Origin of the sequence: Peribacillus sp. NPDC060253 (genome assembly GCF_042727425.1) — a bacterium.
Lineage (GTDB): Bacteria > Bacillota > Bacilli > Bacillales > DSM-1321 > Peribacillus.
In genome coordinates this window covers 1-51,321 of the sequence record NZ_JBHXAS010000024.1, presented here as the reverse complement: position 1 = coordinate 51,321, position 51,321 = coordinate 1, and the positions used below count along the sequence as shown (strand labels likewise).

Below are 51,321 nucleotides of genomic sequence, written 5' to 3'. Positions count from 1 at the left end.
GATTATAAATAGGAGCGTATTAAAAAAAAGCTATTGGAGGAATTTATTATGTCATTGATCAATAAACAAGTTGAAGATTTTAAAGTACAAGCTTACCATGCAGGAGAATTCAAAGAAGTTACACTTGAAGATGTTAAAGGAAAATGGGCAGTATTCTTTTTCTACCCAGCTGACTTCTCATTCGTATGTCCAACTGAATTAGCTGACCTTCAAGATAACTATGAAACATTCAAAGAAATTGGTTGTGAAGTTTACTCAGTATCAACAGATACTCATTTCAGCCACAAAGGATGGGCAGATGCTACTGATACAATCGGTAAAATTCAATATCCTATGTTAGCAGACCCAGCAAACGTCTTATCCCGTCAATTCGGTGTTTTGATTGAAGAAGATGGATTAGCTCTACGTGGAACTTTCATCGTAAATCCAGAGGGACAAATTAAAGCATACGAAGTGAATGACTTAGGAATTGGCCGTAATGCTGAAGAACTTGTGAGAAAAGTTCAAGCTGCACAATTCGTAGCAGAACACGGAGATAAAGTTTGCCCAGCTAAATGGACTCCAGGTGAAGCAACGCTAGAACCAAGCCTAGACCTTGTAGGTAAACTTTAATTCTTAATGGGAAAATCCATTACTCCGGTTAATGGACCCATGATTATGATAATGGGGACAATTCGTTTCTGACAAGTATCTAATGACAAAAGGCACTTACCTAAAATAAGTGCCTTTTGTTTTTCAAAATAATCAGTTTAGCACGTATTATTTTTCAGCTAGGAGAACAAATATGAAAAAAATATATGATCTATTAATTATTGGCGGCGGCCCTGCAGGCCTCTCAGCGGGCGTTTATGCAGGAAGAGCCAAATTAAAGACTATAATTCTTGAAAAAGGCACTGGGGGCGGACAAGCCGCAACTACATCTGAAATAGCCAATTATCCTGGAATCCGCCATATTTCAGGCCCGAGATTAGTTGAAGAAATGAAGCTTCAAAATGAAGATTTTGGAGTAGAATTCGCCAAAGCGGATGTAACGGGCGTTGATTTCTCTGGTGAGGTAAAAGTCGTTAAAACTCTTGGTGGAGACTATCATGCACGGGCCGTCATCATTGCAACAGGTGCTACTCCGAGAACTCTAGGATTTCCAGGTGAAGAGGAATTTACCGGGCGTGGTGTAGCATATTGCTCAACCTGTGATGGTGAATTCTTTGAAGGGTTGGAAGTTTTCGTTATCGGGGCAGGATATGCAGCGGCTGAAGAAGCTATCTTCCTGACTCGCTTTGCCACAAAAGTTACCATCATTGCACGGGAATCAAGCTTCTCATGTGCCCCTTCCATTGTTGATAAAGTAATGGCAAATGATAAGATTGAAGTGAAATTTAATACGGAGATCCTTGGGGTGCATGGAGATGGGATGATCCAAAGTGCCCGTTTCATCAACAACGAGACTAAAGAAGAATTTGAATATAAGGCGAAGGAAGAAGACAATACGTTTGGCGTATTCGTATTCATTGGTTATGAGCCGAAAACAGAGATTTTCAATGGCCATATCGAAATGGACCATGCTGGTTACATTCTCACGGATGATGATATGAAAACGAATGTGAAGGGTGTATATGCAGCGGGAGACTTAAGGCCAAAATCCTTGCGCCAGATTATCACAGCTGTATCTGACGGAGCGATTGCTGCAACGGATGCAGGTAAATATATTGAAGAAGAAAAAGATCGCTTAGGCATTAAAGATGAGCCTGAGGTTGAAAAGCCAGCGAAGAAAGAACAGGCCGCAGTCCCAGCAGGAAAGAGCGCTTTATTAAGTGATGCGTTACGTGGCCAATTAAAGGGAATCTTCGGCAAGATGGAGAAAGAAGTAACATTGGTTTCCATCGTCGATGAAAGTTTGCCAAAATCAGTCGAATTGCGCGACTTCTTGTTGGATGTTGCGGAATTAGGCGACAAGCTTCATATTGAGTTATACAACAAAGGGGAAAATGAGGAAATTGAAGAAAAGATCAATGCAGATAAGTTCCCTGTCGTTTCCTTATTAAATTCGAATGGTGAATACAGTGGGGTCAAATACCACGGTGTACCAGGAGGACATGAGTTGAATTCCTTCATTTTGGCTATCTACAACCTGGCTGGACCTGGTCAAGCTTTGGATTCAGCCGTCTTGAGTTCAATTAAAGGAATCAGTAAAAAAGCGAACATCAAAGTGATGGTTTCATTGTCATGTCACTACTGTCCAGACGTTGTAGTGGGCGCACAACGCATTGCTATTGAAAACCCTAACGTTGAAGCTGAAATGGTCGATATAAGCAATTTCCAGGAAATTAAAAAGAAATATAAAGTCATGAGCGTGCCGGCTATGATCATCAATGATGAAGAAGTGGTATTCGGAGCTAAGAAAATTGATGAAATCGCAGCATTGTTAGTATGATAGAACACTAAATCGATAGGGGACTGTCCCCCTATCGATTTTTTTATTGGAAATGACCATTGAAAATCAGAGGATATCATGGGGTTTACATTCTTTTTATTCATAACCCTTGTCCCTTTGCATAAACTTGTACAAAAACAAGTAAAGAGACGAGGGGGCACTCATGCGTTTTCGATATAAAGGGTTATCAAGTCTGTGTATTGTCATTCTCCTGCTGTCTTTTATGGCACCTGTACAAAGCGCCAACGCAAATGTAGCCGTCAGTGCCCACAGCGCGATTTTGATGGATGAGGATAGCGGAAGGGTCATTTATGAAGTGAAAGCTCATGAAAAAAATCGCATAGCAAGTATTACGAAAATAATGACGGCTATCTTGGCTATTGAATCGGGACAAATGGATGAAACAGTAAAGATAAGCAATAATGCCTTCGGGACGGAGGGTTCTTCCCTTTATTTAAAAGAAGGAGAAAAGATTAAGCTTGAAGATTTGGTTTATGGCTTGATGCTGCGTTCAGGTAATGATGCAGCAGTGGCAATCAGCGAAAAGGTGGGTGGAAGCCTGGATGGATTCGTCTGGATGATGAATCAAAAGGCAGAAGAAATCGGTATGAAGAATACCCATTTTTCGAATCCACATGGTCTGGATAATACGGAAAACCATTATTCAACCGCATATGATATGGCTATACTGACTCGTTATGCCATGCAAAATGAAACATATGTAAAGATTGCCGGCACCAAGGAGCACAGAGCCCGTAATTCAACAGAACAATGGGACTATGTCTGGAAGAACAAAAATCGCCTTCTTACACAATTATATGAGTATTGCACAGGTGGGAAAACAGGGTATACCAAACTAGCAAAGCGCACCTTGGTCACGACGGCAACAAAAAATGGGCATGGCCTAATCGCAGTGACATTGAATGGCCCTGATGATTGGAATGATCATATTCAAATGTACGAATCCGCTTTTAAGGATTATAAACCAACGGAAATTTTACCTGAAGGCATGGTAAAAAATATGCAAAACAAAACGTATAAAGGGCATGTTTATATTAAAAATGATTTTTCGTATCCACTCACGAAAGATGAAAGAAAATTGGTCAATGTGAAAATGAAATTGTTGAAACCGCAGAAAGCTTGGAAAGATAAAAGGAAAATACCGGATGTTGTCGGGAGAGCTTCCATCTACCTCGATGGAAAGAAAATAGGTACACGCTCGATTTTTTATGGGGAATCAAAAGAAAGCTTCAAACAACAATCATTCCAATCATCATGGGCTGAGATGTTCGAAGCAGTATTGGGAATCGAACGCAATGGTTAATTACATTTGGGTTGGAATGACTGTGATCGGTATTGTATTTGGCATGATTAATGGGACGATGGATCAGGTGAATGAGGCTCTTTTTGTCAGCGCAAAGGAAGCGGTCACCCTTTGTCTGGGTCTTATGAGCATTCTTGTTTTTTGGTTGGGTTTGATGAAAATAGCGGAGGAATCGGGACTGCTTGATAAACTATCCATCTTGTTCAAGCCATTCATGAGATGGCTGTTCCCTGAAGTTCCTCCTAATCATCCCGCTATGGGGTATATACTATCGAATATGATGGCAAACACATTCGGTCTGGGTAATGCGGCTACGCCACTTGGTATAAAAGCAATGGAGCAGCTAAAGAAACTAAATGGCGGTAAAGCAACGGTCAGTCGATCTATGGTCACTTTTTTAGCGATCAATACCTCGAGCGTAACGTTGATTCCGACGACAGTCATTGCAATCCGCATGAATTACGATGCCCACTCCCCGACGGACATCGTTTTTCCGACTATAATAGCTACGGCCATTTCTGCCGTTGGAGGAGTCGCGATAGATCGATATTTTTATTACAGGAGAAAGAGGAGCGGGAGGGAATAGGATGTTGCACTGGATGACCACTATCTCGATTTGGATGATACCGATTTTGATTCTCTCTATATTACTGTACGGTACATTGAAAAGAGTCCCCACCTATGAAACTTTCGTCGAGGGGGGGAAAGAAGGGATTAACATGTCCTTTTCCCTTATCCCTTTCCTGGTAGGGATGCTTGTTGCCATTTCAGTATTTAGGGCATCAGGGGCATTGGATTTCATTGTACAATCACTAGACCCATTGCTTTCCCTGCTTCATTTTCCGTCAGAGGTTTTACCGCTTGCGATTATTAGACCAATATCAGGCACGGCCGCTTTAGGAATGACCAGTGATCTGATATCGGTTTATGGTCCGGACTCCTTTGTTGGGCGCCTAGCTGCCACGATTCAGGGGAGTACAGACACCACCTTCTATGTATTGACCGTTTATTTTGGAGCAGTCGGAATCAAAAAAATGGGAGATGCCCTTAAGGTCGGCCTTTTGGCAGATTTGGTCGGGATCATAGCAGCTGTTATCGTCGTCACACTGGTTTTCGGAATGAATTAAGAGAGGAAACGGGCAATCCCGTTTCTTTTTTTGTCTTTTTTCTTGAACTATTACTATGCTGGGCAATCATTTTTTATGGGATCAAACTTACATATAAAAGAAACATTTTTTTGAATGGAAAAAAAAGCTATGTTACACTCATTATGGAAACCAAACCATTTAACCATCTCATATTTGGTGTAATAATAAAAGAAAAGCTCTTAATCGCGAAAAACCTTTTGTTTTTGTCACTCTATATGTAATAATTGTATGATTGTGTATGTATAGACACTAACAAACGAATGATTATACTATGGGGTGAAGATAGATGGAACGATTACAAAAGGTGATAGCGCATGCTGGACTGGCTTCCCGTCGGAAAGCAGAAGAGTTGATTTTAGAAGGTAAGGTAAAAGTGAACGGTAAAGTAGTGAAGGAATTAGGTGTGAAGGTGGGTCCTAATGATAAGGTTCAAGTTAATGAAGTCCCGCTTGAAAAAGAAGCTCCTGTTTATTTCTTATTCTATAAACCGCGCGGTGTCATTTCGGCAGTTTCGGATGATAAGAATAGAAAAGTGGTAACGGATTATTTCCCTTACATCAATGAACGGATTTATCCAGTTGGCCGCTTGGATTATGATACTTCCGGTTTGCTGATCTTAACCAATGATGGAGAATTCGCCAATACGTTAATGCATCCGAAGCATGAAGTAGATAAAGTGTATGTGGCAAAAGTGAAAGGGATGCCTTTGCGTGAAAGCTTGAAAAAGTTGGATAAAGGTATCAAGTTGGAGGATGGCAAGACTGCTCCAGCCAGGACTAGAGTATTGTCTACCGACAAAAATAAGGAAACGGCCATTGTTGAAATCACGATACATGAAGGTAGAAACAGACAAGTCCGCCGGATGTTTGAAGCGATTGGTCATCCTGTCATTAAATTGAAGAGGGAACAATATGGATTTTTGACCTTGGACGGTTTAACTGCAGGAGATTCCCGGGAATTGACTCCGCATGAAGTTAAATTAATGCGAACTTTAGCATCGACCGATCCTAAACAACGGAGAATGTAAGAAAGAATTTTTCCTGTATTAATAGGTTGAAACCACTACCCCATTCTTCCCATGGTGGAAGAATAGGTGGTGGAAAACAGTCTGTAAATACAAATTCTTTCATGAAGCAGGAATGAAAGTCACAAAACCTTCGGAAATGTAATTAAAAGGGACCTGGTGGTAGATGGTATAATGGTATGGTTAAATTTGGTGTGGACTTAGGAGGATTTCTATGAATAAAAAGAAGCGACGCCTAATAAGCAGGACCATCATTCTTTTGCTTTTAGGTGCAGCTTTAGTGTTTGCCCTTTATACGAACTTCACTAAAGATAAGAATGAAAGTTTGAGAAAAGGATCCGATGCACCCAATTTCGTTTTGACGGATATGGAAGGTAAAGCGCATAAACTGTCCGATTACAAAGGGAAAGGCGTCTTCCTGAACTTTTGGGGTACATATTGTAAGCCGTGTGAATATGAAATGCCTTATATGCAAAATCAGTATAAAAACTTTAAAGACCAGGGCGTGGAAATATTAGCCGTTAATGTCGGGGAATCTAACTATGCTGTCAATAATTTCATTACAAAGCATGATCTTACCTTTCCTGTCATGATCGACAAAGGCAGGGAAGTGGAAAATGCCTATCGAGTGGATATTTTGCCAGTCACCTTTTTGGTTGATAAAGAAGGTAAAGTGATAGATATCATCACCGGAGCTTTGACAGAAGAGAGCATCCAAAAGCATATGGAGAGAATTAAACCATAATATTGGGGAGTTTTTGACATGAAAGAAGTAAAATGCGATTGTGGTCATGTAAATCCGTTTGGCACAAAAATTTGTGAAAAATGCGGGATGTTGCTTGGTAACGACAAAGAAAACAAGCTTATTGATATGCGATATGAAGGAAGTGCAAGGCGCTCACAAACCTATCAAAAAACGTTCATTGATAAAATATGGAACTTTTTTTCTTCCGTAAAGGTAGGAGTGACGCTCATTGTCCTTGCTTTGGTTGCTTCAGCTATCGGGACGATTTTACCTCAGGAAATGTACATCCCTTCAACCGCGACGCCGGCAGAGCATTATGAACTTGAATACGGCTGGGTCGGAAAGTTGTATTATGAACTCGGATTTCATAATTTGTATAGTTCATGGTGGTATTTGATTATCATTGGCATGCTGGGCATATCACTTTTGATTGCCAGTATCGATCGTTTTTTTCCTTTATATCGATCTTTAAAAAACCAAGGGGTCACTCGTCAAGATGGATTCATGAAACGTCAGCGGATTTATGGAGTGACGAAGCTTGAAGACCAAGATATAAACCTTGAAGAAGTAAAGAGTCGACTAAAAAGGCAGCGTTATAATATACGAGAGGAAAACGGTCATTTACTTGCCGAAAAAGGTCGATTTTCACGTTGGGGACCCTATGTAAATCATATTGGACTTATCATTTTTTTAATTGGAGCATTATTGCGTTCTGTCCCTGGGATGTATATCGACAAAGTCCTTTGGCTAAGGGAAGGCGAGAGAAAAGAAATCCCGGGTACCAATGGCGAATACTATCTCCAGAATAATGAATTTACCTTGGACGTGTATGACAAAGGAAATGAAGAAGATGAACAATACAGTGCCGCAATAGATAAAACAGGTACGATAGTTAAGACCTATCAATCCGATGTCACACTCTATCAACGCAAGGGAGAAACCATACCAGGGGAAAAAGTGGATCTTGAAAAACTTAAAGATTTTAAAATCAAAGTCAATGAACCTCTGAAACAAGATCATTATGCCCTCTACCAAGTAGATTATAAACTGGATGAACTCAGTACGATGGCTTTTAATTTAATGAACAAAAAAACCGAAGAGAAGTTTGGCAGCTTAAAGGTTGATTTGAATGATCCTCAAAAGAAATACGATTTGGGTAAAGGTTATTCTGTTGATTTGATCAGCTATTTCCCCGATTTCGAGTTCGATGAAAAAGGTGAGCCTAGAACGATATCGAAGATTCCGAATAATCCAGCATTTATCTTCAAAATGCATACACCGGACAAGCCAGAGGGTGAAGTCAGTTTTGTAGCCATTAAAAAAAATGTGGAGCCATTAGGGGAAAATACGTATAAAATGGCTTTTAATGGTGTGGAGACCCAAGATGTCACGGCTTTGACCGTTAGGAAGGATTTAACGCTTTGGATCCTTTTCTCAGGTGGAATCATTTTCATGGTGGGTGTGGTCCAAGGTTCGTATTGGAATCACCGGCGTATATGGATTAAGAGGAAAGACGATGAGATATTGATAGCCGGACATACAAATAAAAACTGGCACGGTATTAAAAGAGATATAAAACAAGCGTTAGAATCTACATCTCTTTGCGAACCAACGGATCAACTTGAGGAGGAGAAATCTTCTACAAAGGGGGAAGCTTTAAATGGCTGAAGTAAGCAGTAACTTTTTATATGCAGCTTTCTTATTATATCTTGTCGCTACCTTTTTATTTGGAGGGGCGATAAAGGATAAACGGGGAGCGGAGGAAAAGAAACAAAATAAATGGGCTAAACTGGGCATTTTCACCACCATTCTCGGTTTTGCTGCGCAAATAGGGTATTTCATCACAAGATGGATTGCTGCCGGCCATGCCCCGGTAAGTAACCTGTTCGAATTTACGACCTTTTTCGGAATGATGCTGGTCGGTGCTTTCATTTTAATTTATTTCCTTTATAAAACACCTGCACTTGGGTTATTCGCTTTACCGATTGCGTTATTGATAATCGCATATGCAAGTATGTTCCCTACAGAAATAGCGCCACTTATACCTGCTTTGCAGAGCGATTGGCTTCATATTCATGTGACGACGGCAGCGGCCGGACAGTCGATTCTAGCGATAAGTTTCATTGCAGCCATCATCTATCTGGTTAAATTCGTCGATCAAACACAATCCAGTAAAAGAACGTTCTGGCTAGAATTCATCATGTTCACATTAGTCAGCGCCATTGCTTTTGTCATCATCACTTCAACTTTTTCAGCGATGGATTATAAAGCGAATTTTGATTGGGTCGATAAACACGGTGCGGAGGTTAAACAGGAATTCAACCTGCCTGCTTTAGTGGGTCCCAATGAAGGGAAACTAATTGAGCCGGATCGATTTGAACCGATGGCGAGCATGCCTCCACTGATCAATGCTAAGAAATTGAATACTGTCATTTGGTCAATCGGAATGGGACTCGTCCTTTATGGTCTAATAAGATTGATTGCTCGTAAAAGGGTGGCAGCATTGATAAAACCGATCGTTAAAAATGTGAATTTGAATTTATTGGACGAGATTAGTTATCGTTCAGTTCTTATCGGTTTTCCAATCTTTACACTCGGTGCACTTATTTTTGCAATGATCTGGGCTCAAGTGGCCTGGACAAGATTCTGGGGCTGGGACCCAAAAGAGGTCTGGGCACTCGTTACCTGGTTGTTTTATGCAGCTTTCTTACATCTGCGTATGTCTAAGGGCTGGCAAGGGGAAAAATCAGCTTGGCTTGCCGTCATCGGTTTTGCCATCATGATCTTTAACTTAATATTCGTTAATCTTGTTATTGCTGGTTTGCATTCATATGCTTGATTCTGTATTGTAATAATTAGATGAAGGGGGTCTTTTGATAGAAACGTCGAGGAGATGGCTTATCGATTTTTCTGGAGAATGATCCCTTTTTCTGTCTCTTACTTTAAAAGTGATATAACGGTTTTAGAATAGCCGCTTTGAATTCGTGGGGGAGCAGTTGAAGTCATTTTATTGTGACAATATGGTGAAAAGTTCATAGAACCCATACGAAATTGGCTTTTTAACGTACTTTGGAGGGAAAAATTATTAGTCATGGAAGTATTCATTTTGTAGAATATAAGATAGGAGGCTGATTACATAATGTATAATGCTATTACTATTCTCGTGGTGGATGATGAGGAAAGAATCCGCCGGCTGTTAAAGATGTATTTGGAAAGAGAAGAATATATAATTGATGAAGCTGAAAATGGAGAAGAGGCTTTATCAAAAGCCATTGAAAATGATTATGATTTAATCTTATTGGATATTATGATGCCTGGTAAAGATGGAATAGAAGTTTGCCGTGAGTTAAGGGAGAAGAAAACAACACCTATTATCATGCTGACGGCAAAAGGTGAAGAAGTGAACCGGGTTCAAGGGTTCGAAGTGGGGACCGATGATTATATCGTCAAACCGTTCAGTCCCCGTGAAGTTGTGTTAAGGGTCAAAGCTTTATTGCGGCGTTCTTCAAACACTAGTTACATGCAGACCGAAACGACGGCAAAAGATGTGATTGTCTTCTCGCATTTAACCATTGACAATGATGCCCATCGTGTACTTGCTGATAATAAAGAGGTTTCTTTAACGCCAAAAGAATATGAATTATTATATTTCTTAGCGAAATCCCCAGATAAAGTATTTGATCGGGAGCAACTGTTAAAAGAAGTATGGCACTATGAATTCTTTGGAGACCTTCGAACTGTTGACACGCATGTTAAACGCTTACGTGAAAAATTAAACCGCATATCCGAAAACGCAGCTAAGATGATTGTCACTGTTTGGGGTGTAGGTTACAAGTTCGAAGTCATGAATGACTGATGATGCTATGGGGAAGTGTTGTAGGGAAGCTGTGGGCAACGATTCTATTGCTCGTGTCGTTTGTATTAATCGTATTAACCGTTTTGCTCGTAGAGTTTTTTGAGAATTTCCAAATTGAAAATATTGAAAATGATTTAACCAAAACAGCTGAACAAATCATCAAGGTGACAAATGATCATCAAGGATCTAACACGGATGTTTTACAAATAGCTTCAGAATTAATAGGCAACGAAACGAAGATGATCATTCTAAACGATGACAAAATGATTTTCTCATCCATTGGTGCTACGGAGATTGATATCACTCCGGAATCCATTAAGAATGACTCCGAATTGCTCAAGGTTTTTACGGAAAGAAAGACAGTAAAAAAGGAAATGGCGCTATCCAATGATAAGGGGAACCAGGAATTATCCGCAATTGTAGTAGGGGTTCCGCTTGAACTGAATGGGGAACAGGATGAAGTTTTCTTATTTCAATCGTTGGAATCCATGGAAGAAACGACAAAATCCACTACACAGTTCATTTTATTGGCCGCAGGGATCGCCATTATCTTGACAACGGTTTTTGCTTTCTTTTTATCGACTAGAATCAATGCCCCATTGGTGAAGATGAGGGAAGCCGCCCTAGCCATCGCCCGGGGGAAATTTGATACAAAGGTGCCAATCTTGACACAGGATGAGATCGGTGAGTTGGCCATAGCGTTCAATCAGATGAGAAAGCAACTGAAATTCAATATAAATGCACTTAGCCAGGAAAAAGAACATCTTTCTAGCATTCTTAGCAGTATGGCTGATGGGGTCATTACCTTCAATAAGGATGGCACAATTCTTGAAACGAATCCCCCAGCGGAAAGGTTTCTGCAATCCTGGTACTTTGAAAAAGGCTATAACCGGGAAGATAATGTGAATGTCCCGTTGGTGTTGATGAACCTTTTTGATGAATCAGAGTCCTTCGATAAGGAGCAAATTGGTGAAATTACCTTGCAAGGTCGCGATTGGGGATTGATTGTCAGTCCATTATATACCAATGGCGACAATATCCGGGGAGCGGTGGCCATCATACGGGATATTAGTGATGAAAGACGTATTGACAAACTAAGAACGGATTTCATAGCGAATGTCTCCCATGAGTTAAGAACGCCAATTTCAATGTTGCAAGGGTATAGTGAAGCGATCGTAGATGACATTGCAAGCAGTGAAGAGGAAAAGATGGAAATGGCCCGAATCATCTATGATGAGTCTTTGAGAATGGGACGTTTAGTCAATGATCTACTCGATTTAGCAAGGTTGGAATCTGGAAAAATGAATCTTAGCTACGAACGTGTGCCCATTTCTTCCTATTTAATGAGGATTACAAGTAAGTTTTCAGGGCTGGCCAAGGATAAAGGAATTTCAATATCCACGGTTCTTCAAGACGATGAAATCGAATGGCATTTTGATCCTGACCGCATTGAACAGGTTTTGACGAATTTAATTGATAATGCAATTCGACATACTCCTCCAGGAGGGAACATTGATGTCATTCAGAGGACAAGTGATCGAAGAGGTCTGATCATTGATGTGAAAGACTCAGGATCGGGTATTCCCGAAGAAGATTTACTTTTTGTTTTCGAGAGATTTTATAAAGCGGACAAAGCAAGGACCCGCGGCCAGTCTGGTACCGGATTGGGATTGGCAATCGTAAAAAATATCATCAATGCCCATGATGGCTACATTTCGGTAAACAGTTTACCTAATAAAGGGACAACATTCAGTTTTATCCTGCCTCGAATTATGGAAAATGCTGAATGAATAACGGGTAGCTTGCCAGAAAATCTTGTTTCATAAGAAACTGTGAAGACAAAGGCAATTGGATTCATTTCCAACTTGTCTTTGTTTTTTTTAGGTAGCAAGATAAGAAGTCTTGGATATGTGGAAGTTAACGGTACTTTATAATAAGATTAAAGCCAAAGCATGTAACTTTTAAGTAAGAATGACGACTATATTTATGAACGGGTGGGGAAATGATGGATTCCGTTTTCCACGATCTTTATGAAAAATATCATCAGGAAATTTATCAATTTATTTTTTATATGACCAAAAATCGAGAAACGGCAGAGGACCTTGTTCAGGAAGTCTATATCCGAGTTATGAAGGCATATGAACGGTTTGAAGGAAAAAGCAGTGCAAAAACATGGATTTATTCGATTGCAAGAAATGTGACGATTGATTATTTTCGGAAACAAAAAGGGTGGAAGGACAAAATCTTTTCTAACTTTGATTGGGATAGGCAATTGATTATAGATACTCAGCCCATTCCGGAAGAAGTGGCTATCATGAACGATGACATCCAGGATATTTATCGATGCTTAAACAGATGTACCACGAATCAAAGATCCGTCATCATTTTACGATATATTTCTGGCATATCAATAACAGAAACCGCTGAAGTATTGAACTGGAGTGAAAGTAAGGTAAAAACGACCCAACACCGTGCGTTAAAGGCGATCAAAAAGATGATGGAAGATTTATCAGGAAAGGAGGGACACCGCATTGAGAAAATCCCGTTGGAAAGAAAACGAAATTGAAGACATGTTGCGCGAGCTTCCAAAAGTAAAAGATGACCGAAGCAAGGCAGAGGTGTTTGCGAGAATACATGATAAAAAGAGAAAGAAACACTGGTTACCTTTAATTGCGGGCGTTGCCTCCTTATTTTTAATGGTAGTTTTGGCGTCATCAATCATTACTGGAAAAGAAGGAACTACAAGTCAAGAGGACAGCAGCAAGAGTGGAAAATTATCCATTTCTGAAAGTAAGGAAATGTCAGAGTCAAAACAACAGGGTGCAAATATCAATGAAAATACTTCAGAAGATAAACAGGGGAATCAGGAGTTTTTGAGTAAGCAAGCAGAAAGTGAATCTAAAGACGAGGTTTCACAAATAGAACCTTTTAAAAAGGACAAGGAAAAGACCTTCGCACATGCGATTTATCAGGACGACCTAAAAAATGAATCGACCATTACCATTGGTGTTCCAGATGATCACATGAAAGTCATCGTTCCCATTTCTATCAAACTCAATCACTTTGATAGAACAGAAACACTTAATCAGTTAGTGAATCAAATGTCCGATATCGATGAAGAGCAATATGGGCTATCTGACTATTTTCCACTTGATATAAAAATTAGCCAAGGTAACGATATGACCACGGCTCATATTGAGTTTCAAGAAGACAGCCAATTATTGGATGATGATGCACTGTTTCTCCATTCGATGGAAGAAACGTTTTCCTATAACAATATAGAGAGGATGACTTTTGCTACAGATGGTAAGCAAGGTGCAATGTTTTTACATGCGGGATTTTTAAAGGAGCAGGCAGTACCTCAACAAAAAAATCGCACATACCTTCTTTATCAAAGAGATGAATACTCTCCACGGTTGCTTGTTCCAAGCAATAGGGATTATCAGGATTTTGAGGAAGCCCTTCAAGCGGGAAAAGGGGAGCAGGATATAGAGGGAATAGCACCTGCAATCCCGGAAGACATGAATTGGGACAATATAAATTCAGAGGGAGGCCTTGTGACCATTCAATTATCAGAGCATGCGGCTATTGAAAATAATGAGGAATCTCTTCAAGCTTTAGAAGCCATACTCTTCATTGCTAAGGATTTTGGTTTTAAAAAAGTCAAGTTTGAAAACGCTCCTATTGAAAAGGTGGGCCATCTGAATTTAACTGACGACATAGTAGTGCCTAAAGCACCGAACCAAGTGAATTGATGCAGGGACAGGGGCTAAATGATGAGGAGCCGTGCCGTATTTGTTCAGAAAAAAGGATTGGAGTTAAAAACACACCCTAATAATTGTGTGCAAACAGAAAAGTGCCCTCTTCAAGCGGGCACTTTTTCTTCTTATAATGAAATGCGGGCCAAGAATGTAACTTCTTCTGTTTCCATTAAAAATTGCTTCATGTTGTCTTCTAATGGTTTATCAAAGCTTAAAACCATGATGGCTTCCCCGCCAGCTTCTTTTCGACCGACCTGCATGGCGGCAATGTTCACACCATGATCTCCAAGGACCTTACCTACGTTACCGATTACACCAGGTTTATCGGTATGCTGGATATATAGTAAATTTTCTTCCGGTTGAAAGTCGATTTTGAAGCCATTCAAACTTACAATTCGAGAACCGTAATTTGCGATATACGTTCCACTGATTGTTAATTCACGGTTATCACCTTTTACCTTAAGGCTGATCAGGTTAGAGTAACCTAAAGAATCCGAAGAGATTTTTTCCCCAACTGTGATGCCACGCTCTTTTGCGACCAGCAAGGCATTAACCTCATTAACGGATGCATCAACTCTTGATTTGAAGAAACCTGAGATTAAACTTTTTGTCAAAATCGCTGTATCGAAGTCCAATGATTCTCCTGCATACGTAACAGATATTTCCTGAATTCCTTCTTTCATGCACTGAGAAGCAATGGATCCCATTTGTTGGACGAGTTGATAGAAAGGTTGAACCTTTTCAAACACTTCTTTAGAAATGGCTGGAAGGTTGATAGAACTCGAGACTGGATTTCCCTCGAAATAGGTCAGAACTTCTTGTGCGACCTGTACGGCTACGTTTAATTGGGCTTCTTTTGTAGATGCACCTAAATGAGGTGTAGCAATGACACTATCCAGTTCAAGCAGTTTATGGCCAAGTGGAGGTTCTTCGACGAAAACGTCCAGTGCAGCCCCTGCTACATGACCTGCAACTATCATTTCATATAAATCATCCTCATCTAGAATTCCACCGCGGGCACAGTTCAGGACATATACGCCTTTTTTACAGGTAAGCAGTTTTTCTTTATTGATTAATCCCCTAGTTTCATTCGTTAAAGGTGTATGTACAGTAATGATGTCTGCTTTAGGAAGCAAATCATCCAAGGGGAGGGATGTTACGGACATTTTCTTGGCACGATCAGCAGTTAGGAACGGATCATATACAATGACATCCATACCAAACACTTTAGCACGTTTGGCAATTTCCCCTCCGATACGGCCAAACCCAATAATTCCTAACGTTTTACCGCGAAGTTCCGTTCCTGTGTATGAAGATCGTTTCCACTCCCCATTCTTCAGAGAAGCATAAGCTTGCGGAATATGACGCATTAACGAAGCCATCATGGCAAATGTATGTTCAGCTGTTGAAATGGTATTGCCGTCAGGTGCATTAACTACGACGATTCCGCGTTTTGTCGCAGCAGGGATGTCTATGTTATCGACGCCGACACCAGCCCGTGCAATAATCTTCAACTGTGGCATACGGTTCATTAAGTCTTCCGTAACCTTCGTTGCACTTCTTACAAGTATTGCATCAATCTGATCAAGTTCGCTTGCCGCTTCCTCTACTGTCTTCTGAATAAGAAGAATATTGGATGCCTCTGATAGCGGTCCGAGTCCTTCTGGTTTGATAGCATCTGCCACTAAAATCCGATACACGTTAAACACCTTCCTAGGTAAATAATTATCTTAAATTTCAGTTAATTTTACAATTGAACGGTTGATTATGTCAATTTGGCATTTCTTGATGTAAGCGCTTAAAACAAAGATTAATATTGGTATTGTTTGATCAAGACCGCAGTATTAATGACTTTATCATTAATTGCCTAAAAAAGAAAAAAATTTGATTATTTAAAATTGTCATGTAAGGACATCAACTTTTGAAAATCCTTTATTCGTTTAATGTCGGTTCCAAATGACAAGCGATATTCATGCTAAATTAATCATCCAAGAAAAAATGCTATTCAAAAAAAAGAATTTCAGATATAATGGGAAATGTAAACAAAATTTTATAGGTCTATCTTCGGGGCGGGGCGCAATTCCCCACCGGCGGTGATGAAGAAAATCTTCTTCTTAGCCCGCGAGCCTTACGGGGCAGGATTTGGTGTGATTCCAAAGCCGACAGTATAGTCTGGATGGGAGAAGATGGAGGTTCCTGAGTGCGTTTCAACAGTCATATGCTGAACGTTTGTTTGATGTAACCTTTAATTAATCCCTTTAATTCAATCGGAATTAAAGGGTTTTTTATTGAACATCAACATGATGAAGGAACACTAACCTCTTTTTCAGGTAGATCGGAAAAGAAGGAGAGAGAGCTATGAAAAAGAACAAAGTTAAAAAAACGGTCACGCTGGCCATGATGGGGAGCATTTCTTATCTATTGATGCTTTTGAATTTCCCGTTTCCAGGATTTCCACCTTTTCTGAATGTTGATTTTAGTGACATTCCAGCACTGATGGCGGCTTTGATTTTCGGTCCGATGGCAGGAATCCTAGTTGAATTCCTTAAAAATCTATTGGATTTAGTCATGACAGGTACCCTGACTGCTGTACCAGTTGGGCATATTGCTAACTTTATAGCAGGAGTACTGTTCGTTTTGCCTACTTACTACGTATTTAAAAAAATCAATTCCAAAAAAGGTATGACGTTCGCTTTACTTGCGGGTACAGTTTCAATGGCGGTAGTTATGAGTGTTTTAAACTATTTTGTCTTTTTACCGGCATATACCTTCTTTATGGGATGGGATGCAATGTCGGCGCCCGAATCAAGAAAGTTCGTAACGACGGCAATTTTACCTTTCAACGTGATTAAAGGCGTGCTTATCACTTCTGTATTCATGCTGTTGTTCATTAAATTGCAGACATGGATCAATAAGCAAACATTATATAAAAATGCTTAATGGCATAGACGATGATACAAAAAAGCCGGATATTCATATCCGGTCAGACTGTAGACAAAAAGGTTTCGGAATGGTCTCATTCCGAAACCTTTTTGATTTTTTATTGGATTTGAATATGGAGTGTCACCACTTTCTGTAGGTCTTACTTTCGGTACACTGTGATAAAAATCTTACGAACCAAATTGATTGGAAAGGGTGTACGAGACTCCTGCAGGAATAGTACGTCCAAGGGAGACCTCGCAGGCGCAAAGAGCACCGAGGAGGCTCCCGGACCGCCCGCGGAAAGCGAGTGCCTGGAGTGAACCGCAATATTCAAGTTTTATAAACCCTCAAAGAAGAATAGGCAAAAGGAGCTCTATCTAACTGTTAAAACCAAGTTGATAGGAAAGGGTGTGCGAGACACCAGCGGGAATAGTGCGTCCAAGGGAGACCCCTCAGGCGCAAAGAGCGCCGAGGAGGCTCCCGGACCGCCCGCGGAAAGCGAGTGCCCTACGTTCCAATCAACGGTCAAATGCAAAAAGCCTAAAAAAACTATAGTTAAACTCAATTATTATCGAGTTTGTCTGCAGTCAGCCTGGATATTAGCCAAAAGAAAAAGCCATTCTCGATTGAAAATGGCTTGCCTTTTTATTCGTATTTTAGTGCATCTCCGTCAAATGACTCGTCAGCAACTTTAATAGAATCCGTAGGGCATCCTTCAAATGCGTCCATCATGTCATCTATAAGTACGTCTGGAATTTCAACGATTCCTTCGTTATCGTCAAGGGTAACAAATGCAATCCCTTCGTCATCATAATCATATATATCTGGTGCTGCTGCTCCGCAAGCTCCGCATGCGATGCATGTTTCTTTATCCACAATAGTAAATTTAGCCATGAATATATAACCCCTCCTAAGTTGTTTAACAACTGATAATCTTTTTATTTCAGATTATTATCTCTTTCTTATTGTAAGACCGAATGCCAAACTTTTCAATAGAAATTGTATTGATAATAACTATCAAGAAGCGAATTGTCAATGAAAAACATTGGAATAATTAACTCGATTCTTGCCTTGGTTCGTCATTTAGTCACAAATTCTTCCTTGTATTCATCAATAATAACGGCGGTTTTTGCAGTTTTTTGATACAATGGGAGTAATGGATAAATGAAACAAGGATGTGAGTCCCATGAATAATTATCTACAGGCAATCATTCTATATGCGATAAAAAAATTTCAAGGCGAACGTTCCATTTATGCTATTTACCATATGCTGCAGGGGAAGAAGTCGTCACAAACGATTCAGGATGCCCATTTATTCGGATTAACGAATATATTCGGGACAATACCCCGTTTTACCCGTCAGCAATTGAATCAAAACATTGAATGGTTCCTTAAACATGACTTCATTAAACTAATGGATAAAACCGATGCTTATGAAATTAGTGTACAAGGTGAGAAAATGTTAGTTAGTTACTTAGAAAACAACCCATTTCCAACGTATTTAAATGGTTGGAAGTATCAAAATATCACCCCTGTATTCTGGGGGAGGTTAAACTTACTCATTCAAACCATATCCCATATTGTCCACAATGAAAGACGTTTTTATCCGATACAACAAAATCCTAAAATCCAACATTTCGTTAAGGAATTCTTACATACCAATCGTCAGGACCGAGTGTTGATAGCAACTCATCTATTTGAAGAATTGATATCGCTTTTAGAACGGCAAAGCGACCTGAAAAGAGACATTCTCATTTTGAAATTAACTGGGGTAAACAGGATTGGACATACGTTTGAACAGATTGCAAAAAGGAAAGATGTAGAAGAAGAATATGTTCGCTTTATGTTTCTTGACTCTCTGCATCAAATGCTTGCAGATACGGAAATGAGCACGGATTATCCTCTTTTAGCCACGTTAATATACGATTGGAAAAGGAGTGGGAATCCCCATTTGACACAATCTACACAAACGACTTTACGATACATCCAGGAAGGGAAAAACATGTGGGAAATAGCTGAAATCCGCCGATTGAAAGTAAATACCATAGAAGACCATCTCGTCGAAATTGTCCTTTCGGATAATAGTTTTCCAATTGCCGATTATGTGTCGAGCGAGGATGAAAGTAAAATTGCTGCAGCGATCAAGGAACTTGGTACGAAAAAGCTTAAAGCAATCAAACAAATGGTCGATAATAAACAGATAAGCTTTTTCCAAATACGGCTTGTGCTCGCGAAACTAGGTGATGGATGATGAATATAGAAGCTGTCCTAAAAGAAAAATTCGGATTTGATGAATTCCGTCCTGGGCAAAAAGAAGTGATTGAATCATTGATGTCCGGTCGTCACACATTAGGGATGCTACCCACCGGATCCGGTAAATCATTATGTTATCAGTTGCCCGCTTACCTTATAAATAAGACTGTCTTAATTGTCTCTCCATTACTATCTTTAATGCAGGATCAGGCAGATCAGTTGAAAATGAGTGGAGAAAAAAGTGTATTGACCCTCAATTCTTTTTTGACGCTAAATCAAAAAAGAAGTGCGTTCGAACGGTTACATAGTTATCGGTTTATCTTTTTATCTCCTGAAATGCTCAGCCTGGAGGGCGTGATAAAATCCTTGAAATCCATAGATATAGGTTTGTTCGTCATTGATGAGGCGCACTGCATCTCACAATGGGGATATGATTTCCGTCCAGATTATTTGAATTTAGGTGAAGTGAGGCGTGAACTGAACGATCCGCTAACGCTTGCCCTGACGGCAACTGCTACCATTGAAGTCCGCAGGGACATCGTTGGTAAACTCAACCTTGGCCAAGTCAATGAAACCGTGTCATCCGTTGATCGGGAAAATATTGGGATACTTGTTGAACGCATGTTCAGCTACGATGAAAAGCAATCCCGTGTACTTGAACTTGTCAGGAAATTCACAGGGAGTGGAATTATTTATTTTTCATCAAAAAAAGTAGCGGAAGCAGTCACTCGGTTTTTACAGGAAAATGGGGTGGATAGTGTCAATTATTATCACGGTGGCATGGAACAGGAACAAAGGATGCTCATCCAGCAGCAGTTCATTTCCGGTCAGTTGAAAATAATTTGTGCAACGAGTGCCTTTGGCATGGGTGTAAACAAATCGGATGTCAGATATGTTATCCATTTTCATATGCCGTCCACGATGGAAGCATATCTTCAGGAAATAGGCAGGGCGGGGCGAGATCGGAAGCAAAGTGTTGCTGTTTTATTATATAGTGATGGGGATGAAGGGCTTCCCATGCATTTGATGGAACAACAACTACCTACGGATATGCAAATAGAGGGGGTTTGTTCGTTCCTAAATGATTCACAAAAGATTCTGGAGAACTTGACTCCATCTGAAAAAGAACAGCTATCTCTAACTTTTTCTTTGAACGAAATCCAACTTCGTTTTTTTACTCAGCTTATTAAAGGAACGAATAACCCTTTACATCAAGTCGCAGAGATGAAAGAGTATTGCCATAAGAGGAAGGCCGCGAATCAAGGAAAACTGCATAAATTCCTCCAATGGATCGATGCACAGGATTGTCGCAGGTTAGGGATAATGGACTACTTTGCGGAAAAGCAACAAGAAGTGAACCCCATCTGCTGTGATTACTGTGGGATGGATGCGGATAAAATGGTCGATGTATGGCCTGAAGTTAAGGTGGATCACGTTAATTCTTATTCAACGTGGAAAAAGGAATTGGCTTTTATCTTATTAAAGAAGGAAACTGGGAATGAAAAATAAGCAAGCTGAATTGATTAAACAACTAACAGATAAACAGTTGCTATATAATTTGTTTCTTACACAAATTATTCTCTTAACGTTAGCCGTTTTTTTAGGTATTATTTTATTTAAAGAACGTTCTGCTTTTTTCGACTTATTTATCTTTGATGACCTTAACATTTTGCTGATTGGCATTCCTGCTGGAATCGTCGTTGTGTTAATTGACATTTTATTGATGAAAGTGACACCATCTTCCTATCAGGATGATGGAGGTATTAACGAACGCATTTTCAGTCATTTATCTTACACGATGATATTTGTCGTTGCTTTAGTGGTAGCGATAAGTGAAGAAGTATTATTTCGAGGAGTTTTGCAAACACATTTTGGTTTACTTTGGACGAGCATCATTTTTGCAGCCGTCCATTATCGTTACCTTTTTAATTGGTTTTTATTTTTAAATGTTTTGGTTTTGAGCTTCTTTATCGGTTTGCTATTTGAATGGACCAATAATATCATGGTGACGATTACGGCCCATTTTTTGATTGACTTCATCCTTGGTATTATAATTAGGAGCAAAAAGCAAACAGGGTTGAGCAAGAAAGGGGGTGACTTGTATGAGTCAAGTACAAAAGAATGAAAAAGAAAACGATCAGGCTGGTGAACTTGGTTCGCGAATAGAACGTCATAAGGCTAAGTCATCACTGCCCAAGCGTAGCAAAATCCACAAAAATAAAAAGAAAAAAAGTAAAGCGAAGATTAAGTTTCCAATCATACAATTTTTATCGTTGTTTTTTATTTTGCTTCCGATAGGATTTTACGGCCTTAATACATATTTTCAGGATAGACCTGTACGTGTTACAAATAGTGACCAAGTCGTCGTTAATAACAATGAGGAGGAGGTTACAGAAACGATTCCAACTACAGCAACAGCAGATGATTTAAAAGATAATAAAGAAAAAGACTCGGAAAAAGCCGTAGCGGAGAAAGAAAAGGAAGAAGCGAAGGCTAAAGCTGAGGAAGAAGAAAAGCGCAAGCAAGAGGAACAAGCTAAGAAAAAGGACGAAGAAAAAGCTAAGGCCCAGCAAGAAGCCGAAGAAAAGGCTAAGGCCCAGCAAGAAGCCGAAGAAAAGGCTAAGACCCAGCAAGAAGCTGAAGAAAGGGCTAAGGCCCAGCAAATAGCTGACGAAAAAGCTAAGAAGGAAGCAGCCGAAAAGAAAAAGGCAGCTGAAATTCAAGCCGCAAAACCGGATAAGGATGAATACAAGGTTGTTTTACATACTGTTCAATCGGAAGAAACACTCTTCCGCATTTCCATGAATTACTACAAATCACAGGAAGGCATTGCTTTGATTAGGGAGTGGAATGGCCTTAAGGGCAATGAAATTTCCAATGGTCAGGTTTTGAAAATTCCGATTAAGAAATGATGATGGCACCCTGTCTTTATAAGGCAGGGTGTTTTTCCAATTTGAAGCCAAACATGACAGGTACTTTATCATTTTTTCCTGGACAGCTTCATATCATGACTTGAAAGAGTAGAGGAGGAAAAGGAATGGAATCGACAATCATTTTATTGGATGAAAAAACGGACCAAGCAACAAAACAAATGCTGCAGAATGTCGTGGATCGAAAAAAAAAGTTCGAGGCTCTTAAAAAGAAGCATCTTCAAAGTTTATGGGCGACCATGATTGTTGCTGCTCTTTTTTTGGTTTACCTTTATTTTTATATTGTTGTACCTTATTCCTATTCCTTTTTCAGCATGTTTAGTGTTTTCGTCGACCATTTCAGCCATTTTCTTTTTTTGGCGGCAGCTATAGGTCTATATGGATATATGATTTTAATTAAAAAGAAGCTCGATAAAGCTGAAAAGGAGTTTCAGCTGCTACGCTGTGAAATCATTAATAAAAGCAAGCAGTTATGGGAAAAAGAGGAAGAATGGAAAAGTCGTCATAAGGTTTTTGAAATGATGAAGAAGAATTATGATATAAACTTATATCATGAAAATAAATGATTGATCACGTTAACATATATTTAATTGCGGGTAATATGGTTTTATGGTTATATGAAGGTAACTATTAGGATTAGGATGGAAAGAAGGTTTAACGAAAGATGTTATTGGTATCTGGATTATTTTTAGTCATCATTCTGCTGGTAGTTGGCATGGTCATTTACATGTGGCTTACTGCTAAGCAAGATAGGTTGATTTTTCAAGACTTATTTTTCAATGACTTTCCTGAAGGGTTTGGCGATGTTCGGATTTTTTTCATATCTGATCTCCACCGTCGGATCATATCGGATAAATTAATTGAGGAAGCCCGCGGCAAAGCTGATTTGGTGATTATAGGCGGGGACATAAGAGAAAGCGGGGTCCCCTTAGAACGAGTGGAAAAAAATGTTTTGAAATTGAAAGAGCTTGGTCCCATTTATTTTGTTTGGGGAAATAATGATTATGAAGGGGATTTTCATGAGCTGGATGCAGCACTTCTAAAACATGGAGTGAAAATCCTTGATAATACAGCTGTTTCTTTTGAATCTCAAAATGGCAGGAAAATCGCTCTTTTAGGCATTGATGATATAACGGAAGAACGAGATAGGCTGGATCTCGCCCTCTCGGATTGCGAGGATGAGGCTTTTCGGATATTGGTGAGTCATAACCCCTTGGTCAAGGAACAATTGACTACGGAACACCACATAAGTCTTGTCCTGTCAGGTCATACCCATGGCGGGCAAATTCGCATATTCGGATACGGACCCTATCAGATCGGCAGTATAAAAAAAGAGGGCAACTGTTTGTATATGACGAGTAATGGTTATGGGACAAGCGCAGTGCCTTTAAGGCTTGAGGCTAAGCCGGAAACACACCTAATCACCCTGAAAAGGGGGAAGTGCACTGAAATAGGCGATGCGGTGGAGAAGACCTTTTAAAAAGCTTTTTAACGAGCATATCGGAATTTTACAGACTTATAAGAAAACACTATAATTTCAACAAATGAACGTTCAATTATTGGAGGCCTTGAAAAAACCATGCAAGAAGGTAAATATAATATAAAGGCAGTTTCAAAACTGCTAGACATTCAGCCGGGTACTCTGAGGGCATGGGAAAGGCGCTATAAATTTTTCGAACCTGTCAGGAATGATTCAGGGCATCGGCTATATACAGAAAAGCATCTGCAGATCCTTAAATGGCTCGTCAATAAAACGAATCAAGGGTTCACGATAAGCCAGGCCGTGTCACTTCTCGATAGTGCTGGCACTAAAGCGATTGGAGTTCCAGAAACGAACCGTAAGGATGAACAAACGATAAAGTTATCGGATGAATTAATCGAAGCTCTATTAAATTTCAATGAAAATAAAGCCCAGATGCTGATTAGCCAAGCTTTCAGTATGTATACGATCGAACATACCATAGTTGATGTTCTTGGTGCCGTACTGGTTCAGATAGGGGATAAGTGGGAAAGGGGAGAAATTACTTCCGCTCATGAACACTTTGCGTCGAACATTTTAAAAGCCAGGATCAGTTCCGTCATGCATACGATTCCGACTAATGGTTATCTTCCAAAAGCTCTTACCGTATGTGCCCCTGGTGAAAAACATGAGTTTGGTCTGTTGATTTTCACCATTTTTTTGAAGCGGAAAGGGTATGAAACCGTTTATTTGGGAGAATCTATCGCCGATAAGGATCTTTTTACCGTATTAAACATCATAAAACCCTCTTACTTATTCATGTCTGTTTCACTTGAAGAAAATCTTGAAGGGACATTTAGTCTTGTGGAAGCATTAAAAAAAGAGTTCCCGGATTTGAAGGTGGGTCTTGGAGGTGCGGCTTTGAGTCTTATATCCGAAGAAAGACATATTACCTTCAGTGGAGTTCTCATGGGGGACAAGCAATCGGAATGGGAGGAATGGCTGAAAAGCTAGTGACTGTCTTTGTGAAATAATGGATATGCACCCTGCGACCAAGGCTTCATATGATGTATGAAGATGGTAACCAGGGGGCCTTTTTTTATGAAGCTGGAGCGTTTAACTAATAATAAAATCAAGATTTTTTTGACCCTTGATGATTTAATTGATAGAGGTATAACAAAAGAAGATATTTTAGGAAATTCTTTAAAGGTCCACAAGTTATTTCAGGATATGGTTGAAGAAGCATGCGAAGAACTCAGCTTTAAAATGAGTGGTTCCATTGCAATCGAGATTTTTTCCCTGCCTGCTCAGGGGTTGATAATCATCGTGACAAAGGATGAAGAAGAATTATTGACAGACGAGGAAGAATTCTTGGATTTGCAAGTGAAAATAGATGACTTCCCCCATATTCTGTATGTTTTCGATGAGTTTGAAGACATCGTCCAATTATCTCATAGATTGTCTTTTCATGGTTTGCTTAAAAGTACTCTTTATCATTATGAGGGAAGATACTATTTGCTAATCGAAAATGGTAAAGACACGACCTATGACACGGTCATCTCATTAGCCGCCGAGTATGGCCATGCTTCGACACTGACGCTCTGTCGTATCAATGAATATGGCTCTTGTATAATTGAAAATGAAGCGATACATGTTTTGACTACGCACTTCAGTTAACTGCAAAAAGTAGGAGACAAGGCAGACGCATGATGTAAAAATCAATGTGGTTTGCCTTATTTTTCTCACCTATTTGATTGAAGAAAATCTACGGGAAATGAGTAAGAAAACAAAGGTTATGATAACGTTTTCATTTTTTGAATATTTCCAACTTTTAAATTCCCATTTTTGTTCTTGCATAAATATAATGAAGGTGTATACTAGCACATGAAGAGGACTATTTGTAAATTATAATTTAATATATGGATGAGATTTTTAGGAGGTACTTTTAATGGATTCGGCAAAAGATAATAGCCATGTAAATGAAGAAGAAAAACACGACGTACTGAGGTCAACCCAAACTGTAATACATAAAGCTTTGGATAAGCTGGGTTATCCGGAAGAAGTTTTTGAGCTCTTGAAGGAACCATTGCGTTTATTAACAGTGAAGATACCAGTCCGGATGGATGATGGGTCGGTTAAAATTTTCACGGGTTACAGGGCGCAGCATAATGATGCTGTTGGGCCTACAAAGGGCGGTATCCGTTTTCACCCTGATGTAACGGAACGTGAAGTGAAAGCATTATCCATTTGGATGAGCTTGAAATGTGGGATCGTTGATTTGCCGTATGGCGGTGGTAAAGGCGGGATCGTTTGTGATCCTCGTAATATGTCCTTCCGTGAGTTGGAAAGATTAAGCCGGGGCTATGTTCGCGCAATCAGCCAAATCGTGGGGCCGACAAAAGATATCCCGGCACCGGATGTATTTACGAATTCCCAGATCATGGCTTGGATGATGGATGAATACAGCCGTATGGATGAATTCAACTCCCCAGGATTCATTACAGGTAAACCGCTTGTATTGGGTGGTTCTCATGGCCGTGAATCAGCAACTGCTAAGGGTGTAACGATTTGTATCAATGAAGCTGCCAAGAAGCGTGGCATTGATATTAAAGGGGCAAGGGTCGTCATTCAAGGCTTTGGTAATGCAGGAAGTTTCTTAGCTAAATTCATGCATGATGCAGGTGCAAAGGTTATTGGTATTTCCGATGCATATGGTGCGCTTCATGATCCTGATGGACTGGATATCGATTATCTTCTAGACCGGAGAGACAGTTTCGGAACCGTAACAAAATTGTTTAAAAGCACAATTTCAAATAAAGAACTGCTTGAATTGGATTGTGATATTTTAGTTCCGGCTGCAATTGAAAACCAAATCACAGAAGAGAATGCTGCTGATATTAAAGCTTCAATCGTTGTCGAGGCTGCAAACGGGCCTACGACAATGGAAGCGACACAAATCCTAACGGACCGTGGAATCCTTCTTGTTCCTGATGTCTTGGCTTCTGCTGGCGGAGTTACGGTTTCTTACTTTGAATGGGTACAAAATAATCAAGGATATTACTGGTCTGAAGAAGAAGTGGACGAAAAACTGGAAAAAATCCTTGTGAAATCTTTTAATAATATTTATGAACTTGCCCAATCCAGACGTGTTGATATGCGTCTTGCGGCTTATATGATTGGTGTAAGAAAAATGGCTGAAGCTTCACGCTTCCGTGGTTGGATCTAAAAAGATTCAAATCATGAATGGCATATAGATAAAATCGTTTTCATTGCTTTATCATTGAAATGATTTGTAAAAACTCCTATCATGTATTGATAGGAGTTTTTATTTTTAAGCGAACGAATTACATAGTGCATGGAAAGGCAGTGGAGTAAAAATGAATGTTGAAGAAGTCATTATCATAGGTGGGGGCCCTTGTGGATTGGCTGCTGCGATTGCTCTTAAAGAAGTGGGAATTCAGTCCCTGATCATTGAAAAAGGCAATGTGGTGGATTCGATTTACCGTTACCCTACTCATCAAACATTTTTCAGTTCAAGCGAAAAATTGGAAATCGGTGATACCGCTTTTATTATCGAAAACCGTAAACCGGTCCGTAATCAGGCATTGGCTTATTATAGGGAGGTAGTTAGAAGAAAAGAATTACGGATCAATAAGTTCGAAAAAGTGGAAAAGGTGGAAAAACGGGAAGATGGGAAATTTGTAGTAAAGACATCCAAAGGTGACTATACAGCATTGCATGTTATCGTATCTACCGGATACTACGATCATCCAAACTATATGTGCATTCCCGGTGAAGATCTTCCTAAAGTGTTTCATTATTTCAAGGAGGGCCACCCTTACTTTAATTGTGATGTTACCGTCATCGGTGGTAAAAACTCAAGTGTGGATGCGGCACTGGAATTGGTCAAATCAGGTGCAAGAGTTACCGTCTTATACAGGGGAGCGGAGTACTCTTCTAAAATCAAACCATGGATTCTTCCTGAATTTGAATCATTAGTCCGTAATGGAACGATCATGATGGAATTTAATGCGAATGTTGACGAAATCACTGAAGATAGTGTCGTATATCATGTAGGTGAAGAGCAAAAAGTTATAAAAAATGATTATGTGTTCGCCATGACTGGTTATCACCCTGACCATTCCTTTTTAGCTTCAATGGGCATAAATATTGATAAGGTGACTGGAAGGCCAACCTATAACGAGGAAACGATGGAGACGAACGTAAAGAGTCTATATATTGCCGGCGTTCTTGCAGCCGGAAATAATGCGAACGAAATCTTCATTGAAAATGGCAGGTTCCATGGTGGTTTAATTGCCTATCATTTGGCTGTTAAAGAAAAGTGAAATGAAAAGGGAGCTGAAATAGTATGGACAAAATATCATTAATAACGACAGGCGGAACTATTGCCAGTAAAGAAACGACAAATGGAATGTTGGCTTCAGGTGCGCTGAGTGGGCAGGAGTTGGCATCCATTTGCGAATTACCTAACGATATTGAGGTTAAAGTGGTTGATCTTTTCCAAATCTCAAGCATGTCCATGTCATTTGGGAAAATGGAACAGCTGAAACTAGCCATAAAAAAGGAATTGGAAGACCCAGAAGTTACAGGGATTGTCGTGACCCACGGTACCGATACACTAGAGGAAACGGCTTATTTCCTTGATGTCACGAATAGAGATCAACGACCAATCGTTTTAACCGGATCCCAGCGTTCTCCTAAAGAAGTGGGAACCGATGTTTATTCGAACCTAAGGAATTCGATATTATGTGCTGCGAGTGATCTTCTCAAGGATGTTGGTGTGGTTGTCGTTTTTAATGAGCGCATTTATTCAGCAAAGTATGTAAAAAAAGTGCATGCTTCCAATTTGCAAGGATTCGAATCTTTCGGCTATGGATATCTGGGGATCATTGATAATGATGTCGTCAGCATCTATCAAAAACCTTTACATCGGGAGTTCTATGATATCCAGAATCGCATCCCCAGAGTGGATATCATCAAGTGCCATACAGGCGCTGATGGCCTCTTTATAGAGGCTTCTGTTAAAAACGGTGCGAAAGGCATCGTCCTCGAAGGTGTAGGAAGGGGACAAGTTACGCCTGAAATGGTAACTTCCATACAGGATGCGATCGATAATGGCATAACAATCGTCATGACAACAAGTGCAGAAGAAGGAAAAGTTTACCCGGCATATGATTATGTAGGCAGTGCATTTGATTTAAAACAGCGCGGCGTGATATTAGGTGCTGATTATGACAGCAAGAAGGCTAGAATTAAGTTAGCTGTCGTGCTGGCAAGTGAAAACTCTGTAGATGAAACCTTCTTTAAGTACTGACGGATTAAATAAATGTTGGAAGACTTGATTCTTGGATTTAGTTTTTCTGCATTCCATGGTACGATTAAGGAAAAGAAGAGGAAAAGAGGGTCAGCTAATGCTGGTCATGTTGTCAGCGGCTATTGCGCCAGGATTGGCGCTTCTCAGCTATTTCTATTTGAAAGATCAATATGAAACAGAACCGATATCGGTTGTTATCAAAACATTTTTATTCGGTGTCTTTCTTGTTTTGCCGATTATGTTCATACAGTATGTGCTCGAAACGGAACATATCTTGAATACAGACTTAGCTAATGCATTTTTATGGGCAGCACTGCTTGAGGAATTCTTCAAGTGGTTCATACTCATTTATGTTATTTATCAGCATGTAGCCTTTGATGAGCCATATGATGGGATCGTTTACGGAGCAGCAGTCTCACTTGGATTCGCTACAATGGAGAATATTTTGTACTTACTTGCAAACGGCGTGGAGCATGCTTTTATCAGGGCCGTTCTCCCTGTATCCAGTCACGCTTTATTCGGGGTGATCATGGGGTATTATTTGGGCAAGGCGAAATTTTCAGCTATCAATAATCGGCTCTATTTATTATTGGCACTGATCATACCAATTTTGTTACATGGGGTTTATGACTATATTTTAGTTTCTCAAAAATTTTGGGTGTACTTTATTATGCCATTTATGATTTACCTATGGTGGTTAGGGATGAAAAAGGTGAAAAAAGCACGTTTGATGTCTGATTTTCATGCTGAAAAACTTTCTCAAAATCATTTTCTTAGCAAATGATGAATAGTAAAAAACGGAGTGTTGGCATATTTTGCCCGCTCCGTTTTTTTATGGTTTGGAATAAAAAAGCCAGTTAAGAAGAAAATAGAATTACATTAATTCAAGAAAAAGAGGAGTGTTTTTGATGAAAGGAATTTCGTCAAAATGGAAATGGCTTTTGCTGTTTTCGTGTTTAACAATTTGTTTCGGAATTTACCCGGAAACAAGGACAAATGCCTTTTCGAGCCAAGTCATCCAAAAAGGTGCGGTTGGAGATGATGTAATTGAACTACAGGCACGCTTACAAAACATTGGTTACTATAATGGAAAGATTGATGGAGTCTATGGATGGGGCACTTATTGGGCACTTCGAAACTTTCAACAAGATTTCGGGCTGCCAATCGATGGCTATGCAGGGACAACGACAAAGCAGAAGTTGGCGAATGCCTCTAATTTCAATAGAGCATTCGTTCACGAACAGATTAATAAAGGGAACGAGTTCACCTATTATGGGGGAGTAGATATTGAAAAACAGGTAAAAGTGAAAGGCAATGCAAATGCACCCAAGTCTGGCGGGGCCAATGATAAATCCGGAAATGCCCCTTCTAAAACAGCAACAGCGGCCAATCTTCCTGGAGGGTATTCTCAAAACGATATACAACTGATAGCCAATGCCGTTTATGGAGAGTCGCGTGGGGAGCCATATACAGGTCAGGTTGCTGTTGCGGCGGTCATTTTAAACAGGGTAGAAAGTGCAGCTTTCCCGAATACCATTTCGGGAGTGATCTTTGAACCTGGAGCCTTTACGGCAGTTGCGGATGGCCAGATATGGCTTACCCCGAACGAACGGGCAAAAGAAGCGGTCGTGGATGCTATCAATGGATGGGATCCGAGTGGTAATGCCGAGTATTACTTTAATCCCGAAACGGCTACAAGCAAATGGATTTGGTCTAGACCGCAAATCAAAAAAATCGGAAAACATATTTTTTGTAAGTAAAGAGGTGAAGGAAAATGATCAGGAATATAGTGATTGCCCTGCTTGTTGTAGTTGTTGCAGGAACTGCATTCTGGGGCTATCAAGAACATAAGGAAAAAAATGCTGTATTAATCAATGCGGAAAACACTTATCAGCGAGCCTTTCATGATTTAAGCTATCAAGTAGATTTATTGCATGATAAAGTTGGCAGCACGTTGGCGATGAATTCAAGATATTCATTAAGTCCAGCTTTAACAGATGTGTGGCGTATCACTTCCGAAGCCCAAAGTGATGTCGGGCAGTTGCCAATAACCCTGCTTCCTTTTAATAAAACAGAAGAATTTTTAGCGAAAATTGCGGACTTCAGTTATAAAACAGCCGTACGTGATCTTGATAAAGAACCATTGAATGATCAGGAATATTCGACTTTACAATCCCTATATACACAGGCAAGTGACATCCAGGGCGAGTTAAGAAAGGTGCAATATCTAGTCCTTAAAAACAATTTAAGATGGATGGATGTCGAAATGGCTTTAGCATCTGGAAAAGAAAATACAGATAACACGATCATTGACGGCTTAAAAGTGGTGGAGAAAAAAGTATCGGGGTATGGGGAAACAAACGAGATGAATCCGACCTTTACTTCTACCCAACAGAGGGATGAAAACTTCAAAAATTTGCAAGGTAAAACCATTACAAAAGAAGAAGCCATTGCGACAGCGAAAAGCTATATACATTCAAAAAGCGGAAATTTGAAGGTGAATGTTGAAGAAAACGGCAAAGGTTCCGATTATGGATTTTATAGTGTGAGCATCCTTGATAAAGATTCTGATACCGAATTGAATATGGATTTGACAAAAAAAGGCGGTTACCCCATTTGGTATATCAATAATAGGGACGTGAACAAAACAAATATTGATTTGAATCAAGCCTATACGAAAGCCGAAGCCTTTTTAAAAGAACATGATTTCAGTTCACTGGAATTATTTGAAAGTGCACAGTACGATAACATCGCTTTACTGAATTTCGTGACATCTGAAAATGGAGTCAAGATTTATCCTGATTCAGTCAAGGTCAAAATTGGATTGGATGACGGATCTGTTGTGGGGTTCTCGGCAGACGAGTATTTAAAATCACATAAAACAAGGGAAATAGAAAGTCCGAGCATATCGGAGAAGGAAGCTAGAGATAAAATCAACTTAAATGTAAAGATAATGGAAAGTGGAAAGGCATTAATCATTAATGATATTGGCGAAGAAGTTCTTTGTTATGAATTTATGGGTACTATTAAAGAAGATACATACCGTATTTTCATTAATGCCGACACTGGTCAAGAAGAAAAAGTGGAAAAATTAAAGAACTCCGAACCGGTATACGAAAATTTAATCTAGACGGGTATGATGATTCATGTTCAACAGGGAAATGTGCCTAGCCACTTTCCCTTTTTCTTATTTCATGACATAATAGTAAAATAGATTTTTGGGTAATATGGGAAAATTAATGGGTAATATGATGTTGTTTCCCTCATTACTTGCTACCAAAAAGGACGTGAATCAAGATGTTTAAAATTGGTGATATTTTAATGCTCGAACAGAAATACTCCTCCCGGAAGGAAAAGTTCAAATGTATGGTTGTTGAAATGGAACCGGGTTGTGTTTATATAGACTTTCCCATCCATTTAGAAACTGGAAAAATTGCATTTCTGATGGACGGGACACAGTTGAACGTCACATTTTCAAACGAGGATCAGGCCGTATATGTATTTGATTCTGAAGTGCTCGGAAAAGTGAAGGGTAGAATACCTATGATACAACTAATGCTGCCTGATGCAGGTACTTTTGTGAGAATTCAAAGGAGGCAGTATGTTCGCCTGGATGTAACGCTTGATACAGCCATCCATCCTGAACATTCCGAGTTTCCTCCTTTTCGCGCATTAACAGAGGATATCAGTGCAGGGGGAGCTTCTATAAGGCTTTTAAAAGGCGTGAATATACAATCGGCTTCACAATTATTTTTGTGGATGGCGCTTACACTGAAATCCGGGGAGATCCATTATTTACGTTTAAGAAGCAAACTCATTCGTGTAACGGAGAAAGAACATGAAAACAAGCTTCTACACGTCCAATTTATTGAACCGACAAAAAGTGATGTACAAACTTTAATGAGATTTATTTTTGAGAAACAGGTGGATTTAAAGAAAAAAGGGTTGTATGTTTGACCGGATTGAATGAAAAACAGTGATTCCATCCATACTGCTAATATAATCAGTATGGAAGGAGCGGCATATGAAAACATTTGAAAGACTTTTAATTAAAGTGATCATCATCCAGCTGGCTTGCCTATTCTTTTTTCAGTTCCTTTTGAGCAGGGAGGACCAAATCATTGATTTGACCAAGCTCTCGAAGTATGAAGGGGTAACTAGCAATAATTATACGAAAATCATTGAAACATTCAATGGGACCTCAAAATGAAAGCGGTGTTCCGCTTTTTTTTGTATGAAGATTTTCAATAAAGGAAAACTATTGATGGTTATATAAATCAAAAGATGAACAAAGGTGTTTTTATGTACACGTCCCTTTTATTAATGATTTTCCTGCTAGTTGTGATAAAATGAAAGGGTAATAAATAATCAGCATGATTGTAGGATTCTTGGGAGGATTTATGGAAAAAAAATTATCAGTTGCAATCGATGGACCAGCTGCTGCTGGAAAAAGCACGGTTGCTAAAATTGTTGCAGAAAAGTTCAATTACATATATGTGGATACAGGAGCAATGTATAGGGCCCTTACCTATAAGGCCATCAATCAACAGATTCGCTTGAATGATGAACAAGCACTATTTGAAGTTCTCATCAATACAGAAATCGAATTAAGACCGAGTGAAAAGGGGCAGTTGGTGTTCTTGGATCATGAGGACGTGACAGCCCAAATCAGAAACAATGAAGTGACTGGTTCTGTATCGGAAGTGGCAAAGCACAGGAGTATCCGGGAAGAAATGGTGCGCAGGCAGCAGATATTTGGTGAAAATGGTGGAGTCGTCATGGATGGCAGGGATATCGGTACACATGTTTTGCCAAATGCCGAGGTAAAAGTATTTCTAATTGCATCTGTAGATGAAAGGGCACAGCGGAGACATCAGGAAAATATGTTAAAAGGTTTTCCATCCGATATCGAAAAGCTAAGGGAAGAAATTGCAACAAGGGACAAGCTGGATTCGGAACGCGAGGTATCGCCCCTGAAAAAGGCGGCAGATGCTATCGAAATTGATACGACTTCTTTATCAATTCAAGAGGTGGCAGAAAGTATCATGTCTTTAATAGAAGAGAGGAAAAGATAAAATTGGATTTTTACACATTTGGCAAAAACGTCGTAAAAGTCGTTTTAATGCCTGCGTATAGGGTCAAGACGCTCGGAAAGGAACATATCCCTAAAGAGGGCGGAGTATTGATCTGTGCCAATCACATTGATAATTTGGATCCCCCTGTAGTTGGCATGACATCTCCAAGGGACATTCATTTCATGGCGAAGGAAGAGTTGTTTCAAGCACCTGTTTTAAAGGATATATTACCCAGAGTGAATGCTTTTCCCGTCAAGCGGGGCAATAGCGATCGTGAATCCCTTAGAAAAGGTTTAAAGCTTTTGAAGGAAGGTAAGGCGCTTGGGCTGTTTCCCGAGGGAACCAGAAGTAAGACAGGTGAATTGGGAGAGGGGATGGCTGGTGCAGGATTTTTCGCATTGCGATCTGATGCCGTGATCATCCCTTGTGCAATCATCGGCCCATATAAGTTATTGCGTCCTTTGAAGGTGGTTTATGGACCTCCCATACAATTTGCCGAGTACCGTGAACAGAAAATTTCAGCCGATGAAGCAACCAAGATCATTATGGACGGGATTGGGAAATTGATTTCCCAACATAAATAGTCATTCATACTTGACAATTTTCTGATTTTGTTAGAATTTATAAAATAGGGGTATTGTTCCTTATAGGGAATGAAAAGGAATATAACCTTATTACTCTAAAAAAAAACCGTTTTTATCTTTATTAGGAAAGTGTTTTTATTGAACCACTTTAAATAAAATATGTGGCCGATGAAGAGGAAGTTTGCTGATCAGTCATGGGTTAAGGAGGAGTTAGTAATGACAGAAGATATGAACCAGGTAGAAGTGAACAATTACAAAGTTGGGGATCAAGTGAAAGCAACCGTTTCAAAGGTAGAAGAAAAACAGGTCATCGTCGATGTAGAAAACAGCAAGACTGATGGAATCATCCCTATCAGTGAGCTGTCGAGCCTTCATGTCGAAAAGGCGTCAGACGCCGTTTCGGAAGGTGATGTATTGGAGCTTGAAGTCATTAAAGTAGAAGAAGAAGCTCTTATTCTATCAAAACGCAAAATTGACGCGCTAAAAGCATGGGATGACCTAGAATTGAAATTTGAAAACGGAGACGTATTCGAGGCTGAGGTTAAAGATGTCGTCAAAGGCGGACTTGTTGTAGATCTAGGCGTACGTGGTTTTGTTCCAGCTTCTCTAGTAGAAGACTATTTCGTTGAAGACTTTTCTGATTACAAAAACAAAACTTTAACATTCAAGATCGTTGAACTTGAGAAAGACAAGAATCGCTTAATTCTCTCACATCGGGCAGTCGTCCAAGACCAAAAGGAAAAACAAAAAGCAAATGTTCTGGATAGGATTGAAAGCGGGCAAGTGCTAGAGGGCGTGGTCCAAAGGATTACCGATTTCGGTGCATTCGTCGATATTGGTGGCGTTGATGGCCTTGTCCACATATCCCAGCTTTCCCATCAGCATGTCGACAAGGCATCCGATGTCGTTTCCGAAGGAGATAAGGTACAGGTGAAGGTCCTTTCCATTGATCGCGATAATGAAAGGATTTCACTTTCCATTAAGGATACCCTTCCTGGACCATGGGCAGGCATTGCTGAAAAGGCAGCAAAAGGTTCTAAACAAGAGGGCGTCGTTAAGCGCCTGGTTTCTTTCGGAGCATTCGTGGAGATTTTCCCTGGGGTGGAAGGACTTGTCCATATTTCACAGATTTCGCACAAACACATTGCCACACCTCAGGAATTACTGAAAGAAGGCCAGTCTGTCGAAGTGAAAGTACTGGATGTCAATGAAACGGAACAACGTTTATCCTTGAGCATTAAAGAACTTGAAGAACCTCAATCCAATTACAACTCATCAGATTATGAACTTCCTGAAGAATCGAAGGGCTTTCAGTTAGGTGAAATGATTGGAGATCAATTGAAAAAACTAAAATAAGATAATAATGGTGATAGCCTTGGAGAGAGAAAAACGAAAATTAGATCATATAGAGTTTGCGCTAAAAACAGGTCAGCAGCATAAATCCGGACTAGAAGATATTTCGTTTATCCACCAAAGCTTACCAGGAATTTCTTTGAATAATGTGAACCTCACAGCAGAAGTTGGCGGACTTAAATTAAGTTCGCCAATTTTTATAAATGCCATGACCGGAGGCGGGGGCCTTGAAACCGAAAGATTGAATGGCGACCTTGCCATTGCTGCACGGGAAACAGGAATCGCCATGGCGGTCGGATCACAGATGGCAGCGATCAAGGACCCTAGACAGCAGACATCTTTTAAAGTGGTAAGACAGGAGAACCCTGAAGGTGTGCTGATTGGTAATCTCGGTGGTGAAGCAACTGTAGACCAAGCAAAACGAGCGCACGAGATGATCGGGGCTAATGCCTTGCAGATTCATATTAACGTCATTCAAGAATTGACGATGCCTGAAGGAGATAGGAATTTTGCGGGTACCCTTTCTAGAATAGAAAAAATCAACAGAAGTATCGGAATACCTGTCATTGTAAAAGAGGTAGGATTTGGGATGAGTATGGAAACGGTGCAGCAATTACGTTCTGTTGGTGTTTCAATCATTGATGTAGGTGGGTTTGGCGGAACAAATTTTGCTAAGATCGAAAATGAAAGGCGAGCAAAAGTACTCGGATATTTTAATGAATGGGGCATTCCGACTGCTGCTTCCATCGTGGAAGCTGTTAATGTTTCACCTGAGATTTCAGTCATTGGTTCGGGTGGTATTCAAAATCCTCTGGAAATTTCAAAAGTCCTGGCTTTAGGAGCGAAAGGTGTCGGGTTAGCCGGTCATTTCCTCAAGTTGCATAAAGAATTGGGGCTAGTACAATTAATCAAAGAAATTAACTACATACATGAAGATCTAAAGATCATCATGACTGCACTTGGGTGCGGTAATATCTCGGAATTAAGGGAATCGAAAATTGTCATCACAGGCAAGACCTATCATTGGTTAACTCAAAGAGGCATTGATTGCTCGTCATATGCTAAATGAATCACTACAAAAGAAGCATCTCAATTGGAACATTCATTGAGATGCTTCTTTTTGTTCACATAGATTCAGCTATTTCTTTTTCGAGCATCTTCCGGGCTTTCCATTTTTGTTGCCCCTTTATAATCCAATGATTGGTCCCTATCGGACTCCACCCGTTTACTTTGTTTCAGTTTCTTCTCTTGCCGATCTTTGCCCATGTTTACACCTCCTTTATAAAATAAAGTAGGAACAGTTTTTATGTATAAATATTGCAACACCACATTAAAAGCCGTGTCTAACGTTTATTCTTTGTAAAAACGAGCCATAATGTTTCCTAAAAGGGGGACACTGCATGGATGGAATTTTGTTTTATTGGATGTCATGGATAGTTTGGGTCATTGTCATGTTTTTTATTCCAAAAACGGTTCCCTTTCGTTTTGATTTTCTTTTTCATCTATTAGCCGTAATGGTATTGGCGGGGTATAAATTGGAGGTATCCTTACTTTCGGTGCAATTGAGCGGTCTATATCTATTGTTGATATTGTGTGTGTATATTAGGAAGCTATCGATCATCAAGCTGATGGAGCTGATTTGCGGCAGCCTAATAATCACACTCGCTTATGCCAGCTTTCAACTGTTTTCTTTGCTTGATCCGATATGGCTTATTATGAAACCTTCTTATCTTATGTGTATCTTTCTGAATTATCTTATCCTATTACTTTTTAAAAATTGGAAACATCGATTGTTTGTGCTTTTAATTGGTTTGATAATGGGTGATATCATATATTCAGGTTTGCTTGTTTATCACTCATTGCCTTATGCTGCCCTTACATACGCATGGCATGATGATGCAGTGCTGATATTGGGCTCAAATATATTGTGGAGAATATTAGAGCTTGTCGGCCAATACATATATTTATCATCTCAATCTAGGGTGATATCAAAACAAAGAAAAGAGAACTTTAATCAATGAGGTGAACTGTGAAAGGAAGGAAAATAGGTTTGAGGTGTTGACTGCTTTACCAAGAATGCTGCGGTCTAAAATGGAATCAATTGGAATGGGAAGGCTTTTATGCATACAATCATTGTTGATTGTCGAGAAATTTGTTACTATAGGATAGTTAGAGGTCTGTAGATAAATCGTAAAATGCTCTAAACAATTAAAAAGGAAGCAGTATGCCGAACGCTTTCTTCATTTTTTTGGGCTGTTATAATCACGTTTTAGCATGCTGAGGGTTCAGCTTCACGTCACCTAAAGGAACTGGGGAGTAAAGTGGACAAACTGCCTGTATTTACTTGATACGTTTAACTAAAACATCAGGGGGCTTCACTTGCTGATGGAAGTTTCCTATATATGATGATGGATACAGCCTTTTCCTTTAAATGGAAATAATGAAAATCAATAATGCAACGATAATAAATGCATTCATGGATTTCGTGACTTTGACAAAGATGATAGTAGCAGAAAGGGTGAATAGCAATGCCAAAACCGGTAATTGCGATAGTCGGTCGTCCGAACGTAGGAAAATCGACAATCTTTAATAGAATAGTGGGAGAACGGGTTTCGATTGTCGAAGACGTTCCTGGGGTAACACGTGACAGGATTTATAGTTCAGGTGAATGGTTGACACATGATTTTAACATAATTGATACAGGTGGAATTGATATCGGTGACGAACCATTCCTTGAACAAATTCGTCAGCAGGCTGAAATTGCCATCGACGAAGCTGATGTGATAATATTTATGACGAATGGCCGTGAAGGAGTAACGGCTGCTGATGAAGAGGTCGCTAAGATTCTCTTTAAATCTAGGAAGCCTGTCGTTCTTGCGGTTAATAAAGTCGATAACCCAGAAATGAGAGATCAAATTTATGATTTCTATGCGTTGGGTTTTGGCGATCCATTCCCGATCTCCGGATCTCACGGACTAGGTCTTGGTGACCTTCTGGATGAAGCAGCGAAACATTTCCCAAAATTCAGCGGTCAGGATTATGCTGATGATGTCATTAAATTCAGTTTGATTGGAAGACCGAACGTAGGTAAATCATCGCTGGTCAATGCATTGTTGGGAGAAGATCGTGTTATTGTAAGTGATATCGAAGGAACCACGCGCGATGCGATTGACTCTCCTTATAAATATAATGGTAAAGAGTATGTGATCATTGATACCGCTGGGATGCGGAAAAAAGGGAAAGTGTATGAAAGTACGGAAAAATATAGCGTACTACGTGCATTAAGGGCAATTGAACGTTCAGACGTTGTGCTTGTGGTCCTGAACGCTGAAGAAGGAATTCGTGAGCAGGATAAAAAAATTGCCGGATATGCCCATGAAGCGGGTAGGGCGGTCATCATCGTTGTCAATAAGTGGGATGCCATCGAGAAAGATGAAAAAACCATGAAGGATTTTGAAGAAAAGATTCGTGCCCATTTCCTATTCTTGGATTATGCGCCAATCATTTATCTTTCTGCCTTAACTAAAAAACGGACACACACATTAATACCAGTCATCGATCAGGCTAGTGAGAATCATGCTATCCGTGTTCAGACAAATGTATTGAATGAAGTGGTCATGGATGCCGTGGCGATGAATCCGACTCCGACTCATAATGGTAATCGATTAAAAATTTATTATACGACCCAGGTAGCAATCAAGCCGCCTACTTTCGTTGTATTCGTCAATGATCCGGAGTTATTGCATTTCTCATACGAGAGATTTTTAGAAAATAGAATCAGGGATGCCTTTGGTTTTGAAGGAACACCAATACGAATTTTTGGACGCCAAAGAAAATAGTAAAGGCGGGTTATAGAATGGTGAAAGCAAAAGAGAGTATCGCAGTCATTGGTGCAGGGAGCTGGGGAACTGCTTTAGCAATGGTAATAGCAGATAACCAGCATGAAGTGAGATTATGGGGACATAATCCGAAACAAATTGATGAAATAAATCAAAATCATACGAATGAAAAATACTTGCCTGGAATTGAATTGCCTTTGGGAATTAAAGGGTATTCTTCCATTAAGGAAGCATTGGTGGGGATTGAAACAATAATCTTGGCTGTCCCGACTAAAGCCTACCGGGAAGTGCTTGGACAGATTAAAGCGGCTCATGATAAACCATTGACAATCGTTCATGTGAGTAAGGGAATTGAACCAGATTCACTGCTTCGTATTTCTGAAATGATTGAAGAAGTTTCTTCGACTGATTGGCTTAAAGATATAGTTGTTCTTTCAGGACCAAGCCATGCAGAAGAAGTCAGTTTACGTCATCCAACTACAGTTGCCGTTTCTTCAAAAAATATGCAAGCGGCTGAAAAGGTTCAGGACATCTTTATCAACAATAGTTTCCGTGTGTATACAAATCCCGATTTGGTTGGTGTTGAAATCGGGGGTGCTTTAAAGAATATCATTGCCTTGGCTGCCGGTATTACCGATGGGTTAGGCTATGGCGATAATGCCAAGGCTGCTTTAATGACTCGAGGATTGGCTGAAATCTCACGCCTGGGAGTGGCCATGGGGGCTAACCCTCTTACTTTTTCAGGATTAGCTGGGATTGGTGACTTAATCGTCACTTGTACAAGCGTTCATTCCCGAAATTGGAGAGCTGGGAATATGCTTGGTAAAGGGCAAAAACTAGAAGAAGTATTGGAAAACATGGGTATGGTGGTTGAAGGAGTCAGAACGACTAAAGCGGCTTATCAACTAGCTCAAAAGTATGAAGTGAATATGCCGATTACTGAGGTCCTTTACAACGTCTTATTCAATGGGGAAGAAGTGAAAGAGGCAGTTGACCTGTTGATGACCCGATCGAAAACGAATGAAATGGAAGAACTTTTTAACATATTGGATAGCAGACAGCAGGATTAATCTCGAATTAGTTGATTTTATAAAAGAATTTCATTAAATTAGGCATTCGATGATGCACCTTGCCATGTCTCAGCATACAATGCAACGAAAGTAAACTAGTAATTTGACCTCGGCACGGGGGATTTAGTCAAATGAGCAGAAGATATCTTGATATCTTCTGCTTTTTTTTATGGGCAAAAATCATCTTGATCACTTTAAGCTGGCTTTTAAGAATTATGAATATTTGAATAGATTATTCAAGTTTGCATGGATCATTCGGCTTTATTCCTTATTTTTTGTTATATTTCGACTATTTTTTTTGGTATGAAAATTGCGGAGTGTATTGTATCCAAAAATAAAAAAGGAAAGGCCTAAAAAGTTGGTCCACTTATAATCGGCTAAATTGAAAGGGGAATGATACATGCAAACAGGTCAGCTGAAAAGATCTTTAAACTTATGGCAAATCGTGTTACTTGGTGTTGGATATATGACGCCGATGGTTGTTTTTGATACATTCGGGATTGTTTCCGAAAAAACAGGGGGACATGTACCAACAGCTTATGTCATTGCTCTAATGGCGATGCTGTTTACGGCTGCAAGCTATGGGAAAATGGTGAAAATTTATCCCCAGGCAGGTTCAGCCTATACGTACACACAAAAAACGATCAATCCACATTTAGGCTTCCTTGTCGGATGGTCATCGATGCTTGATTACTTATTTTTACCAATGGTTAACGCCGTTTTAACAAAAATATACTTAACGGCTCTTTTTCCAGAAGTATCACCGTGGATATGGGTGGTGGCATTTGTCCTGTTAATGACAGTCATTAACTTATTCAATGTTAATTTCGCTGCCAACTTTAATAGCTTTCTCGTTTTTTTTCAAATGCTGGTCATCGTTATTTTTGTAGCTCTTGTCGTTAAAGGGGTCATGGGTGGAGAAGGGACTGGAGAGGTCTTGTCGGTTCAGCCATTCATCAGTCCTCATATGGAAATGTCGACGCTCATAGCGGGTGCTACAATCCTCTGTTTTTCTTTCTTGGGGTTTGACGCAGTCACTACATTATCGGAAGAAACACCGAATCCATCCAAAACGGTTCCGCGGGCCATCTTTTTAACTGCCCTTATCGGAGGGGTTCTATTTGTGACGGCAGCATTCTTTACACAATTATTTTTCCCGGATGTTTCCCGTTTTAGCCATCCTGAAGGGGCTTCTCCCGAAATTGCCCTTTTTGTGGGCGGGAAGTTATTTCAGGCCTTCTTTCTTGCAGGAACTTTATGTGGTACCCTTGCCTCCGGTCTTGCATCCCATGCTAGTGTTTCTAGGTTGCTATATGTCATGGGGCGTGATCAAATGATTCCGAAAAAACTGTTTGGCTTTGTTCACCCTAAATACAACACGCCGTTTTTTAATGTCATCTTTGTCGGGATTATATCAATGGTTGCTTTATTCCTTGACTTGGTTACGGCTGCTTCTCTCATAAATTTTGGGGCGTTGATAGCTTTTACTTTCGTGAATGTTTGCGTAATTGTCCATACAATAAGGAACAAAAGCTACCAAACGGTTAAAGGATTTCTTGTAAATATTTTGTTTCCGGTTATTGGAGGGGCATCCGTATTCATTCTTTGGCTTAATCTCGAAATGAGTTCATTAATTCTAGGAGTTGTCTGGGCAGCAATCGGAATTGGATATCTTCTATATCGGACGAAATGGTTTACGGAATCCCCACCACTATTCCATTTTGAAGAAGCTCAGTAATTCACTCAAAGGTTGTTATATGGCTGATAAGAAAATGAAGAGGTCGTTGACGCTCATGCCCGTTGTTCTATTTGTTTTTTTGTTCATGACGTTGGCTACGGTGTTCAGCAAGTATGTAATCGCTGCAGAAATGTCACATGGAATGGTTTCGGGAGCTTACTTACTGGCTTTAATGGTGATGCTCTTCCCTGCATCCAGTTATGGGCAAATGGTAAAGGTCATTCCATCGGCAGGCTCCGCTTATGCAAACACGCAAAAGTCGATTAATCCATATGCCGGTTTTTTGGTAGGGTGGTCGATACTACTGGATTATTTATTCATTCCAATGGTCAATTACTTGTAGTTCAGCATTTTCTTTGCAGCAGCTTTTCCTTCCGTACCGGTTTATGCGTGGGTGCTTAGTTTAACAATTATCAATGTGCTTGGGGTGAAAATGGCTACGAAAGCGAATGTTGTCCCACCTTGCTTTTCATAGTCATATTCATTGCCTTATCTATCCGTGAGATTTCTGATGGGAAAGGAACGGGAGCTCTTTTGAGCTTTCAGTCTTTCTATAATCTAAACGAGTCGATTTCGCTGCAGGAACGGGGCTTCAATGTTTCTCGTTCTTGGGCTTTGATTCGGCAACGAGGTTTGCCAAAGAACCGGTTAATCCTGTAAAAACCATTCCCCGTGCAGTTTATATCATCATGTTTACAGGTGGCATTTTGTTTATAGCTGTATCATACTCTACGCATAATGTTTGGCCATCATACGAAACATTCAGTAATCCTGATGCGGCAGCCAATGAAATAATCGCATCCTTTGGTGGAAAGACCTTCGTTACTTTCTTCTTGGTGGTTTATGGGTTTACGGTCTTTGGTTCAGCGTATAGTGTTTTCAGGGAACATGAAATGGGTACGATTGAAAGTGGGGAATTAGCTGACATCATCGTTCTTGATAAAAACTTGTTTACAATTCCTGCTGATCAAATCCTTCAAGCGCGTGTTGAATTAACCTTTATGGATGGAACAGCAGGTATGGTGCCGTAATGGAACTGTGGAGGTAACCTCTCAGTATAGCGAGGGCGAGGTTCTAAAGACCAGCCTCCCATCTAAGGAAGTGGGTTTAAGCAGGGAATTAAATATGTAAAGGTGAACGTCCTTTTGTAATGAAAAACAATCAATTTTAAGATTTTATTCTTGGCAAAAGGGTCCATTAGAGGACCCTTTTATTTTGGTTCAAATATAGGTAAATATTGGTTGCCGGTTAGGATTAAGAGTTGCATGTTATTTTTTATCTCGCAATTTGGAATTGTGTTAAAATATAGGCTAGGTTACAAAAGGAGAGTGAAATTGTGTTATCCATTCCGGATGATAAAATTAGACCATTCATAACTATCATAATTGATCAGCCAACATTTTCAGAGCAGAAAATTCATGAGATAAAGGAACCCTTCTTCTTTCTTGTGAAAGAAAATCAAGTGTTTGCCTATATCCGCGTGGATGACCTCCCGTTAAATGAAAGAATAACAACAGTTGATCAGCTTTTACAGTATGCCTGCTCGATTGATAATGTCTGTAAATTGCCTCCGAACATTTCCATGCCACTCCTGTTTCAAATTATCGGCGAACCTATCGTACTGATAAAAACAGATGATGGCCAGTTTACCGGCTATGTAAAAAGGGAAGATGTGTTAGCTGAATTATTCAAACAGGACAGCAAACAAAATATAGACCTGCTAAATGTCATTTTAACTTCCATTCCCATGGGGATTTTTGTGGCTGATAAAGAAAAAAATATTGTGAACTTCAATGAATCAGGATTGAAAATGATAAAGAAGCCTTCAGAACAGGTCCTAAATGAACCTGCCGCGACCATCTTCAATAAGCAGCATATACATAGCGTGTTTGCAAGTGGAGGCAGTATCCTTAATCAGCTGGAAATTACTGATATCATGAGTGTGCTAGTCGATTATAGCCCGATTCTAAACCACGCAAAAGAAGTGGAAGGCCTGATCATCATCGTTCAGGATTTACCGATGGTTGAGGAAATGGCCATGGAAATAGAATTGATAAAAAGTTCAAATAAAGACTTGAATGCCATCTTAGCGAATATCTATGATGAAATTCTGGTCGTTAATCAAAAGGGTGAGCTGTTGCGCTATAGTGACAGGATCATTTCCGGATTCTGGGGAAAAGATCTAAAAGATTATATCGGAAAGAATCTCTTGCAATTAGAAGATGAAGGGATTTTTAATTCTTCGGTCACCCGATTAGTCCTTGAACAAAAAAAGAAAGTATCGATTGTCCAAGATACGAAAATGAACAAGAAAGTCCTTTCCGTCGGAACCCCAGTATTCAATGAAAAAGGGGATATTGAGCGAATTGTCATTGCATCAAGGGATATAACGGAAACGACACAGTTGAAATCGGAATTAAATGAAATGAGGAAAGAACTTGATTCGTTCAAAAAACAAGATCAATTTTACAAAGAGTTGATTTTTGCCAGTCCTAAAATGGAGCAGATAATTAGCCAAGTCAAGAAAATTGCGCATTTTTCATCTACCGTGTTAATCAACGGGGAGTCGGGAGTAGGTAAAGAAGTGATAGCCGAAGCCATTCATAAAATGGGTAGGCGATCCAAGCAACCTTTCCTGAAGATAAATTGCGGGGCAATCCCGGAAAACCTCCTCGAAAGTGAATTGTTTGGATATACGAAGGGTTCATTTACCGGAGCAGATAAAAATGGGAAAATAGGGTATTTTCAACAGGCGAATAAAGGTGTTTTATTCCTTGATGAAGTGGGTGATATGCCTATTCATCTGCAAGTGAAGTTGCTCCGTGTCCTTCAGGAACAGGAAGTGATTCCAATAGGTAGTACTACACCAATACCCATTGATGTTCAAATTGTCGCTGCCACGAATAAGAGACTGGAAAAAATGGTCGAGAGGGGGACGTTTAGAGAAGATTTGTTCTATCGTTTGAACGTCATTCCCATACACGTACCCCCTTTAAGGGAAAGGCCGGAGGATATACCACCCCTTGCTTTTCATTTTCTGCAAAAACTGAATGAACGGTATCAGCGAAATTACCACTTTTCACCTGATGCCTTGACTATACTGGAAGTCTACACATGGCCGGGAAACATTCGTGAATTGCAGAACATGATTGAAAGATTGGTTGTTTCAGCAGATGAAGAGACGATAGATGCTGACTTCATTCAAAGGTTCATTCCGGTCAGCAATGACTTTAAACACACGAAACCAATCATTACGAGAATCCTTCCTCTTCAGGAAGCGCAGGATCATGTCGAGGAGCAATTGATCATGCTTGCCATGAAACAATATAAAACTACGACCAAAGCGGCAAAGGCACTGGGGATAAGCCAATCGTCCGTTAGCAGGAAGTATCAAAAAGTCTTAGCGGAACAGAGCAAGAGAATCGAAAAAAATGCATTTTGATTGAAAGCTGTTGACAAGTGATGATATTCACTTGTACAACGGCTTTTTTTTATGAGGGAATTGGGAAGTAGGGTCATGACATTTCAAGGTGAAGTATGCAAATGAAACTAAAGCTATTCAAATCTGCATAGTTATAGGGGGTTTTATTAAAAAGGAATGCGATTTTATTGGTTAATTATCTTGGCATGGTTCTTGCTAGATATATAAGTATAAGAAAAAAGGGAGGTAAGCATTAAAGTTTAATCTAAAGCAATCTTAATTAACCATCCACTAAAGTTATATAAAAAGGGAGAGTATAAAATGTCAATTAACGTAGAAAGTAAATCTCAAGCAAACCAATCAGAAACCCAAGATTATATTAAAAAAGTGCTTCAATTAATCGAACAAAAAGAAATTTCAAAAGAAGATGCCCAATGGGTAACGAAAGAAACGGTCGAGAATTTCCGTAACCATGTAAACCCAGGGTTTTTGGAATATCGGAAGACGGTCACTAAAGACACACAATTTGCTGCGGTGGAGTGGTCTGATCAAGGTTCCTGTTTTACGGACGTTAATGGAAAAAAATATATTGATTGTTTAGGTGGATTTGGTATTTATAATGTTGGCCATCGTAACCCTAAAGTAGTAAAGGCAGTAACCGATCAATTGCAAAGACAAGCTCTTCATAGCCAGGATTTACTTGATCCATTGCGGGCCATGCTTGCAAAAATCCTAGCCGATATCACGCCGGGAGATTTAAAATACTCATTCTTTACGAACAGCGGTACGGAGAGCGTGGAGGCTGCGCTTAAGCTGGCTAAAATGTACAGTGACAAATACACGATTATTTCCACGACAAAATCATTCCATGGTAAAAGTCTTGGTTCTCTATCGGCAACTGCAAAGGGCATGTTCAGAAAACCGTTCATTCCACTGGTGCCAGGTGTGCGTCATGTACCTTTCGGTGATTTGGATATGATGAGAAAAACGTTTGAAAGTTGTGCGTTGGTCGGTGAAGATGTTGCTGCTGTGCTGTTGGAGCCTATCCAAGGTGAAGGTGGGGTCATCCTCCCTCCGCAAGATTATTTAAAGCAGGTTCGAGCACTATGTGACGAATATGATGCGTTATTGATATTGGATGAGGTTCAAACAGGAATGGGACGTACAGGTAAAATGTTCGCATCCCAGTTATATGACGTTGTTCCGGACATTATTTGTTTAGCGAAAGCATTTGGCGGCGGAGTAATGCCTGCAGGGGCTGTTGTAGCCAACGAGAAAGTGTTTAAAAGCTGGTTCGACAATCCATTCATGCACACTACTACGTTTGGAGGAAATCCACTCGCTTGTGCTGCAGCCATTGCTACGATAGATGTACTTTTGGAAGAAAAATTACCGGAGCGTGCTGCAGAAGTGGGTGAATACTTCTTAAATGGGTTAAGGGAAGTAGCTGCTGAGCACAAAGATAAAGTTTTGGAGATTCGCGGTCAAGGATTGATGATTGGTATTGAGTTCCATAAGGACGAAGTGGGTTATGAATTTTCAAAAGCCCTCTTTGATAAAGGCATCTTGGTGGCAGGTACGCTTATAAATTCGAAAACAATCAGGATTGAGCCGTCATTGACTATTCATTTGGATGAAGTCGATGAAGTGATTAAAGCGTTTAAAGAGGTCCTGCCGACGCTTCAATCTTAATTCAAATAAGCAGAAAATCAGTCTTTGGACTGTTTCAGACTGTAGATAAACTCGGTGAAAATCGTGTTTGTCTACAGTTTTTTTAAGTTTTAAAAAGTTTGACCGTTGCCTCCAGGCACTCGCTTTCCGCGGACGGTCTGCCCTCGGCGCCTTTGTGCCTGGGGGTCTCCCTTGGACGCGTATTCCCGCAGGAGTCTCGTACCTTTAGTTCCAATCAACTTTGTTTTTACAGGCAGATAGAACTTCTCTACGCTCGTTTTTTTTTATTAAAGTGGATCCCATGAGGAATGAATATCAATCAAATGGCCAGTAGCATAGTCCTGAACATGGTGCATATCAGATGAATGCGGATTTGGATTTTTTTACATGAAAATCAGTCGTGCAGACGAGAATTACACAGTATGGACAATGATTTAATTCCATTAACGTAATTTGGTATGTTATAATAATTTCTGGAAAAAGGAGTGATAAAGATATGACACCTGCTCTGCAAAAAATGTGGATATCCTTTATAGCTATGGGCTTTATGGTTATCTCTATATTTCTTATCTACTTAAGCCGATATAAGTTAAAAGGTTTTTGGAGAGTCTTGACAGCAATTATCGCATACATACTAATGATTCTAGCCGGCTTGATCATTCTTATCGTTGTTCTTAGCGGGCCAACCACTTGATAGGTGAGGAGAAATGATGAAAACTTTTTTCAAAATATTATGTTTATTATGCATCTCTGTGTCTCTATCTGGCTGTTTATATCCAGAGAAGCAAAAAATGCAAAACCAGCTGCCTTATAAAGAACAGATACAATCCGTCCAAAGTGCAGTAAATCAATTTCAGAAAGATGAAGGTGGCATTCTGCCCATCGTTACGAAAGATGCAGAGACACCCATTTATCAAAAATATGTCATTAAATTTTCTAAGATTTCCCCAAGGTATATGGCTGAACCGCCGGATAATGCCTATGAATCAGGAGGCGTTTTTCAATATATCCTAGTAAATGTTGAAAAGGATCCGACTGTAAAGTTGTTGGATGTCAGGATGGCACAAAAAATACAGGATGTTTCGTTGAGATTGACTGCTTATCAACAAAGCAACGGATATCCGCCTTTTAAGGAAAAGTTATCCGATAATGTCTTTACACTTGATTATGAAAAAATGGGCCTGAAGGAAGCTCCTACTGTCACAAGTCCATTTTCACAAAGAGCCTTATATCTTGTAGTCGATGGACAAGGTAGTATTTTTGCCGATTATACCCCGGATTTAATTGAGGCGTTAAAGAAGCATGATGGAGAAAAAATTAAGCCAGGTGAAGATATCCGGGAGCTACTTGTACAGAGTTCGGAGTTCGTGCCTGCCTATTCACTCCCATATACGATTGATGAAAAAACAAATAATCCAATATTTCTTACAAAATAGGCATAACCCTTCTTCTACAAAATATATTGTAGGGGAAGGGTTATTTCTTTATCTTTATTTCATCTTACTTTTAAAATAACAACCCTTATATAAAATTACTGGTGGAGGAAGGGATTGAACCAGGGAAATAATTGGAATAAATTTTTAGGACAACATCATAGATATATAGTGTCCTAAATAAAAGCAAATGGATAAACGAAATCCCAAAACTCTAATTCGGGAGGGGATACCTTGGAAAAGGTAGATATTTTTAAAGATATAGCAGAACGGACCGGCGGCGATATATATTTGGGGGTGGTCGGTGCCGTCAGGACTGGGAAATCCACATTTATTAAAAAATTCATGGAGTTAGTCGTTATTCCGAATATCCCGTCAGAGGCTGACCGTGCAAGGGCACAAGATGAATTGCCTCAAAGTGCAGCTGGAAAAACCATCATGACGACAGAGCCTAAATTCGTACCTAATCAGGCAGCATCGATTCAGGTAGCTGAAGGGCTCGAAGTGAACATTCGTTTAGTCGATTGTGTCGGTTATACAATACCTGGGGCTAAAGGGTATGAAGATGAAAATGGTCCCCGCATGATTCATACACCTTGGTATGAGGAGCCGATTCCGTTCAATGAAGCGGCAGAAATAGGTACACGCAAAGTAATTCAGGATCATTCCACATTAGGTGTTGTCGTTACGACTGATGGATCCATAGGAGAAATTCCACGCAGTGATTATTTAGAGGCCGAGGAAAGGGTTGTTGAAGAATTGAAGGAGGTTGGCAAGCCATTTATCATGATTGTCAATTCCGTTCAGCCTCACCATCCAAATACGATAGCCTTAAAGGAGTCCTTGCAAGAAAAGTATGATATCCCTGTCTTGGCCATGAGTGTTGAAGGAATGAGGGAATCGGATGTTTATAGCGTCCTGCGTGAGGCCTTGTATGAATTTCCTGTACTTGAAGTCAATGTAAATCTCCCGAGCTGGGTAATGGTTCTGCGTGAGGATCATTGGTTAAGGGAGAGTTACCAGGAAGCGGTTAAAGAGACTGTAAAGGACATTAAACGTCTGAGGGACGTAGATCGTGTAGTCGGTCATTTCAATGAATTCGAGTTCATTGACCGTGCCGCACTTGCAGGTATTGAGATGGGGCAGGGTGTAGCGGAAATCGACCTTTATGCACCTGATGAACTCTATGATGAAATCCTGAAGGAAATTGTCGGTGTGGAGATACGGGGCAAGGATCATCTATTATCATTGATGCAGGACTTTGCGTATGCCAAAGCTGAGTATGATCAGGTGGCCGACGCATTGAGAATGGTCAAACAAACAGGATATGGTGTCGCAGCCCCTTCCCTTAATGATATGAGTCTTGATGAACCTGAAATTATCCGACAAGGCGCCAGGTTCGGTGTCAGGCTAAAAGCGGTAGCGCCTTCCATCCATATGATCAAGGTCGATGTCGAATCTGAATTCTCACCGATCATTGGGACGGAAAAGCAAAGTGAAGAATTGGTCCGGTATCTGATGCAGGATTTTGAAGATAATCCACTTTCCATTTGGAACTCTGATATTTTTGGCAGAAGTCTTAGTTCATATGTAAGGGAAGGCATACAGGTGAAATTAGCGATGATGCCAGACAATGCACGTTACAAATTGAAAGAGACACTGGAGAGAATTATTAATGAGGGCAGTGGGGGATTGATTGCCATTATCTTATAAAACGTTAAAAAGCTGGACCAATTCCATTATGGATTGGTCTTTTTGCATGCAAATTCCGTATGAATCCAAGTAAAAGTATCCCTTGGGAGGTCCACAATTTGAAAAAAACGGTTGTTTTTTAGGAAAATCTTGAAAAAACCCTGTGGTTAAGCGATATTCAGTGATATAAGAAGTTTAAATTCTATAAAAAAGGGAAATGATGATTAGCGAAAGACAAAATTTATAATATATACAAT

The 51,321-nt window shown here is 39.9% G+C and carries 48 protein-coding genes and 1 riboswitch; of the genes, 45 read left to right on the top strand and 3 right to left on the bottom strand.

What is annotated here, in order from left to right; genetic code table 11:
• Positions 1-48: 48 nt before the first annotated feature.
• From ahpC to ACFWE9_RS08910, 13 genes are all read left to right on the top strand, one after another.
• The gene (gene ahpC / locus ACFWE9_RS08970; protein ID WP_057217417.1) at positions 49-612 is read left to right on the top strand and encodes an alkyl hydroperoxide reductase subunit C; all 564 of its coding nucleotides are present in this window, start codon (positions 49-51) and stop codon (positions 610-612) included.
• 172 nt (positions 613-784) lie between these two features.
• Complete coding sequence (locus ACFWE9_RS08965; RefSeq protein WP_230156903.1) at positions 785-2,431, top strand: FAD-dependent oxidoreductase; 1,647 nt, start codon at positions 785-787, stop codon at positions 2,429-2,431.
• 163 nt (positions 2,432-2,594) lie between these two features.
• Positions 2,595-3,755 (top strand): D-alanyl-D-alanine carboxypeptidase family protein, encoded by a 1,161-nt coding sequence (locus ACFWE9_RS08960; protein ID WP_230156904.1) that lies wholly within the window; start codon positions 2,595-2,597, stop codon positions 3,753-3,755.
• On the top strand, positions 3,748-4,341 hold the full coding sequence (locus tag ACFWE9_RS08955; RefSeq protein ID WP_230156905.1) for a nucleoside recognition domain-containing protein: 594 nt from the start codon (positions 3,748-3,750) through the stop codon (positions 4,339-4,341). The genes ACFWE9_RS08960 and ACFWE9_RS08955 overlap by 8 nt, the downstream gene beginning before the upstream one ends.
• A gap of 1 nt (position 4,342) precedes the next feature.
• On the top strand, positions 4,343-4,882 hold the full coding sequence (locus ACFWE9_RS08950; RefSeq protein ID WP_230156906.1) for a spore maturation protein: 540 nt from the start codon (positions 4,343-4,345) through the stop codon (positions 4,880-4,882).
• A gap of 307 nt (positions 4,883-5,189) precedes the next feature.
• Positions 5,190-5,930 carry a pseudouridine synthase gene (locus ACFWE9_RS08945; protein ID WP_230156907.1) on the top strand — a complete coding sequence of 247 codons (741 nt, stop codon included), beginning with the start codon at positions 5,190-5,192 and terminating at the stop codon, positions 5,928-5,930.
• A 211-nt stretch (positions 5,931-6,141) separates the two neighbouring features.
• Complete coding sequence (gene resA, locus ACFWE9_RS08940) at positions 6,142-6,672, top strand: thiol-disulfide oxidoreductase ResA (RefSeq protein WP_230156908.1); 531 nt, start codon at positions 6,142-6,144, stop codon at positions 6,670-6,672.
• Between the two features lie 18 nt (positions 6,673-6,690).
• On the top strand, positions 6,691-8,340 hold the full coding sequence (gene resB / locus ACFWE9_RS08935) for a cytochrome c biogenesis protein ResB (protein WP_377356512.1): 1,650 nt from the start codon (positions 6,691-6,693) through the stop codon (positions 8,338-8,340).
• Positions 8,333-9,511, top strand: a complete 1,179-nt coding sequence (gene ccsB, locus ACFWE9_RS08930) for a c-type cytochrome biogenesis protein CcsB (RefSeq protein WP_230156910.1) — start codon at positions 8,333-8,335, stop codon at positions 9,509-9,511. The genes resB and ccsB overlap by 8 nt, the downstream gene beginning before the upstream one ends.
• Before the next feature lie 300 nt (positions 9,512-9,811).
• Complete coding sequence (locus tag ACFWE9_RS08925) at positions 9,812-10,528, top strand: response regulator transcription factor (protein WP_230156911.1); 717 nt, start codon at positions 9,812-9,814, stop codon at positions 10,526-10,528.
• Entirely contained in the window at positions 10,528-12,318 is a 1,791-nt protein-coding gene (locus tag ACFWE9_RS08920; RefSeq protein ID WP_230156912.1) for an ATP-binding protein, read from the top strand. Before ACFWE9_RS08925 ends, ACFWE9_RS08920 begins: the two co-directional genes overlap by 1 nt.
• A 215-nt stretch (positions 12,319-12,533) precedes the next feature.
• Positions 12,534-13,094, top strand: coding sequence for an RNA polymerase sigma factor SigX (gene sigX / locus ACFWE9_RS08915; protein ID WP_230156913.1), 561 nt, complete (start codon positions 12,534-12,536; stop codon positions 13,092-13,094).
• Positions 13,060-14,283, top strand: a complete 1,224-nt coding sequence (locus ACFWE9_RS08910) for a hypothetical protein (protein WP_230156914.1) — start codon at positions 13,060-13,062, stop codon at positions 14,281-14,283. The genes sigX and ACFWE9_RS08910 overlap by 35 nt, the downstream gene beginning before the upstream one ends.
• A gap of 131 nt (positions 14,284-14,414) precedes the next feature.
• Here the strand turns inward: ACFWE9_RS08910 and serA are convergent, their stop codons facing one another.
• Entirely contained in the window at positions 14,415-15,989 is a 1,575-nt protein-coding gene (gene serA, locus ACFWE9_RS08905) for a phosphoglycerate dehydrogenase (protein WP_230156916.1), read from the bottom strand.
• 356 nt (positions 15,990-16,345) lie between these two features.
• Positions 16,346-16,481, top strand: a riboswitch (FMN riboswitch).
• 166 nt (positions 16,482-16,647) lie between these two features.
• Here serA and ACFWE9_RS08900 point away from each other — a divergent pair.
• Complete coding sequence (locus ACFWE9_RS08900) at positions 16,648-17,229, top strand: ECF transporter S component (RefSeq protein ID WP_230156918.1); 582 nt, start codon at positions 16,648-16,650, stop codon at positions 17,227-17,229.
• A gap of 627 nt (positions 17,230-17,856) precedes the next feature.
• Here the strand turns inward: ACFWE9_RS08900 and ACFWE9_RS08895 are convergent.
• Positions 17,857-18,105: a ferredoxin gene (locus tag ACFWE9_RS08895; protein ID WP_230156920.1), complete on the bottom strand. Its 249-nt coding sequence runs from the start codon at positions 18,103-18,105 to the stop codon at positions 17,857-17,859.
• A gap of 292 nt (positions 18,106-18,397) precedes the next feature.
• Here ACFWE9_RS08895 and ACFWE9_RS08890 point away from each other — a divergent pair, with 292 nt between their 5' ends.
• The 20 genes from ACFWE9_RS08890 (at position 18,398) to fni (ending at position 37,269) form a co-directional block, all read left to right on the top strand.
• Positions 18,398-19,462 (top strand): YpbB family protein, encoded by a 1,065-nt coding sequence (locus ACFWE9_RS08890; protein WP_377356508.1) that lies wholly within the window; start codon positions 18,398-18,400, stop codon positions 19,460-19,462.
• A complete protein-coding gene (locus ACFWE9_RS08885; RefSeq protein WP_230156924.1) occupies positions 19,462-20,973 on the top strand; it encodes a RecQ family ATP-dependent DNA helicase in 1,512 nt (503 codons plus the stop codon). Before ACFWE9_RS08890 ends, ACFWE9_RS08885 begins: the two co-directional genes overlap by 1 nt.
• Complete coding sequence (locus ACFWE9_RS08880) at positions 20,963-21,589, top strand: CPBP family intramembrane glutamic endopeptidase (protein WP_230156926.1); 627 nt, start codon at positions 20,963-20,965, stop codon at positions 21,587-21,589. Before ACFWE9_RS08885 ends, ACFWE9_RS08880 begins: the two co-directional genes overlap by 11 nt.
• On the top strand, positions 21,567-22,376 hold the full coding sequence (locus tag ACFWE9_RS08875; protein ID WP_377356506.1) for a LysM peptidoglycan-binding domain-containing protein: 810 nt from the start codon (positions 21,567-21,569) through the stop codon (positions 22,374-22,376). Before ACFWE9_RS08880 ends, ACFWE9_RS08875 begins: the two co-directional genes overlap by 23 nt.
• 125 nt (positions 22,377-22,501) lie before the next feature.
• On the top strand, positions 22,502-22,960 hold the full coding sequence (locus ACFWE9_RS08870) for a YpbF family protein (RefSeq protein ID WP_230156930.1): 459 nt from the start codon (positions 22,502-22,504) through the stop codon (positions 22,958-22,960).
• Positions 22,961-23,058: 98 nt separating this feature from the next.
• Positions 23,059-23,874 (top strand): metallophosphoesterase, encoded by an 816-nt coding sequence (locus ACFWE9_RS08865; protein ID WP_377356504.1) that lies wholly within the window; start codon positions 23,059-23,061, stop codon positions 23,872-23,874.
• Positions 23,875-23,973: 99 nt separating this feature from the next.
• Entirely contained in the window at positions 23,974-24,867 is an 894-nt protein-coding gene (locus ACFWE9_RS08860) for a MerR family transcriptional regulator (RefSeq protein WP_230156934.1), read from the top strand.
• A gap of 87 nt (positions 24,868-24,954) precedes the next feature.
• The gene (locus ACFWE9_RS08855) at positions 24,955-25,530 is read left to right on the top strand and encodes a genetic competence negative regulator (RefSeq protein WP_230156936.1); all 576 of its coding nucleotides are present in this window, start codon (positions 24,955-24,957) and stop codon (positions 25,528-25,530) included.
• A 271-nt stretch (positions 25,531-25,801) separates the two neighbouring features.
• Positions 25,802-27,079 carry a Glu/Leu/Phe/Val family dehydrogenase gene (locus ACFWE9_RS08850; protein WP_377356501.1) on the top strand — a complete coding sequence of 426 codons (1,278 nt, stop codon included), beginning with the start codon at positions 25,802-25,804 and terminating at the stop codon, positions 27,077-27,079.
• Positions 27,080-27,230: 151 nt separating this feature from the next.
• Positions 27,231-28,199, top strand: coding sequence for a YpdA family putative bacillithiol disulfide reductase (locus ACFWE9_RS08845; protein ID WP_230156938.1), 969 nt, complete (start codon positions 27,231-27,233; stop codon positions 28,197-28,199).
• Positions 28,200-28,222: 23 nt separating this feature from the next.
• Positions 28,223-29,188 carry an asparaginase gene (locus ACFWE9_RS08840; protein WP_377356499.1) on the top strand — a complete coding sequence of 322 codons (966 nt, stop codon included), beginning with the start codon at positions 28,223-28,225 and terminating at the stop codon, positions 29,186-29,188.
• Positions 29,189-29,285: 97 nt separating this feature from the next.
• Positions 29,286-29,972, top strand: coding sequence for a glutamic-type intramembrane protease PrsW (prsW, locus tag ACFWE9_RS08835; protein ID WP_377356498.1), 687 nt, complete (start codon positions 29,286-29,288; stop codon positions 29,970-29,972).
• 124 nt (positions 29,973-30,096) lie between these two features.
• The gene (gene sleB, locus ACFWE9_RS08830) at positions 30,097-30,948 is read left to right on the top strand and encodes a spore cortex-lytic enzyme (protein WP_377356496.1); all 852 of its coding nucleotides are present in this window, start codon (positions 30,097-30,099) and stop codon (positions 30,946-30,948) included.
• A gap of 14 nt (positions 30,949-30,962) precedes the next feature.
• Positions 30,963-32,318: a germination protein YpeB gene (gene ypeB / locus ACFWE9_RS08825; protein ID WP_230156942.1), complete on the top strand. Its 1,356-nt coding sequence runs from the start codon at positions 30,963-30,965 to the stop codon at positions 32,316-32,318.
• Positions 32,319-32,485: 167 nt separating this feature from the next.
• On the top strand, positions 32,486-33,145 hold the full coding sequence (locus tag ACFWE9_RS08820) for a flagellar brake protein (protein ID WP_377356494.1): 660 nt from the start codon (positions 32,486-32,488) through the stop codon (positions 33,143-33,145).
• 67 nt (positions 33,146-33,212) lie between these two features.
• Positions 33,213-33,398, top strand: coding sequence for a YpfB family protein (locus ACFWE9_RS08815; protein WP_230156946.1), 186 nt, complete (start codon positions 33,213-33,215; stop codon positions 33,396-33,398).
• A 190-nt stretch (positions 33,399-33,588) separates the two neighbouring features.
• The gene (gene cmk, locus ACFWE9_RS08810; RefSeq protein WP_230156947.1) at positions 33,589-34,263 is read left to right on the top strand and encodes a (d)CMP kinase; all 675 of its coding nucleotides are present in this window, start codon (positions 33,589-33,591) and stop codon (positions 34,261-34,263) included.
• Positions 34,264-34,265: 2 nt separating this feature from the next.
• Positions 34,266-34,847, top strand: a complete 582-nt coding sequence (locus ACFWE9_RS08805; protein ID WP_377356491.1) for a lysophospholipid acyltransferase family protein — start codon at positions 34,266-34,268, stop codon at positions 34,845-34,847.
• Between the two features lie 216 nt (positions 34,848-35,063).
• Entirely contained in the window at positions 35,064-36,203 is a 1,140-nt protein-coding gene (gene rpsA, locus ACFWE9_RS08800; protein WP_377356489.1) for a 30S ribosomal protein S1, read from the top strand.
• A 19-nt stretch (positions 36,204-36,222) separates the two neighbouring features.
• Entirely contained in the window at positions 36,223-37,269 is a 1,047-nt protein-coding gene (gene fni, locus ACFWE9_RS08795; RefSeq protein ID WP_377356487.1) for a type 2 isopentenyl-diphosphate Delta-isomerase, read from the top strand.
• A 65-nt stretch (positions 37,270-37,334) separates the two neighbouring features.
• On the opposite strand, the gene ACFWE9_RS08790 is transcribed toward fni, so the two are convergent.
• A complete protein-coding gene (locus tag ACFWE9_RS08790; protein WP_230156951.1) occupies positions 37,335-37,466 on the bottom strand; it encodes a YpzI family protein in 132 nt (43 codons plus the stop codon).
• Positions 37,467-37,600: 134 nt separating this feature from the next.
• Here ACFWE9_RS08790 and ACFWE9_RS08785 point away from each other — a divergent pair, with 134 nt between their 5' ends.
• The 11 genes from ACFWE9_RS08785 (at position 37,601) to spoIVA (ending at position 51,085) form a co-directional block, all read left to right on the top strand.
• Complete coding sequence (locus ACFWE9_RS08785; RefSeq protein WP_377356485.1) at positions 37,601-38,221, top strand: YphA family membrane protein; 621 nt, start codon at positions 37,601-37,603, stop codon at positions 38,219-38,221.
• Between the two features lie 507 nt (positions 38,222-38,728).
• Positions 38,729-40,039: a ribosome biogenesis GTPase Der gene (gene der / locus ACFWE9_RS08780; protein WP_230156953.1), complete on the top strand. Its 1,311-nt coding sequence runs from the start codon at positions 38,729-38,731 to the stop codon at positions 40,037-40,039.
• A 17-nt stretch (positions 40,040-40,056) separates the two neighbouring features.
• Entirely contained in the window at positions 40,057-41,109 is a 1,053-nt protein-coding gene (locus ACFWE9_RS08775) for an NAD(P)H-dependent glycerol-3-phosphate dehydrogenase (RefSeq protein ID WP_230156954.1), read from the top strand.
• Between the two features lie 400 nt (positions 41,110-41,509).
• Entirely contained in the window at positions 41,510-42,847 is a 1,338-nt protein-coding gene (locus ACFWE9_RS08770) for an APC family permease (RefSeq protein ID WP_377356483.1), read from the top strand.
• Positions 42,848-42,866: 19 nt separating this feature from the next.
• Complete coding sequence (locus ACFWE9_RS08765; RefSeq protein ID WP_377356481.1) at positions 42,867-43,190, top strand: APC family permease; 324 nt, start codon at positions 42,867-42,869, stop codon at positions 43,188-43,190.
• A 265-nt stretch (positions 43,191-43,455) separates the two neighbouring features.
• Positions 43,456-43,878, top strand: coding sequence for an amidohydrolase family protein (locus tag ACFWE9_RS08760; RefSeq protein WP_377356479.1), 423 nt, complete (start codon positions 43,456-43,458; stop codon positions 43,876-43,878).
• Positions 43,879-44,183: 305 nt separating this feature from the next.
• A complete protein-coding gene (locus ACFWE9_RS08755; RefSeq protein WP_377356477.1) occupies positions 44,184-46,289 on the top strand; it encodes a sigma 54-interacting transcriptional regulator in 2,106 nt (701 codons plus the stop codon).
• A gap of 300 nt (positions 46,290-46,589) precedes the next feature.
• Positions 46,590-47,960, top strand: a complete 1,371-nt coding sequence (locus tag ACFWE9_RS08750; RefSeq protein ID WP_230156960.1) for a putrescine aminotransferase — start codon at positions 46,590-46,592, stop codon at positions 47,958-47,960.
• A 475-nt stretch (positions 47,961-48,435) separates the two neighbouring features.
• Complete coding sequence (locus ACFWE9_RS08745; RefSeq protein WP_048681698.1) at positions 48,436-48,633, top strand: DUF2768 domain-containing protein; 198 nt, start codon at positions 48,436-48,438, stop codon at positions 48,631-48,633.
• A gap of 13 nt (positions 48,634-48,646) precedes the next feature.
• On the top strand, positions 48,647-49,375 hold the full coding sequence (locus ACFWE9_RS08740) for a hypothetical protein (RefSeq protein ID WP_377356475.1): 729 nt from the start codon (positions 48,647-48,649) through the stop codon (positions 49,373-49,375).
• Positions 49,376-49,606: 231 nt separating this feature from the next.
• Positions 49,607-51,085, top strand: a complete 1,479-nt coding sequence (spoIVA, locus tag ACFWE9_RS08735) for a stage IV sporulation protein A (RefSeq protein ID WP_230156962.1) — start codon at positions 49,607-49,609, stop codon at positions 51,083-51,085.
• Positions 51,086-51,321 lie beyond the last annotated feature (236 nt).

Excerpts from the sequence above, each read along its gene's own strand:
- prsW (WP_377356498.1), top strand. The coding sequence starts at position 29,286 with ATGCTGGTCATGTTGTCAGCGGCTATTGCGCCAGGATTGGCGCTTCTC.
- ACFWE9_RS08785 (WP_377356485.1), top strand. The coding sequence starts at position 37,601 with ATGGATGGAATTTTGTTTTATTGGATGTCATGGATAGTTTGGGTCATT.
- ACFWE9_RS08765 (WP_377356481.1), top strand. The coding sequence starts at position 42,867 with ATGGCTGATAAGAAAATGAAGAGGTCGTTGACGCTCATGCCCGTTGTT.
- ACFWE9_RS08960 (WP_230156904.1), top strand. The coding sequence starts at position 2,595 with ATGCGTTTTCGATATAAAGGGTTATCAAGTCTGTGTATTGTCATTCTC.
- ACFWE9_RS08955 (WP_230156905.1), top strand. The coding sequence starts at position 3,748 with ATGGTTAATTACATTTGGGTTGGAATGACTGTGATCGGTATTGTATTT.
- ACFWE9_RS08845 (WP_230156938.1), top strand. The coding sequence starts at position 27,231 with ATGAATGTTGAAGAAGTCATTATCATAGGTGGGGGCCCTTGTGGATTG.
- ACFWE9_RS08950 (WP_230156906.1), top strand. The coding sequence starts at position 4,343 with ATGTTGCACTGGATGACCACTATCTCGATTTGGATGATACCGATTTTG.
- ACFWE9_RS08850 (WP_377356501.1), top strand. The coding sequence starts at position 25,802 with ATGGATTCGGCAAAAGATAATAGCCATGTAAATGAAGAAGAAAAACAC.
- ACFWE9_RS08745 (WP_048681698.1), top strand. The coding sequence starts at position 48,436 with ATGACACCTGCTCTGCAAAAAATGTGGATATCCTTTATAGCTATGGGC.
- ACFWE9_RS08875 (WP_377356506.1), top strand. The coding sequence starts at position 21,567 with ATGAGTCAAGTACAAAAGAATGAAAAAGAAAACGATCAGGCTGGTGAA.
- ACFWE9_RS08890 (WP_377356508.1), top strand. The coding sequence starts at position 18,398 with ATGAATAATTATCTACAGGCAATCATTCTATATGCGATAAAAAAATTT.
- sleB (WP_377356496.1), top strand. The coding sequence starts at position 30,097 with ATGAAAGGAATTTCGTCAAAATGGAAATGGCTTTTGCTGTTTTCGTGT.
- ACFWE9_RS08750 (WP_230156960.1), top strand. The coding sequence starts at position 46,590 with ATGTCAATTAACGTAGAAAGTAAATCTCAAGCAAACCAATCAGAAACC.
- rpsA (WP_377356489.1), top strand. The coding sequence starts at position 35,064 with ATGACAGAAGATATGAACCAGGTAGAAGTGAACAATTACAAAGTTGGG.
- ACFWE9_RS08900 (WP_230156918.1), top strand. The coding sequence starts at position 16,648 with ATGAAAAAGAACAAAGTTAAAAAAACGGTCACGCTGGCCATGATGGGG.
- sigX (WP_230156913.1), top strand. The coding sequence starts at position 12,534 with ATGGATTCCGTTTTCCACGATCTTTATGAAAAATATCATCAGGAAATT.
- ACFWE9_RS08965 (WP_230156903.1), top strand. The coding sequence starts at position 785 with ATGAAAAAAATATATGATCTATTAATTATTGGCGGCGGCCCTGCAGGC.
- der (WP_230156953.1), top strand. The coding sequence starts at position 38,729 with ATGCCAAAACCGGTAATTGCGATAGTCGGTCGTCCGAACGTAGGAAAA.
- ACFWE9_RS08775 (WP_230156954.1), top strand. The coding sequence starts at position 40,057 with ATGGTGAAAGCAAAAGAGAGTATCGCAGTCATTGGTGCAGGGAGCTGG.
- ACFWE9_RS08840 (WP_377356499.1), top strand. The coding sequence starts at position 28,223 with ATGGACAAAATATCATTAATAACGACAGGCGGAACTATTGCCAGTAAA.
- ACFWE9_RS08740 (WP_377356475.1), top strand. The coding sequence starts at position 48,647 with ATGATGAAAACTTTTTTCAAAATATTATGTTTATTATGCATCTCTGTG.
- ahpC (WP_057217417.1), top strand. The coding sequence starts at position 49 with ATGTCATTGATCAATAAACAAGTTGAAGATTTTAAAGTACAAGCTTAC.
- ccsB (WP_230156910.1), top strand. The coding sequence starts at position 8,333 with ATGGCTGAAGTAAGCAGTAACTTTTTATATGCAGCTTTCTTATTATAT.
- ACFWE9_RS08925 (WP_230156911.1), top strand. The coding sequence starts at position 9,812 with ATGTATAATGCTATTACTATTCTCGTGGTGGATGATGAGGAAAGAATC.
- ACFWE9_RS08770 (WP_377356483.1), top strand. The coding sequence starts at position 41,510 with ATGCAAACAGGTCAGCTGAAAAGATCTTTAAACTTATGGCAAATCGTG.
- ACFWE9_RS08885 (WP_230156924.1), top strand. The coding sequence starts at position 19,462 with ATGAATATAGAAGCTGTCCTAAAAGAAAAATTCGGATTTGATGAATTC.
- ACFWE9_RS08880 (WP_230156926.1), top strand. The coding sequence starts at position 20,963 with ATGAAAAATAAGCAAGCTGAATTGATTAAACAACTAACAGATAAACAG.
- ACFWE9_RS08860 (WP_230156934.1), top strand. The coding sequence starts at position 23,974 with ATGCAAGAAGGTAAATATAATATAAAGGCAGTTTCAAAACTGCTAGAC.
- ACFWE9_RS08820 (WP_377356494.1), top strand. The coding sequence starts at position 32,486 with ATGTTTAAAATTGGTGATATTTTAATGCTCGAACAGAAATACTCCTCC.
- ACFWE9_RS08920 (WP_230156912.1), top strand. The coding sequence starts at position 10,528 with ATGATGCTATGGGGAAGTGTTGTAGGGAAGCTGTGGGCAACGATTCTA.
- resB (WP_377356512.1), top strand. The coding sequence starts at position 6,691 with ATGAAAGAAGTAAAATGCGATTGTGGTCATGTAAATCCGTTTGGCACA.
- ACFWE9_RS08855 (WP_230156936.1), top strand. The coding sequence starts at position 24,955 with ATGAAGCTGGAGCGTTTAACTAATAATAAAATCAAGATTTTTTTGACC.
- ACFWE9_RS08815 (WP_230156946.1), top strand. The coding sequence starts at position 33,213 with ATGAAAACATTTGAAAGACTTTTAATTAAAGTGATCATCATCCAGCTG.
- ACFWE9_RS08945 (WP_230156907.1), top strand. The coding sequence starts at position 5,190 with ATGGAACGATTACAAAAGGTGATAGCGCATGCTGGACTGGCTTCCCGT.
- ACFWE9_RS08895 (WP_230156920.1), bottom strand. The coding sequence starts at position 18,105 with ATGGCTAAATTTACTATTGTGGATAAAGAAACATGCATCGCATGCGGA.
- ACFWE9_RS08790 (WP_230156951.1), bottom strand. The coding sequence starts at position 37,466 with ATGGGCAAAGATCGGCAAGAGAAGAAACTGAAACAAAGTAAACGGGTG.
- cmk (WP_230156947.1), top strand. The coding sequence starts at position 33,589 with ATGGAAAAAAAATTATCAGTTGCAATCGATGGACCAGCTGCTGCTGGA.
- resA (WP_230156908.1), top strand. The coding sequence starts at position 6,142 with ATGAATAAAAAGAAGCGACGCCTAATAAGCAGGACCATCATTCTTTTG.
- ACFWE9_RS08870 (WP_230156930.1), top strand. The coding sequence starts at position 22,502 with ATGGAATCGACAATCATTTTATTGGATGAAAAAACGGACCAAGCAACA.
- ypeB (WP_230156942.1), top strand. The coding sequence starts at position 30,963 with ATGATCAGGAATATAGTGATTGCCCTGCTTGTTGTAGTTGTTGCAGGA.
- ACFWE9_RS08865 (WP_377356504.1), top strand. The coding sequence starts at position 23,059 with ATGTTATTGGTATCTGGATTATTTTTAGTCATCATTCTGCTGGTAGTT.